General features: G+C 71.2%; 52 protein-coding genes (1 of these 52 only partly in view). 31 read left to right on the top strand and 21 right to left on the bottom strand.

Going from position 1 to position 56,427, the window contains the following annotated elements; all coding sequences use genetic code 11:
* Positions 1-450 carry the 3' portion of a SixA phosphatase family protein gene (locus AMA02S_RS01455; protein WP_157430313.1) on the top strand. 18 nt of this gene lie to the left of the window's left edge, so only the last 450 of its 468 coding nucleotides appear in the window; the start codon falls outside the window, past its left edge; its stop codon occupies positions 448-450.
* Here the strand turns inward: AMA02S_RS01455 and AMA02S_RS01450 are convergent.
* A complete protein-coding gene (locus AMA02S_RS01450; protein ID WP_067450323.1) occupies positions 425-2,686 on the bottom strand; it encodes an FUSC family protein in 2,262 nt (753 codons plus the stop codon). The two genes, AMA02S_RS01455 and AMA02S_RS01450, sit on opposite strands and share 26 nt — an antisense overlap.
* A 99-nt stretch (positions 2,687-2,785) precedes the next feature.
* On the bottom strand, positions 2,786-4,294 hold the full coding sequence (locus tag AMA02S_RS01445; protein WP_067450321.1) for an MFS transporter: 1,509 nt from the start codon (positions 4,292-4,294) through the stop codon (positions 2,786-2,788).
* A gap of 103 nt (positions 4,295-4,397) precedes the next feature.
* Between AMA02S_RS01445 and AMA02S_RS01440 the strand changes: the two genes are divergently transcribed.
* Positions 4,398-5,276, top strand: coding sequence for a helix-turn-helix transcriptional regulator (locus tag AMA02S_RS01440; RefSeq protein ID WP_067450318.1), 879 nt, complete (start codon positions 4,398-4,400; stop codon positions 5,274-5,276).
* Between the two features lie 236 nt (positions 5,277-5,512).
* Positions 5,513-6,439 carry an NsdA family TPR-like regulatory protein gene (locus tag AMA02S_RS43210; protein WP_067450316.1) on the top strand — a complete coding sequence of 309 codons (927 nt, stop codon included), beginning with the start codon at positions 5,513-5,515 and terminating at the stop codon, positions 6,437-6,439.
* A gap of 137 nt (positions 6,440-6,576) precedes the next feature.
* Here the strand turns inward: AMA02S_RS43210 and serB are convergent, their stop codons facing one another.
* The 4 genes from serB to AMA02S_RS01415 all read right to left on the bottom strand — a co-directional run bounded on the left by serB (position 6,577) and on the right by AMA02S_RS01415 (position 11,077).
* Positions 6,577-7,773, bottom strand: a complete 1,197-nt coding sequence (gene serB, locus AMA02S_RS01430; RefSeq protein ID WP_067450313.1) for a phosphoserine phosphatase SerB — start codon at positions 7,771-7,773, stop codon at positions 6,577-6,579.
* Between the two features lie 237 nt (positions 7,774-8,010).
* Positions 8,011-9,036, bottom strand: a complete 1,026-nt coding sequence (locus tag AMA02S_RS01425; protein WP_067450310.1) for an S-adenosylmethionine:tRNA ribosyltransferase-isomerase — start codon at positions 9,034-9,036, stop codon at positions 8,011-8,013.
* Positions 9,033-10,400, bottom strand: coding sequence for an MFS transporter (locus AMA02S_RS01420; RefSeq protein ID WP_067450307.1), 1,368 nt, complete (start codon positions 10,398-10,400; stop codon positions 9,033-9,035). Before AMA02S_RS01420 ends, AMA02S_RS01425 begins: the two co-directional genes overlap by 4 nt.
* Positions 10,397-11,077, bottom strand: coding sequence for an SDR family NAD(P)-dependent oxidoreductase (locus AMA02S_RS01415; RefSeq protein ID WP_067450305.1), 681 nt, complete (start codon positions 11,075-11,077; stop codon positions 10,397-10,399). Before AMA02S_RS01415 ends, AMA02S_RS01420 begins: the two co-directional genes overlap by 4 nt.
* A 212-nt stretch (positions 11,078-11,289) precedes the next feature.
* Here AMA02S_RS01415 and AMA02S_RS01410 point away from each other — a divergent pair, with 212 nt between their 5' ends.
* The 5 genes from AMA02S_RS01410 (at position 11,290) to AMA02S_RS01390 (ending at position 15,501) form a co-directional block, all read left to right on the top strand.
* Positions 11,290-12,459 (top strand): GAF domain-containing sensor histidine kinase, encoded by a 1,170-nt coding sequence (locus AMA02S_RS01410; protein ID WP_067450302.1) that lies wholly within the window; start codon positions 11,290-11,292, stop codon positions 12,457-12,459.
* Positions 12,456-13,184 carry a response regulator gene (locus tag AMA02S_RS01405; RefSeq protein WP_084264417.1) on the top strand — a complete coding sequence of 243 codons (729 nt, stop codon included), beginning with the start codon at positions 12,456-12,458 and terminating at the stop codon, positions 13,182-13,184. Before AMA02S_RS01410 ends, AMA02S_RS01405 begins: the two co-directional genes overlap by 4 nt.
* Before the next feature lie 36 nt (positions 13,185-13,220).
* Complete coding sequence (locus AMA02S_RS01400; RefSeq protein WP_084264416.1) at positions 13,221-14,006, top strand: PP2C family protein-serine/threonine phosphatase; 786 nt, start codon at positions 13,221-13,223, stop codon at positions 14,004-14,006.
* 249 nt (positions 14,007-14,255) lie between these two features.
* On the top strand, positions 14,256-14,696 hold the full coding sequence (locus tag AMA02S_RS01395) for a DUF2752 domain-containing protein (protein WP_067450299.1): 441 nt from the start codon (positions 14,256-14,258) through the stop codon (positions 14,694-14,696).
* 88 nt (positions 14,697-14,784) lie between these two features.
* Positions 14,785-15,501, top strand: coding sequence for an RDD family protein (locus tag AMA02S_RS01390; protein ID WP_067450297.1), 717 nt, complete (start codon positions 14,785-14,787; stop codon positions 15,499-15,501).
* An 81-nt stretch (positions 15,502-15,582) separates the two neighbouring features.
* Here AMA02S_RS01390 and AMA02S_RS01385 read toward each other — a convergent pair whose 3' ends face one another.
* Entirely contained in the window at positions 15,583-16,338 is a 756-nt protein-coding gene (locus tag AMA02S_RS01385; RefSeq protein WP_067450294.1) for an Rv1486c family protein, read from the bottom strand.
* Positions 16,339-16,538: 200 nt separating this feature from the next.
* Here AMA02S_RS01385 and AMA02S_RS01380 point away from each other — a divergent pair, with 200 nt between their 5' ends.
* The 3 genes from AMA02S_RS01380 to AMA02S_RS01370 all read left to right on the top strand — a co-directional run bounded on the left by AMA02S_RS01380 (position 16,539) and on the right by AMA02S_RS01370 (position 18,630).
* Entirely contained in the window at positions 16,539-17,327 is a 789-nt protein-coding gene (locus AMA02S_RS01380) for an ABC transporter ATP-binding protein (protein ID WP_067450291.1), read from the top strand.
* Positions 17,328-17,512: 185 nt separating this feature from the next.
* Positions 17,513-18,286, top strand: coding sequence for a sulfite exporter TauE/SafE family protein (locus tag AMA02S_RS01375; RefSeq protein ID WP_067450286.1), 774 nt, complete (start codon positions 17,513-17,515; stop codon positions 18,284-18,286).
* Positions 18,287-18,384: 98 nt separating this feature from the next.
* Positions 18,385-18,630, top strand: a complete 246-nt coding sequence (locus AMA02S_RS01370) for a DUF8836 family protein (protein WP_067450282.1) — start codon at positions 18,385-18,387, stop codon at positions 18,628-18,630.
* A gap of 79 nt (positions 18,631-18,709) precedes the next feature.
* On the opposite strand, the gene AMA02S_RS01365 is transcribed toward AMA02S_RS01370, so the two are convergent.
* Both AMA02S_RS01365 and AMA02S_RS01360 read right to left on the bottom strand, forming a co-directional pair.
* The gene (locus AMA02S_RS01365) at positions 18,710-19,627 is read right to left on the bottom strand and encodes a Rieske (2Fe-2S) protein (RefSeq protein WP_067450279.1); all 918 of its coding nucleotides are present in this window, start codon (positions 19,625-19,627) and stop codon (positions 18,710-18,712) included.
* Positions 19,628-19,761: 134 nt separating this feature from the next.
* Positions 19,762-21,945: a molybdopterin-dependent oxidoreductase gene (locus AMA02S_RS01360; protein ID WP_067450277.1), complete on the bottom strand. Its 2,184-nt coding sequence runs from the start codon at positions 21,943-21,945 to the stop codon at positions 19,762-19,764.
* A 133-nt stretch (positions 21,946-22,078) separates the two neighbouring features.
* Between AMA02S_RS01360 and AMA02S_RS01355 the strand changes: the two genes are divergently transcribed.
* Genes AMA02S_RS01355 through AMA02S_RS01340 form a run of 4 tightly spaced genes read left to right on the top strand, consistent with a single transcriptional unit; the run spans position 22,079 to position 25,349 of the window.
* Positions 22,079-22,522: an NfeD family protein gene (locus AMA02S_RS01355; RefSeq protein ID WP_067450274.1), complete on the top strand. Its 444-nt coding sequence runs from the start codon at positions 22,079-22,081 to the stop codon at positions 22,520-22,522.
* Between the two features lie 10 nt (positions 22,523-22,532).
* Positions 22,533-23,591: an SPFH domain-containing protein gene (locus AMA02S_RS01350; RefSeq protein WP_084264415.1), complete on the top strand. Its 1,059-nt coding sequence runs from the start codon at positions 22,533-22,535 to the stop codon at positions 23,589-23,591.
* A 43-nt stretch (positions 23,592-23,634) separates the two neighbouring features.
* The gene (locus AMA02S_RS01345; protein WP_067450271.1) at positions 23,635-24,330 is read left to right on the top strand and encodes an RNA polymerase sigma factor; all 696 of its coding nucleotides are present in this window, start codon (positions 23,635-23,637) and stop codon (positions 24,328-24,330) included.
* Positions 24,327-25,349 (top strand): CU044_5270 family protein, encoded by a 1,023-nt coding sequence (locus AMA02S_RS01340; protein WP_067450268.1) that lies wholly within the window; start codon positions 24,327-24,329, stop codon positions 25,347-25,349. Before AMA02S_RS01345 ends, AMA02S_RS01340 begins: the two co-directional genes overlap by 4 nt.
* A gap of 53 nt (positions 25,350-25,402) precedes the next feature.
* Here the strand turns inward: AMA02S_RS01340 and AMA02S_RS01335 are convergent, their stop codons facing one another.
* Together AMA02S_RS01335 and AMA02S_RS01330 are read right to left on the bottom strand one after the other, a co-directional pair.
* A complete protein-coding gene (locus AMA02S_RS01335) occupies positions 25,403-26,848 on the bottom strand; it encodes a catalase (RefSeq protein WP_067450265.1) in 1,446 nt (481 codons plus the stop codon).
* Between the two features lie 60 nt (positions 26,849-26,908).
* Positions 26,909-27,343 carry a Fur family transcriptional regulator gene (locus tag AMA02S_RS01330; RefSeq protein WP_067450262.1) on the bottom strand — a complete coding sequence of 145 codons (435 nt, stop codon included), beginning with the start codon at positions 27,341-27,343 and terminating at the stop codon, positions 26,909-26,911.
* 172 nt (positions 27,344-27,515) lie between these two features.
* Between AMA02S_RS01330 and AMA02S_RS01325 the strand changes: the two genes are divergently transcribed.
* From AMA02S_RS01325 to AMA02S_RS01310, 4 genes are all read left to right on the top strand, one after another.
* The gene (locus AMA02S_RS01325) at positions 27,516-28,583 is read left to right on the top strand and encodes a CapA family protein (protein WP_157430312.1); all 1,068 of its coding nucleotides are present in this window, start codon (positions 27,516-27,518) and stop codon (positions 28,581-28,583) included.
* A 115-nt stretch (positions 28,584-28,698) separates the two neighbouring features.
* On the top strand, positions 28,699-29,787 hold the full coding sequence (locus AMA02S_RS01320; RefSeq protein ID WP_067450255.1) for a CapA family protein: 1,089 nt from the start codon (positions 28,699-28,701) through the stop codon (positions 29,785-29,787).
* 39 nt (positions 29,788-29,826) lie between these two features.
* Entirely contained in the window at positions 29,827-30,582 is a 756-nt protein-coding gene (locus tag AMA02S_RS01315) for a MerR family transcriptional regulator (RefSeq protein ID WP_067450251.1), read from the top strand.
* Positions 30,582-31,112, top strand: a complete 531-nt coding sequence (locus tag AMA02S_RS01310) for a GyrI-like domain-containing protein (RefSeq protein WP_067450248.1) — start codon at positions 30,582-30,584, stop codon at positions 31,110-31,112. The genes AMA02S_RS01315 and AMA02S_RS01310 overlap by 1 nt, the downstream gene beginning before the upstream one ends.
* Positions 31,113-31,186: 74 nt before the next feature.
* On the opposite strand, the gene AMA02S_RS41205 is transcribed toward AMA02S_RS01310, so the two are convergent.
* From AMA02S_RS41205 to AMA02S_RS01295, 3 genes are all read right to left on the bottom strand, one after another.
* The gene (locus AMA02S_RS41205) at positions 31,187-31,420 is read right to left on the bottom strand and encodes a hypothetical protein (protein ID WP_067450245.1); all 234 of its coding nucleotides are present in this window, start codon (positions 31,418-31,420) and stop codon (positions 31,187-31,189) included.
* A gap of 243 nt (positions 31,421-31,663) precedes the next feature.
* Positions 31,664-31,990 (bottom strand): hypothetical protein, encoded by a 327-nt coding sequence (locus tag AMA02S_RS01300; protein ID WP_067450242.1) that lies wholly within the window; start codon positions 31,988-31,990, stop codon positions 31,664-31,666.
* Between the two features lie 217 nt (positions 31,991-32,207).
* The gene (locus tag AMA02S_RS01295; protein ID WP_245667301.1) at positions 32,208-32,894 is read right to left on the bottom strand and encodes an FMN-dependent NADH-azoreductase; all 687 of its coding nucleotides are present in this window, start codon (positions 32,892-32,894) and stop codon (positions 32,208-32,210) included.
* A 72-nt stretch (positions 32,895-32,966) separates the two neighbouring features.
* Between AMA02S_RS01295 and AMA02S_RS01290 the strand changes: the two genes are divergently transcribed.
* Complete coding sequence (locus AMA02S_RS01290) at positions 32,967-33,854, top strand: sigma-70 family RNA polymerase sigma factor (protein ID WP_067450239.1); 888 nt, start codon at positions 32,967-32,969, stop codon at positions 33,852-33,854.
* Here AMA02S_RS01290 and AMA02S_RS01285 read toward each other — a convergent pair.
* From AMA02S_RS01285 to AMA02S_RS01275, 3 genes are all read right to left on the bottom strand, one after another.
* Positions 33,826-35,538 (bottom strand): protein kinase domain-containing protein, encoded by a 1,713-nt coding sequence (locus AMA02S_RS01285; protein ID WP_157430311.1) that lies wholly within the window; start codon positions 35,536-35,538, stop codon positions 33,826-33,828. The two genes, AMA02S_RS01290 and AMA02S_RS01285, sit on opposite strands and share 29 nt — an antisense overlap.
* Before the next feature lie 100 nt (positions 35,539-35,638).
* On the bottom strand, positions 35,639-35,920 hold the full coding sequence (locus AMA02S_RS01280) for a chorismate mutase (RefSeq protein ID WP_067450232.1): 282 nt from the start codon (positions 35,918-35,920) through the stop codon (positions 35,639-35,641).
* 134 nt (positions 35,921-36,054) lie between these two features.
* Positions 36,055-37,395 carry a GH1 family beta-glucosidase gene (locus tag AMA02S_RS01275; RefSeq protein ID WP_067450230.1) on the bottom strand — a complete coding sequence of 447 codons (1,341 nt, stop codon included), beginning with the start codon at positions 37,393-37,395 and terminating at the stop codon, positions 36,055-36,057.
* A gap of 141 nt (positions 37,396-37,536) precedes the next feature.
* Here AMA02S_RS01275 and AMA02S_RS01270 point away from each other — a divergent pair, with 141 nt between their 5' ends.
* The 5 genes from AMA02S_RS01270 to AMA02S_RS44580 all read left to right on the top strand — a co-directional run bounded on the left by AMA02S_RS01270 (position 37,537) and on the right by AMA02S_RS44580 (position 42,512).
* On the top strand, positions 37,537-38,160 hold the full coding sequence (locus tag AMA02S_RS01270) for a TetR/AcrR family transcriptional regulator (RefSeq protein ID WP_067450227.1): 624 nt from the start codon (positions 37,537-37,539) through the stop codon (positions 38,158-38,160).
* A 190-nt stretch (positions 38,161-38,350) separates the two neighbouring features.
* Positions 38,351-38,959 carry an LURP-one-related family protein gene (locus tag AMA02S_RS01265; protein ID WP_245667300.1) on the top strand — a complete coding sequence of 203 codons (609 nt, stop codon included), beginning with the start codon at positions 38,351-38,353 and terminating at the stop codon, positions 38,957-38,959.
* Positions 38,960-39,098: 139 nt separating this feature from the next.
* Positions 39,099-40,202 carry a ferritin-like domain-containing protein gene (locus AMA02S_RS01260; RefSeq protein ID WP_067450224.1) on the top strand — a complete coding sequence of 368 codons (1,104 nt, stop codon included), beginning with the start codon at positions 39,099-39,101 and terminating at the stop codon, positions 40,200-40,202.
* A gap of 309 nt (positions 40,203-40,511) precedes the next feature.
* Positions 40,512-41,474 (top strand): hypothetical protein, encoded by a 963-nt coding sequence (locus AMA02S_RS01255; protein ID WP_067450220.1) that lies wholly within the window; start codon positions 40,512-40,514, stop codon positions 41,472-41,474.
* A 465-nt stretch (positions 41,475-41,939) separates the two neighbouring features.
* The gene (locus AMA02S_RS44580; protein WP_067450217.1) at positions 41,940-42,512 is read left to right on the top strand and encodes a septal ring lytic transglycosylase RlpA family protein; all 573 of its coding nucleotides are present in this window, start codon (positions 41,940-41,942) and stop codon (positions 42,510-42,512) included.
* A gap of 60 nt (positions 42,513-42,572) precedes the next feature.
* On the opposite strand, the gene AMA02S_RS01245 is transcribed toward AMA02S_RS44580, so the two are convergent.
* Positions 42,573-43,541 (bottom strand): alpha/beta hydrolase, encoded by a 969-nt coding sequence (locus tag AMA02S_RS01245; protein WP_067450214.1) that lies wholly within the window; start codon positions 43,539-43,541, stop codon positions 42,573-42,575.
* A 288-nt stretch (positions 43,542-43,829) separates the two neighbouring features.
* Here AMA02S_RS01245 and AMA02S_RS01240 point away from each other — a divergent pair, with 288 nt between their 5' ends.
* Positions 43,830-44,189 carry a YkvA family protein gene (locus AMA02S_RS01240; protein WP_067450211.1) on the top strand — a complete coding sequence of 120 codons (360 nt, stop codon included), beginning with the start codon at positions 43,830-43,832 and terminating at the stop codon, positions 44,187-44,189.
* Here the strand turns inward: AMA02S_RS01240 and AMA02S_RS01235 are convergent.
* Positions 44,186-44,929, bottom strand: coding sequence for an IclR family transcriptional regulator (locus AMA02S_RS01235; RefSeq protein WP_067450208.1), 744 nt, complete (start codon positions 44,927-44,929; stop codon positions 44,186-44,188). The two genes, AMA02S_RS01240 and AMA02S_RS01235, sit on opposite strands and share 4 nt — an antisense overlap.
* 1,430 nt (positions 44,930-46,359) lie before the next feature.
* On the opposite strand from AMA02S_RS01235, the gene AMA02S_RS41200 reads away from it, so the two are divergent.
* The 4 genes from AMA02S_RS41200 (at position 46,360) to AMA02S_RS01210 (ending at position 51,395) form a co-directional block, all read left to right on the top strand.
* Entirely contained in the window at positions 46,360-46,560 is a 201-nt protein-coding gene (locus AMA02S_RS41200) for a hypothetical protein (protein WP_157430310.1), read from the top strand.
* Between the two features lie 138 nt (positions 46,561-46,698).
* Complete coding sequence (locus tag AMA02S_RS01220) at positions 46,699-46,947, top strand: TFIIB-type zinc ribbon-containing protein (RefSeq protein ID WP_067450198.1); 249 nt, start codon at positions 46,699-46,701, stop codon at positions 46,945-46,947.
* A 184-nt stretch (positions 46,948-47,131) separates the two neighbouring features.
* Entirely contained in the window at positions 47,132-48,919 is a 1,788-nt protein-coding gene (locus tag AMA02S_RS01215; RefSeq protein ID WP_067450195.1) for a fatty acyl-AMP ligase, read from the top strand.
* A gap of 10 nt (positions 48,920-48,929) precedes the next feature.
* Positions 48,930-51,395: an MMPL family transporter gene (locus AMA02S_RS01210; protein WP_067451430.1), complete on the top strand. Its 2,466-nt coding sequence runs from the start codon at positions 48,930-48,932 to the stop codon at positions 51,393-51,395.
* 20 nt (positions 51,396-51,415) lie between these two features.
* On the opposite strand, the gene AMA02S_RS01205 is transcribed toward AMA02S_RS01210, so the two are convergent.
* Entirely contained in the window at positions 51,416-52,648 is a 1,233-nt protein-coding gene (locus AMA02S_RS01205) for a glycosyltransferase (RefSeq protein WP_067450192.1), read from the bottom strand.
* Between the two features lie 10 nt (positions 52,649-52,658).
* The gene (locus tag AMA02S_RS01200) at positions 52,659-54,341 is read right to left on the bottom strand and encodes an MFS transporter (protein WP_084264412.1); all 1,683 of its coding nucleotides are present in this window, start codon (positions 54,339-54,341) and stop codon (positions 52,659-52,661) included.
* A 270-nt stretch (positions 54,342-54,611) separates the two neighbouring features.
* On the opposite strand from AMA02S_RS01200, the gene AMA02S_RS01195 reads away from it, so the two are divergent.
* The coding region (locus tag AMA02S_RS01195) for a beta-ketoacyl synthase N-terminal-like domain-containing protein (RefSeq protein WP_245667299.1) at positions 54,612-56,427 on the top strand (1,816 nt) is incomplete at its 3' end.

Below are 56,427 nucleotides of genomic sequence, written 5' to 3'. Positions count from 1 at the left end.
CTCCGCCATGCCAAGGCCGTCGCCGGCCTGGGAATACCCGACGTCGACCGCACCCTCACCGACCGGGGGCGCCGCGACGCGGCCGCAGCCGGTGAGTGGTTGCGCGCGAACGATCTCGTCCCAGACCGTGTCCTGTGCTCCATCGCCGCGCGGACGCGCGAGACGCTTGAGCGCCTGGAGGTCGGCGGGGACGTGCACTTCGAGGCGCGGATCTACGACAACGACCCCGGCGACCTGCTCGCCCTCGTGAACGAGACGCCCGATGACGTGGGCAGGCTCCTGCTCGTCGGGCACAACCCGTCCGTGCACGAGCTCGTCCACAACCTGACCGGGCAGGCGCCCGACGCGTTTCCGACATGTGCGCTGGCCGTGATCGGGTTGCCGGACGGGTGGGGGGACGCCCGTCCCGGGGCGGGCACGCTCGTCACGACGCGGACGCCGAAGGGCTGACGGCGGACAGGGCGCCGTCGATGAGACGTCCCGTGTCGCGGCGCAGCGACCGGATCGTGTAGCGGGTGCCGGAGACCTGGAGGAGGGCCTGCCGGAGTGGGGTGAACTCGTCCCGGTCGACGCCCGCCTTGATCTCGGCGCGGCGCCGCCGGGTGAGCGTGGACAGGTAGTCGTCGAGGGCGGCGAGTTCCTCCTCCAGCTCCTGGACGGGCGAGGAGGCGTCCGGCGCGTCCTCGCCGGGCGGTTCCTCCAACGCGGTGGCGGCCTCCTCCAGCTGGTCGGCGAGGCGGTCGAGGATCTCGGGGACGGGCCCGGTGTCCACGGCCTTCTCCCGGGACATCCGCGACACGGCGATCAGGTGGTCACGGACGCGGTGCGCGGTCCGGACGACCGTCTTCAGGCGGGTGATCAGCTCGGTGTCGGGCAGCCGCTCGTGACCGAGGCGCCGCGCGGCCTCCTCGACGGCCTCGGCGGCCTGCTCGGCGGAGACGACCTTCTCGTGCGGCAGCCGGACGCGCTCGCCGCCGATCACGTCCGCCGTGGCCCGGACGAGGTCGGCGTGCTGGGACAGCAGCCGGCCGAGCTTGACCGGCAGCCGCTCGCGGTGCCCGGTGGGCCACAGCAGCCGGACGGCGAGGAACGACAGGAGCGTCCCGGCGAAGGTCAACGCGATCCGTTCGCCGGCGGTGCGCCAGTCGGCGGGGGTGGAGAAGTCCAGCAGCATCATCGTCAGCGGCGTCCCGAACAGCGCCCAGTAGACGAAGTTCACCGGCCGCAGCGCGAACCCCGCCAGCGCGAAGCAGAAGATGGTCAGCACGATGACGGGCTGGTCGGGGGCCAGCGTCAGCAGCAGCGCGGCGATGACGGACCCGGCCGCGGTGCCGCCGACGCGCTGGACGAGGTTCTCGACGGTCTCGCTGTAGCTCGCGCGCAGGCTGAGCATCGCCGTGATCGTCATCCAGTGCCCGTGCGGGAACTTCAGCGCGGCGGCGAGCGCCATCGACACCAGGGCCGTCACGAACACCCGTGCCACCTGCCGGAACCGCGGCGACCGTGTCCGTACGGCCTTCCGGAGCCGTTCCAGGTCCGACATCGGGTGCAGCGCGTCGGGCATCCGGGGCGGACCGAATCCAAGGCGCAGCCCGCCCGCGATGATCCGCCGCGCGGACGCGACCTCACCGGCGATACGGTCGACCGACCGTCGCACCTGTCCGATCAGCGAGACCGCCACGAGGTCCTCGTCGCCGGCGAGGCCGGCGCGCCTGATCTGCTCGACCGCCCGGCCGAGCCGCCGCACGGCCGCGGACTCCTCCCCGCCGAGCGGCGCCTCCCCCGCGGTCTCGATCGCGCCCGCCAGCAGCCGCAGCCGCGCCGCTAGCGCGGACACGGCCGTCTGGGTCTCCAACTGCCATTCCCGGTCCGGCGGATAGTTGCGTGCCGCCTCCAGGACGGCCTGGAGCGTGACCGTCTCGTGCAGGATGCGCGACAGCGCGTCGATCAGCCGTTCCGGACGCGTCGGATCGCTGCGGCCCCGTTCCGTCCGGTACAGCCTGAACGTGGCGCGCGCCGCGGTAAGGGCCTCGGACGCGGCGCGCCGGCACTCCTCCCAGTCGGGTTTCCGGGTGACGGCCAGCAGGTCGGGGTTGGTGAGTTCGACGTCCTCCAGCGGACTCGGGTCCGGCGCCCCGACGTCCTGCGCCACGGCGTCCAACGCCTGCGCGACGCTGTGGGCGGCCTCGGTGAGCGCCGTCCGCAACGGTCGCAGCCGCCGTGCCGGCCAGGGCGCCAGCAGCAGCCCGGCGGTGAGCAGCCCGCCGATCAGCTCCAGCACACCCGTGCCGATCACGTCGTCGGACGGCGGCCGGATCGCGCTGAGCAGCACCGCGAGGCCCGCCGTCGCCCCGATCCGCGGGACCGCGACCCCGAGCGCGATGAGCGGCGGCACCACGATCACGGTGGACCAGGTGTGGCCGGCGAGGGCCCCGCCGACCCCCGCCCCGACCGCGACCATGAGCACGCCCACGGCCAGGTGCCGCGCCTTCGCCCCGTACGGCCCCTCCGGCGCCCGCAGCGCCACCAGGTAGGCGCCGAGCGCGATCATCGACCCCTGCGTCGCGTGCCCGGCCAGCGCCCCGACCAGCAGCGGCACCGCGATGGCGACGGCGGCGGCCAGCCCGTAGAAGGGCGCCGTCTGTCCGTTGATCTGGGCGTACGCCTTCCGCGCACGCTTGAGCACCGCGCCTCCGTTGCTAGTGGCCGCTACGAGATCACCCGTACCCACCGGCCCCGCCGGCGCACCGGAGGACCCGCGAGCAGTGCGCCACCCCGCCACGGCTCACCGAACGATACTTCGCTCATCGGCGCCTCGGAGCACACCGGTATCGCCCGTACCGGGAAGCGTCCTCGGTATCCAGCGCAGGGTGAGGACGCCGAGCGCGCCATGGAGGATGCCGGCGGTGACGGCGGCGGCGTGCAGACCGGTGACGAAGGCGCCCTTCGCGTCGCCGACCATCGCGGGCGCGAGGCCGGGGATCTGGAGCGTCTCGTCCAGGGTGCCGGCGAGATCCGGCCCCTGGAGCCGGAAGAGCAGGGCGGCGAGCGAGCCGAGGAGCGCGATGCCGAGGGCGTTGCCGATCTCGTTGCTGGTCTCGGCGATCGCCGCCGCGGACCCGGCGCGCTCGGCGGGCACGGCGGCGACGGCCGTGTCGGCGACGACGCTGAAGGAGATGCCGTACCCGACGCCGGCGATGACGGTGGACGCGACGTACCAGCCGATCCCGCTGGAGGAGCCGGTGGGCAACAACAGGAACAGACCCAGGGCAACGCAGATATGGCAGGTGACGAGCGCAACCCGCTTGCCGAGACGTCCGACCAGCGCCGGTGTGACGATGCAGGTCACGGTGAGCACGGCGGCGCCGGGGAGCGCGAGGAACGCCGCGTCCAGGACAGACAGCCCAAGGCCGGACTGGAGGTAGACGCCGGAGAGATAGGCGGTCGCCGACCACGCGACGAGGGGTAGCAGCCCGGTGATGACCGCGATCGTGAACACGCGGTCGCGGAACAGGCGGAAATCGATCAGCGGGTGCTCAAGCCGGCGTTGCCGCCGGACGAACCACCCGAGAGCGGCGGCGCCGATGGTCCCCGCGACACCGGAGGCGATCGCCGGCCCGTCCGCGGCGGTGTGCTTGATCGCATAGACGGTCAGCAGGAGACCTCCGGCGGAGAGCAGGACGCTCACGGCGTCCACCCGACCCGGCCGCGTGCCGCGCACCTCGCGGAGCAGGATCGGGGCCAGCAGAAGGAACCCCAGGACCACGGGAAGATTGATCAGGAAGACCGATCCCCACCAGAACCTGCTCAGCAACTGTCCCCCGACGACCGGGCCGATCGCGAACCCGGCCGCGAAGGTGGCCGCGAAGATCCCGATCGCCGTCGCCCGCCGCCGCGGATCGGTGAACAACTCGCTGAGCACCGCCAGCGCCGACGGCAACAGCGTGGCCCCGGCCACACCCATCAGCGCACGGAAGGCGATCAGCGGTCCCGGGCCGGACGCGAACGCCGCCCCCGCCGAGCCGGCGCCGAACACCGCCGCGCCGATCATCAGCAACCGCAGCCGGCCGTACCGGTCGCCGATATTGCCGAACGCGATGAGCAGGGACCCGACCGCGAACCCGTAGACGTCCAGGATCCACAGGGCCTGGTCGGCGGTCGGGGACAGAGCCTCAGTGATCTTGGGCATCGCCAGGAACAGCACCGAACCGTCCATCGCCACCAGCAACACCGGGCCGAGAACCACCAGCAGGCCGAGCCAGGCCCGCAGGCCGGGCGAGTGAGGAGCGTTCATGACCCCGACAGTGCGGCGCCGTCCACCGGGCGACCAGACCCGCGTCATGGGTACACCTGGCAGGGACACCTAGGCCCCGGCCGTGCCGCCTACGCTCGAAGCCATGGAGCTGGAGAGCCTCGGGGCGTACATCAAGAACCGCCGCGACCGGGTCACGCCCGCCGACGTCGGGCTGCCTACCTACGGCACCGCCCGCCGCGTACCGGGCCTGCGCCGCGAGGAGCTCGCCCAGCTGGCCGGCGTGAGCGCCGGCTACTACACCCGGCTGGAGCAAGGCCAGGCCGGCACCGCCTCCCGGCAGGTCCTCGACGCGCTGGCCCGCGTGCTCCAGCTCGATCCGACCGAAACCGCCCACCTCCACAACCTCGCCCGCCAGCCCACCGCCCCTCGCCTGGCCCGCCCCCGACCTGAGAAACCGCACCCACGAGTACTGGCGCTCCTGGCGTCCCTGGACGAGACCACCCCCGCCCTCGTGCTCGGCCGCCGCGGCGACATCCTGGCCTGGAACCGCATAGGACACGCTCTCCTCGCCGAACATGTCGACTTCGACGCCCCCCACGACCTCGCGCGACGGCCGTCCGTCCCCCGGATGTTCTTCCTCGACCCCCTGGCCCGCGACCTGCATCAGAACTGGGACGAACTCGCCCGCATCCACGTCGCCTACCTGCGGCTCACCGCGGGCCGGTACCCCACCGACGCCCGGCTGGCCGAGCTGATCGGCGAACTCTCCATGCGCAGCGCCGACTTCGCCGCCCTGTGGCCAGCCGGCGACGTCGCGGACTGCACCGTGGGCACCATGCACCTACGGCACCCGACCGTCGGCCGCGTCAGCGTCGACTACCAGGTATGGCTCCAGCCCGACAGCCCCGACCACCGTCTGGAGATCTACACGCCCCACGACCCCGTCTCGGCAGACGCCCTACGGCTCCTGTCGACGCAAGCAGCCGATCAACCACTCCGCGAGCCCACCCCACCGACCTGAGCCCCGAGCCACGCGTCGGCGTGCGGATGCTCGATGCCGAAAAGGGTGCCTGCGACACCCATCTCCCGGTGCGGTACGAGTTGTCCTCCGTCACTATCAGCGCGTCTGCGCCAGGAGCGGGAGGCGCCACCGTACTGGTCGCGCGCCGAGCTGGCGCGGCGCCTGCGGGCCGCCGCCGATCCGCGCGACTGCGCCAACATGCCGCATGTGCCCAGCCTGACCGACATGATCAAACAATGGAGGCGGGCAAGTGGCTGCCCAACCCCCGCTACCGCGCCTTGTATGCACGCGTGACCGGCACGAGGGAGGCCGAACTGTTCGGACCGGATGAACCCGCTCTGGACAGCGCGCACTCCCCTGCGCGGCCCGTGCCGGGGGACGTCGCTGACGCGGTCACGACTGTGGAACTCGCGCGTCGGTTACGGCTCTCCGACGTCGACACGGCCACCCTCGAAACCCTCGCCGCCGTCACCGGCTCGCTGTGCACGCAGTACGCCTACCGGCGCCCGGACGAGCTGCGAGCCGAAGCGCAACGATGGTTCGTCTACGTCGTCGAGCTGCTCGGCAAGCGGGTGGGCCTGTACGAGCACCGCGAGCTTCTGGTGACGGCGGGATGGCTGGCGCTGTTGATCGGATGCGTGGAGTACGACTCCGGGCTCGCCGTGGCCGCCGAGAGCACCCGCCTCAGCGCCCTGCAACTGGGCGCGGGGCACTCTGAGATCACCGCGTGGGCCCTGGAGATGGCCGCCTGGTTCGCTCACACCCTTCGGGAACCCGACCAGACCGTGAGCTACGCCGAAGCCGGTCAGGACGCGGCGCGCTCCGCCGGGGTGGCCGTCCAACTCGTGGCGCACGAGGCGCGCGCCCTGGCGCGCATGGGCAAGGTCAACGGCGTCCATGAGGCTCTTGAGCGTGGCCACACCCTTCTGTCGCGGATGCCGCGCCCGTCCAACCCTCGTCACCCCTTCGTGGTTGACCCGGACAAGTTCGACTTCTACGCGGTGGACGCCTACCGGGTGGTGGGTGTTAACGATCGCGCCGCCGCCCATGCCACCGAGGTCCTGCGCACCGGCCGTGGTCCGGGCGGCGAGGACCTTGCCCCTATGCGTATGGCCGAGGCGCGCATCATCCTTGCCGCCGTAGCCGCGCGCGGGCGACCTTGACGAAGCCGTCCAGCGGGGGGCAAGACGCCCTGCGTGCCGACCGTAAATGCCTGCCGTCGCTGCTGCTGGTAGCTGACGAGCTACAGGAAGAGATTGACGAGCGGTACCCAAAGGACCGGACGGCGCTCCCCCAGAAATCAAGTGTCCTCGGCGTCGGCGGCTTCGACCTCTTCGCGGGAGATGCCCAGGAGGAAGAGGATGGTGTCCAGGTAGGGGACGTTGACGGCGGTGTCGGCGGCCTTGCGGACGACGGGTTTGGCGTTGTAGGCGATTCCCAGGCCGGCGGCCTGGAGCATGTCCAGGTCGTTGGCGCCGTCGCCGATGGCGACGGTCTGGCTGAGGGGGACGCCGGCCTCGCGGGCGAAGCGTTCTAGGGCGGCGGCCTTGCCCGCGCGGTCGATCACCGGGCCGGTGACGCGGCCGGTGAGCTTGCCGTGCTCGATCTCCAGGGTGTTGGCCATCGAGTAGTCGATGCCGAGATCGTCCACGAGGGCGTCGGTGACCTGGGTGAAGCCGCCGCTGACGATCGCGAACTCGTAGTCGAGGCGTTTGAGGGTGCGGACCATCGTGCGGGCGCCGGCGGCGAGGACGAGCTTGTCACGGACGTCGTCGATGGCGCTCGCGTCGAGCCCGGCGAGCAGCGCCACGCGTTCGCGCAGGGAGCCCTCGAAGTCGAGGTCGCCGCGCATGGCCGCCTCGGTGACCTTGGCGACCTCGTCCAGACAGCCGGCGTGCTCGGCGAGCAGCTCGATGACCTCGCCCTGGATCAGGGTGGAGTCGACGTCCATGACGATCAGCCGCTTGGCGCGCCGGTGCAGGCCGCTGTGCTGGACGGCGATGTCGACCTGCTGTTCGGCGGCCTCGGCGGCGAGGGCGGCGCGCAGGGCTTCGGGGTCGGCGCCGGAGACGTCCATCTCGATGCAGGTGACGGGGGTGGAGGCGAGCCGCTCGATCCGGTCGATGTTGGCGCCGTTGGCGGCGATGCGGCTGGCGATCCCGGCCATGGCGGCGGGCATCAGCGGGGCGCCGAGCACGGTGACGTGCAGCCGGCCGCGGCGCCGCGGCGCCCGCTTCTCCCGGCCGGTGGACAACTCGATCTCCATGTCGAGGTCCGTCGCGACCTTCTCGGCGGCGTTCCAGACCCGTCCGATGTCGGCGCCCTCGACGTAGGTCAGCAGGACGCCGAGGACGAGCCGTCCGCGGATCACGACCTGCTCGACGTCGGCGACCGTCAGGGGGAACTCCGCGAGCGTGCGGAAGAGCCGTGACGTGACCCCGGGGCGGTCGCGTCCGGTGAGCGTGATGAGCAGCGTGCGCTGTGCTGGGCCGTCCATGCTGCTCACAACGGTACCGGGCGTGGCACGTTCCTCGTTCCTGACGTCCACAATGCAAGACGTCGGCTCCATGACATGCCGCTTAAGATCGAGAGAGCAGCAGGTTGACAGCCGCGAGTCAGATGGACTTACCAAGGTCAGAATCTGAGATACGGGGCTGGTGAGGGGCTTCCGAAGGACGTTCGGTGGGTCTTCGGGAGCTGGGGGCCGCTCTCGGTGGGGTGGGGTCTCACTTGGCTAGCGGGGGAGGAGGAGGTTGACGTCTCCGAACTCGTGCCAGAGGTAGCCCTCATTTAGGGCCGCCTGGTAGGTGGCGGCGAGCAAGGGACGGCCTGCGATGGCGGTGAGCATCATCAGGTGGGACGACTTGGGCTCGTGCAGGCCCGTGAGGAGGCCGTCCACGGCTTGGACGCCCTTCTCCGGTGTCACGATGTGCTCGGTCCAGCCTGCGGACGCCTGGACGTGCCCGGTGGCGTCCACGGCCGTCTCCAAGGCGCGGACGGCGGTGGTCCCTACGGCGATCACCCGTCCGGCGCGCGCGCGGACGTGTTCGACCAGCGCGGCGGTCGGTTCGGGGACCTCGTAGCGTTCCGCGTACGGGGGTTCGTGCGCCTCGGGGGACGCGACGCCGGTGTGGAGTGTGATCGGCGCGAGGTGGATGCCACGGGAGACGAGCCGGGTCACGAGTTCGGGAGTGAAGGGGCGGGCGGCGCTCGGCATTTCGGCGCCGCCCGTCGTGCGGTCGTGGGCGAAGACGGTCTGGTAGGCGGCGGTGGGCCAGTCGCGGCGGACGTAGCCGTACCGGATGGGCGTCCCGTGGCGCCGCAGGTACGGGACGACGGGGGTGCTGAGGCGGGCCTGCCAGAGCCGGTCGGTCTGCCGTCCGACGAGGGTGAGGGTGGCGCCGCCGGGCATCGGGATCCACTCGCCCGGGCCGCCGCCCGAGTAGGGGCGGCTGGCCTTCCCGGCGAGGCGGCGCAGCTCGACGAGCCAGAGCAGGTCGTCGCCGGGCAGCGGGGTGGAGAAGTGCACGCTGATCCGGTCGAGCCGGACGGCGGCGGGCAGCGTCGCCGAGGTGTTGACGACGAGGAGGTCGCCGGGGTCGAGCAGGTCGGGCAGGTCGCCGAAGCCGTGGTGGGTGATCGCGCCGGTGTCGCGGCGGCCGACGAGCAGGCGGACACCGTCGCGGGTCCGGCCGCGGGCTTCGGGCGGTTCGTGGGCCTCCAGGGCGGGAGGCAGGACGAAGTCGAGGGTGTCGGTCATGGGGTGGCCTCCAGCCGGAGTGCGGCGACGACGCCGAGGACGGCGATCGCGGTGAACAGGGCTCCCGCGACGGCGAGGCCCGTGCCGAGCCTGGCCTCGCCGAAGCCGGTGACCAGGGCGCCCGCGAGGCCGACCACGAGGGAGGAGCCGAGGGTGTCGCTGATCTGGAGCGCGGAGGAGTTGACGCCCTGCTCGTCCTCGGCGGACATGTCGAGGGTCAGGACGCTGAGGCTGCCGATCGCGAAGCCCATGCCGGCTCCGCCGATGATCCAGGCGGGGGCGGCGGCCCAGCCGGAGAGCTGGAGCGCGATCGTCGCGGTGACGATGCCGGCGGCGATGAGGACGGCGCCGAGCAGGGCGAAGAACTCGCGGGGGCGCTTGGACCTGCCCTGGATCTGGGACGCCGCGGACCAACCGAGCGATCCCACGGTGAGCACGACGCCCGCTTGGGTGGGGGTGAACTTGTGCAGCGAGGTGAGGGCGAGGGGGATGAACACGTCCGTCCCGAAGAAGGCTCCGGACAGCAGGCCGCGGACGAGCACCACGCTCGGCAGCCCGCGGCGCATCCTGAGCGTTCCCGGCGGGAGGAGGCGAGGGAGCCCGAAGCCCAGTCCGGCGAGTCCCGCGATGACGAGGGGCAGGGCCGCCCAGCCCGCGCCGTCCAACCCGAACAGCAGGATTCCGGCGCCCGCCGCGACGGCGACGGCCGCCAGGTGCCGGGACCGGGCGGGCGCGGCGGTGCCGGCGGGCGTGCTGAGCCGGCGCAGGACGGGGAGCAGCAGCAGCGTCGGCGGGATCACGAGCGGGATCAGGCCGAGGAACACCCACCGCCAGCCGACGTGCTCCGCCAGGACGCCGCCGGCGGCGGGGCCGATCAGGGAGGGCAGGACCCAGGCCGCCGACAGGGCGGCGAAGACCCGCGAACGCAGGTCCTCGGGGTAGGCGCGGGCGACCAGCACGTACAGCGCGACCATCGGGACACCGGTGCCGAGGCCCTGGACGGCCCGTCCGAGGACGAACAGCCCCATGGACGGCGCGGCCCCGGCGATGGCGAGCCCGGCGACGAAGGTGACGACCCCGATGAGGAAGGGGCGCGCCGGTCCCGACCGGTCGACCCACCCGCCCGCCACGACGGTGGACAGCAGGCTGGTGATCAGGGTGGCGCTGAAACCCCACGCGTAGAGCGACAGGCCGTCCAGACCGCGGGCGATGGCGGGCATGACCGTCCCGACCGCCATGTTCTCGAACGCCAGCAGTGTGACGAGCAGGACGATCCCGAGGGTGACGCCCCGATATCCGGCGCCCAGGAGACCTTTCGGTGGCGCGTCCGTCGAGCGGCCGTCCGGCTCCAGGGTGGTGGTCATCGCGCGTCGGCGAGGTCGGCGGCCCGGTAGCGGCCGCTCGGGCGGCGGTCGGCGATCAGGCGGTGCAGCGCGGCGGCGGCCTCTTCGGGCGGCGGGGCGGCGTCGGCGTCCTCACCTGCGGCGCGGAGCATCTCGGTGCGCATCTCGCCCGGGTCGGCCCACCACACCGCCAGGCCGGGCTCCTCGGCGGCCAGGACGTGCGAGAGCTGCTCCAGGGCCGCCTTGCTGGTCCCGTAACCGCCCCAGGTCTCGTAGTCCTCCACGGCGGCGTCCGAGGTGATGTTCAGGATGGCGCCGCCCCGCTCCCGCAGGCTCGGCAGGACGGCCTGGATCAGCGCGAGCGGGGCGAGCACGTTCACGGCGAAGGTCTCCGCCAGGTCCTGGACGGGTTGATCGGCCAGCCGGGGCAACGGCGTGGTGCCGAGCGTGCCGGCGTTGTTGACGAGCAGGTCGAGCCCGCCCGCGTCCGCAGCCGCGCGGGCCAGCGCGGCGCGGTGTCCGGCGTCCGCGACGTCCCCGGCGATGGCGGTCACGGACCCGCCGATCCGCGCGGCGGCGGCGTCCAGGGCCGCCGCGTCGCGAGCGTCGATGACGATCTTCCAACCGTCCCTGGCCAGTTCGCGGGCCAGCGCCCGGCCGAGGCCACGGGAGGCTCCGGTGATCAATGCGGTCCTCATGCCCTCAACGCTAGGAATCCGCGCAGTTCACGGCATCGGCCGAGGAGCCCCGGGAGGGTCGTCAAATGGTCGTAGGACCTTTTCCGGGCCCCGCGGAGGAGCGACGCGGCCGGAACGTAGGCCCTCGGGCTGATTCGGGACGACCTGGCCAGAGAGTACGGTCTTCACATGCGGGTGCTGGGCGGCGCCCGTCATGGACACGAGAGGCCGGGATGGTCATCGAGGAAGGCGGCTGCGGCGACGGGGGCGCGACCCTGCACGCCGTCAGCTCCGCCGTGCTCGCGGTGACCAAGCATCTGTCGGTGCACGAGGTGCTCCAGGTGATCGTCCGGGCCGCCGCGCAGCTGCTGGACGCCCGGTACGCGGCGCTCGGCGTGCCCGATGACGAGGGTTCGTTCGCCGAGTTCGTGGTCGAGGGCGTCTCGGACGAGGAGTGGGATCGGATCGGTCCGCTGCCCCGCCAGCACGGGATGCTCGCCGCGATGCTGCACGGCGACACGCCGAAGCGGCTCACCGACATTCGCCGTGAACCGGAATTCGAGGGCTGGCCGGTCGCGCATCCCGTCCTGAAGGACTTTCTGGGCGTGCCCATCCGGGACGGCGAGGACGTGCTCGGCATCGTCTTCCTCGCGAACAAGCGCACGCCCGGCGGGTTCACCGACAGCGACGAGGAACTGCTGACGCTCTTCGCCGCGCATGCCGCCATCGCCATGGCGAACGCCCGCCTGTACGAGCACAACCGGGAGCTGACGGTCGTCGCCGAGCGCAACCGGCTCGCCCGGGAGCTGCACGACGCGGTCGCGCAGAAGCTGTTCTCGTTGCGGCTGACCGCGCGCACCGCCGCGGCGCTGGCCGAGCGCGACCCGGCCCGGACCGTCAAGGAGCTGGAGCAGGTCGAGCGGCTCGCCGCGGAGGCCCTCGCGGAGCTGCGTGCGGTCATCTTCGAGTTGCGTCCGGCCGACCTCGCGGACGGGCTGGTCGCCTCGCTGCGCAAACACGTCGAGGTGCTCGACCGGGCGCACGAGACCGCCGTCCGCTTCGCCGCCGAGGGCGCGGACGTCCTGTCGGAGGAGCACGAGGCCGTCGCCTATCGCATCGCGCAGGAGGCCCTGTACAACGCGCTGCGACACGCCGACGCGCGAACCGTGGACGTCCGCCTCGCGGCCGACGGCGAGCAGGTCGTCCTGGAGGTGGCCGACGACGGCTCCGGGTTCGACGCGTCCGAGCCGGGCCAGGGCAACGAGCGCGGGCAGGGCAACGGCGACGCGGGCGGTCTGGGGCTGGCGTCCATGCGCGAGCGGGCGGTCTCGATCGGCGCGACGCTCACGATCGACGCGGCGCGCGGCCGGGGCACGACCGTCCGGCTGGAGGTGCCGCTGTGACCGCGAACGGCACGGGCCGCGAGGCGATCAAGGTGCTGATCGCCGACGACCATCCCGTCGTCCGGCAGGGGCTGCGCACCTTCCTCGGCATCCAGGACGACATCGAGGTCGTCGGCGAGGCGGCCGACGGCACGTCGGCCGTGACACTGGCCGAATCGCTCAAGCCCGATATCGTGCTGATGGACCTCAAGATGCCGGGCGTCGACGGCCTGACCGCGCTGACGGAGCTGCGGGCTCGTGGGGTGGCCGCGCGGGTCCTGATCCTGACCAGTGTCACGGAACGCGGACACGTGCTGCCGGCAGTACAGGCGGGCGCCGCCGGGTACCTGTACAAGGACGTTGATCCGCAGGCGCTCGTCCAGGCGATCAGAGCGGTGCACGACGGGCATGTCCTGTTCGCGCCCGACGCGGCGGAGGCGATGCTGCGGGCGGAGCGGGTGTCCGAGGAGAACCGCGGCCTGGCCGCGCTGACCGAACGGGAACGGGAGGTGCTCGTGCACATCGCGCGGGGCAGGTCCAACCGGGAGATCGCCCGCGCGCTCGTCGTCTCGGAGAAGACGGTCAAGACGCACGTCAGTAATCTGCTCATGAAACTGGGAGTGCAGGATCGGACGCAGGCGGCGCTGTACGCCGTCCGGCATGGTGTCGGAGACGCCGGAGAACCCGGTGTCGGAGACATCGGCGGGCACGGTGCCGGAACCGCCGGGGACGCCGCCCGTGACTGACACAACTCCTCTGACAGGATCGTCATCGAAATTGGTATGAACGTAGCAATCAGGTACGCAGCAGGCAGTGACATCGGGTGCAACCGAGAGAACAACGAGGACTCGGGCTACGCCGGTGCGCGGTTGATCGCGGTCGCGGACGGCATGGGGGGCTATGCCGGCGGCGAGGTCGCGAGCTCGACCGTCATCGGTTCCCTGCGCTCGCTGGACACCGGCGCCCATGGTGACGATCTCGTCGAGATCATGGCCCGCGCGGTGGCCGAGGCCAACGAGAAGTTGCGCATCGTCCGGGAGGAGCGCCCCGACCTGAGCCGGATGGGCACGACTCTGACCGCGATGCTGTGGTCCGGAGCGGCCGTCGCGCTGGCGCATATCGGCGACTCCCGCGGCTACCTGCTGCGCGACGGCGAGTTGTTCCAGATGACGCAGGACCACACGATGGACGAGCTGCTCAAGGCGGAGGCCGAGCAGGCGGGCCAGACCGCCGACCCGGCCGAGACATCCCGGTTGTCCCACGTTCTGTATCGCGTGCTGGACGGACGCGAAGACCGCGAGCCCGATTTGCGCCTGCGCGAGGCCCGTCTCGGTGACCGCTATCTGCTGTGCTCCGACGGCCTCAGCGGTCCGGTCGACGCGCAGCGGATCTATGAGGTGCTGTCCGCCGAGGCCGAGCCGCAGCGCGCCGTCGACCGCCTGATCGAGTTGGCCCGCGACAACGGCGGCCCCGACAACATCACCGCGGTTGTGGCGGACGTCGTCGAGGCCGAGCACATTGCCGACACCGACCCCCCGCGGACCGTGGGCGCCGCCGCCAACGTCTGACGAGTCGGCGTCACCCCTCTCGACGGTGACCCCGGAACGTGTGGTCCCGAACGTTTTGATGGCACATGCGGCAGGAAAGGTGCGCATGTAGCAGGTGGTTTGTCCTAGTCTTGCCCGAGGTGGTGTCGGTCACGCTCTCGGTAACGGTCGGATCGCGGATGGTCGCCGAGACTTGACCCACCTTGGGGTGAACCCGGTATACGGGTCACTCAGACGAATGTCATCGAGGCGGAGGATTCCTTGGGGGGAGTGCCCGGGGCGGCGGCCACGGGCGTACCGGACGGTGCGCTCGGCGGGATCGTCAGCCGGACCCTCACCGCGGCGCGGCACGGCCCCGTGGGTGTGGTGTTGCGCGTGGCGGCGATGGCCATGGCGGCCGTCGGTGCTTCCTGGATCCACCGTGTCAACGACCCCGGCGTGCTCTGCCCCCTCCGCGCGTTCACCGGCATCCCGTGTCCCCTGTGCGGGGGGACCACCGTGTTCATCGAGTTCGGCTCGGGCCGTCCGGCCCAGGCGGTGCTCGCGAACCCGGTGGCCCTGACCGGTGCGCTCGGCGTCGCCCTCGCGCCGTTGGGACTGGGAGGGCGGTGGTGGGCACTCCAGCCAAAGACCCGTGCCTGGTTGCTCGGCTCCGCCCTGGTGGGGTCGGAGTTGTGGCAGCTCGTTCGGCTCGGTCTCTTGCGGGTTTGAGCCGCCGTCAGTCGTCGGTCAGACTTGCGGAGCCCTCCGGGTCCGGCGGGCGTCACATATCCACAGGGTCAATCAATAAGGAGCAAGTGTGGGTAACCCCTACGACCCCTACGGTCAGCAGCCGGGCTACGGGCAACAGCAGCCCGGGTACGGCCAGCAACCCCCCGCCCAGCCCGGGTATGGTCAGCAGCCCCAGCAGCCTGGTTACGGCCAGCCGCAGGCGCAGCCTGGCTATGGTCAGCCCCCGGCCCAACCTGGTTATGGTCAGCCGCAGGCGCAGCCCGGTTACGGTCAGCCGCAGGCGCAGCCCGGCTATGGCCAGCCTCCGAGCACGCCGGGGCAGTCCGGCTACCAGGAGGTGCACCACCACCACTACGGCTCGACCGGCCAGCTGGCCGAGTGGGGCTCGCGTGCGGGCGGGTACATCATCGACTACCTGATCTTCGCCGCCCCGGTGTTCGTTCTCTACCTGATCGGGGTACTGCTGACCAGCTCCGGCGGCGGCGTGGCCGTGCTGGGCCTGCTCATCATGTTGGTCGGCGTGGCGCTGTCCATCGCGGGCGGCTTGTGGATCTGCTACCAGGAGGGCACCACCGGCCAGTCCATCGGCAAGCGCCAGATGGGCATCCGCCTCGTCAGCGCGCAGACCGGCCAGCCCATCGGCTTCGGCATGGCGTTCGTCCGCAAGATCGCGCACATCGCCGACAGCTTCCTGTGCTACATCGGTTTCCTCTGGCCGCTGTGGGACGAGCGCAAGCAGACCTTCGCCGACAAGATCTGCAACACCATCGTCGTCCGCGCCTGAGCGGTCATACGGTCCTGGCGGGGCGTCCCCACACGGGGGCGCCCCGCTTCGTCGTGGGACCGGGTCGCTCCCGCGGCGGGTTCAGGGGACGGGATCGAACGCGCTGTTGCACGCGGCCACGAGCGCACGCCGGACGGCCCCGTCGAGCAGCCGCAGGGCCTCACCTCGGCGAAACATCTGCTCCGCGGTGAGGCCACGGTCATCCATCCGCCGGGCAAGGTCCACGACCAGCGACAACCGGCCGGCGAGCGCGGCGACACGATGCGCGCGGGGCGGGTAGCCCGGGGCGAGGGGATGGTCCCCGCGGTCCGGGTCGCGCAGGTCGGCGAGCGTGTCGGCGATCTCCGTGGGGACGCCGGACACGCCGTCCACCGTGAGCAGCGCCTCCGTCGCGTCCCGCATCGCGAGGGTCAGCTGCCGGTCGGCGTCCGCGAGGGACGGGACGTCGGGTTGGCCGGGTGCGGCGTCCCAGGTCGTCCAGCGGACGCCGACATAGGACGAGCCGCGCCGGTCCTCGGCGGGGACGAGGCCCATGGCACGTTCCCCGAGCCTGACGACGACCGCGGCACCGGCGTCGATCGCCGCGCGGTTGAAGTCCGGCGGGCCGGTGAGCCCGAGCGGGTCGCCCGGTCCGGGCAGGGCCAGCCGGAACGCGGTCATGCCGCCGACGCGCAGGTCGCCGAGGCCCCGCCGGAGCGGCACCTCGGCGGGCGCGCCGCCGAGGATCTGCGGGCCCGCGGCCCTCTCGACCGCGTCCGCGGCCTCGTCCAGGCCGACGTGCCCCGTCAGCCACGCGTTGCCCCACGCCACCAGCGCGGTCGCCACGTCCTTACTCATCCGATTCCCAACACTCCCCTATGGGCATGCGAACCACCATAAGCGCTCGGATCGCCGGTGCCACCGGAGCGCACGTGACGCGCCCCCCATCCGGGGCCGCCGTTTCGGCGGGGAGGCGGGGGACGGCGCGCGCCACCAATCGCATAGGTTCTTTCCTGAACAGACCACCTGGATTGCGGGATCGAGGTCGAGGGCGCGCGATGACCGGCGAGGTACTGCAGCTCCGCGGAGTCGGGGTCAGGCGCGGAGGCGCGGCCCTCCTGCGCGATGTCACGTGGACGGTGAACGAGAACGAGCGCTGGGTGATCATCGGCCCGAACGGTGCGGGCAAGACCACCCTGCTCCAGATCGCGGCGGCGATGCTGCACCCGACGGCGGGCGCGGTCGAGGTCCTGGAGGAGGAGATCGGCCGCACCGACGTCTTCGAGCTGCGGCCGCGGATCGGCCTCGCCAGCTCGGCGATCGCCGAGAAGGTCCCGACCGGCGAGAAGGTCATCGACCTGGTGCTCACCGCCTCGTACGCGATCCTCGGCCGCTGGCAGGAGGAGTACGACTCCACCGATGTGTCCCGCGCCGTCGAGCTGCTGGACGCGCTCGGGTGCGGCGAACTGATCCGCCGCACGTTCAGCACGCTGTCGGAGGGCGAGCGCAAGCGGGTACAGATCGCCCGTGCCCTGATGCCCGACCCGGAACTGCTGCTGCTGGACGAGCCCGCCGCCGGCCTCGACCTCGGCGGACGGGAGGATCTCGTCGCGCGCCTGGGCCGCCTCGCCGACGACCCGGCCGCGCCGACGATGGTGATGGTGACGCACCACGTCGAGGAGGTCCCGGACGGCTTCACCCACGCGCTGCTGCTGCGCAAGGGCGAGGCCATCGCGCAGGGCAAGGTGGACGAGGTGTTCACCGCAGAGCATCTGTCCTCCTGCTTCGGTCTTCCGCTCACCGTGGACCGGCAGCACGGCCGCTGGTACGCGCGCGCCGCCCGCTGAGGCTCCACCCCCCTTCCCTCTTCTCCCTCCCCTCCTTTTCCCTTCCGTCCCCTCAGCCGTTGAGCCGCATCCGGCGCGGGCTTTGCCCATCGATCGAGAAAAGGACCCCCGTTCGGCTCATGAAACCGCGCGGTATCTACCATCGTGATCGCTGTTGAGTTTCATAGCGCTTGGATGGGACGCCCTTGAACGTGCTCGACGCGGTCGCGGTGTTCGCGGCGGGGGTAGCCGCCGGCGGCATCAACACGGTCGTGGGCTCCGGCTCCCTGATCACGTTCCCGACGCTGCTGGCGCTCGGCTACGTGCCGGTCGTCGCCAACGTCTCGAACAACATCGGGCTGGTCCCGGGCGGCGCGACCGGTGCGTACGGGTACCGGAACGAGCTGAAGGGGCAGCGGGAGCGGCTGGTGCGGCTCGGCAGCGCGTCGGTGATCGGTTCGGTCGCCGGCGGGCTGCTGCTGCTCGGCCTGCCCGCGGACGCCTTCCAGGTCATCGTCCCCGCGCTGATCGTGATCGCGCTGGTCCTGGTGATCGCGCAGCCCCGCCTCCAGGGCTGGATGCTGCGCCGCCGCGAGGGGGCCGAGCACCGCCCGCACGGCGGGCCGTGGCTGTGGACCGGTGTGCTGCTGGCGGGCGTGTACGGCGGCTACTTCGGCGCGGCGCAGGGCATCGTGCTGATCGCCCTGCTCGGCATCGCGCTGGACGACGACCTGCAACGCGCCAACGCGGCCAAGAACGTGCTGTCGGCGGTCGTGAACGGCACGGCCGCCGTGCTGTTCATCGCGCTCTGGATCTTCTCCGACACCCGGATCGACTGGTGGGCGGTGTTGCTGATCGCCGCGGGGTCGACGGTCGGCGGGGTGATCGGGGCCCGGGTCGGACGGCGGATTCCGCCGCTCGTGCTGCGCGGTGTGATCGTGGTCGTGGGTATCGTCGCGATCATCAATTTGCTGTTCTGACCAGCGATTTTGGGGCGTCTCACGGCTCCGTGCAGGGTTCGCGGACCCGGCCCGCGGGTATAAGTCGAATATATGTTCGACTAAGCGGAGGTTCGCCTATGAAGGGCGACAGGGTCGAGATCATGATCGACGCCGGCGGCGAGGGGACGCGGACGTACGAGGTCGTCGCGAGCCGGGCCGGCCGCCGGGTGGAGGTCGCCACCAGGCGCGGTGTGGTGGAGGTCAGCGAGGTCACCCGCACGGGCACGGCGGTCCGCACGGCCCGCTTCATGGCCAGCCGCGTCCTCGCCCTGGTCGAGTATCCGAGCGCTGACGCCGCCCACCCCGACGACGCTCCGGCCTGACAGCGGGAACAGGCCCTCCAGTGGGCGGGAACAGGGCCTGACGGTCGGTACTGGGGCCTGAAGGCCGGCGAACAGGGCCTCAGCCCAGTGGGCGGACCTGTACCAGGCCCTTGTTGGTGACGTGGGTCTCGAACGAGGGCTGGCGGCTGGTCGCGGGACCGTGGACGACCGAGCCGTCCCGGACGCGGAAGGTGCTGCCGTGCCAGGGGCAGACGACGCAGGTGTCGGCGTTGTCGTCGGTGAGGATGCGGCCCTGGTGCAGGGGCCCGGCCAGGTGGCTGCACCGGTCGGCGAGGACGTGCACGTCCTCCCCGGTCCGCAGGACGAACAGGCTGATGTAGCCCAGGGCGCGGTGGACGGGCCAGCCGTCGGGAAGGTCCTCGATGTTGCACAGGTCGTGCCAGCCGAGGGGGACCAGATGCGCCAGCTGGTCGGCGTGGCTCGCGCCCGCCGCCTGCCGGAACGCCAGGTGTCCGCCGAGGTAGCCGCCCGCCATGAGGGCGGTGAGACCCGCGAAGCCGAGGGCCCGTCCGGCGCGGTCACGGCCCTGGTAGCGGGCCACGAGGGACGCCGAGTACAGCACGCTCGCGGTCGCCGTCCCGGCCGCGTGGACGAGCCCGACCCGCTGCTGCTCGCGGTGCAGGGCCGACCAGTCGGCGATCCCGGTGAGGACGGTCGGGACCGCGGACGCGAGCCCCGCGGTCACGAGGATCCGCGCCGCGCGCTGGGTGCCCGGCACGAGGTCCAGCACCGCGGCGGAGATCCAGCAGCCCATCGGCACGTCCGTCAGCGGCGGGTGCGCGGGATGCCCGAACGGGACGCCGTGCAGGGCGTCCTTGACCGGTCCGGGACGCAGCGTCCGCCGCACGACGGTGGAGATCGGCCGGATCGCGCGGTCGAGGGCGCGGGCGTGTTCCAGGCCCTCGGTCGCGTCCACCAGCCGCTGGGAGCGCTGCGGCCCGGACCGCCGGAAGATGTTGCTCACCCGTCGGTTCATGTCCCTCCTCGGGTGCGTACATCCGGTTCGGAGTATTGAGACGGCCGTAATGGGACGCTGGTGCGACACTAGTATCCGCGTTCAGCGGGGGCCACCCGGGGGCGGCGAGGGATACGTACCTGCAGGTAGAACCCCTAAACACCGGTGCCGGGCCGGCCGGGTTCGAGGGTCACGGGGACGCCGTTGAACACGGCGTTGCCCGACAACGGGTCGATTTCCCGGTCGCCGGTGACGGCGTCGGCGCTGGCCACGCCGGGCATCACCGTGTCGGTGGGCTCGGCGACGGCCTCGATGGCGCCGGTGCGGGAGACGACGCGCACGGTGTCGCCGGCCGCGACGCCGATGCGGGCGGCGTCGGCGGGGTTGAGCTGGAGGGTGCAGACGGTGGAGCCCTGCACGAGCTCGGGAACGCTGTCCCTGAGCGCCGAGTGCAGCCGGTTGTAGTTGGAGCGCAACTGCCGGCGGCCGATCAGCACCATCCCGGCGGCGGGATCGGCGAGGGCGGCGTGAAGGCGGCCCACGTCGGCCGCGAACGTGGACGGGCACAGCTCGATCCGGCCGGACGTGGTGCACAGCACCTCGTCAAGCCGGGGCTTGAGGGCACCGAGGTCGAGCCCGTGCGGGTGCTCGGTCCGCAGCCGGGTGAGGGTGAGCCCGGACGGGTCGGCGCCGAAGCCGTCACCGTACGGGCCGAGGCGCAACATCAGGTCGAGCCGCTGCTCGGCGAGCGTTCCGGTGTCGAGCATCGTGCGCAGCTCGTCCGGCGCGCGGCCGTGCACCGGGGAGCCGTCGAGCGCGGCGGCCCGCGCGAGCGCCGACCTGATGATCACTTCGTCGAGCGCGGCCGGATCGCCGTCCGACCCGGAGGCGATCATCGCGAGCCGGATGAGCAGGTCGGCCTCGCTGGGCCGGCCGTCCGGCGGCACGGCCGGCGGGGAGAAGCGCGCGTAGTCGCGGACGGCGAACCGTGTCAGCGCGATGTCGTAGTGGGGAGTCTGCGCGGGCCGGGGCGGTGGCAGGACCACGTGCGCGTGCCGGGTCGTCTCGTTCAGGTACGGATCGACGCTGACCATGAAGTCGAGCCCGGCGAGCGCGCGTTCGAGCCGGGCACCGTTCGGTGCCGACAGCACCGGATTCCCGCCGATCGTGATCAGCGCCCTGATCCGGCCCTCCCCGGGAGTCTCGATCTCGGTGGCCAGGGTGGCGACGGGCAACTCGCCGTTGACCTCGGGCAGCCCGCGGACGCGGCTGCGCCACCGGCCGGTGGTGAACGGCCTCTTGCGCCGGTAGACGGGCACGTGCGCGGGGCGCGGGAACATGGCGCCGCCCGGCCGGTCGAGGTTCCCGGTCAGGACGTTGAGGGCGTCCACAAGCCAGCTGCTGAGCGTCCCGAACGCCTGGGTGCAGGTGCCGGCGCGGCCGTAGACGGCGGCGCGCCCGGCGGCGGCCAGCTCGCGGGCGGTCCGGCGGGCGTCCGCGGCGGGGACACCGGTGATGATCGCGACCCGCTCGGGAGGGAAGTCGACGGCGAGGGCGCGCAGGTCGTCCAGACCGTTGACGCGCCCAGCGAGATGCTCGGCCGGGACGATGAGCTCCTCGGCGAACAGGGTGTGGACGAGCGCCATGAGCAGGAACGCGTCCGTTCCCGGACGGATGAACATGTGCTCGTCCGCCAGAGCGGCTGTGCGTGTCCGGCGTGGGTCGATGACCGTGACCTTGCCCCCGCGCGCCTGAATGGCCTTGAGCCGGCCACGGAAGTCGGGTGCCGAGCAGAGGCTCCCATTGGACTTCAGGGGGTCGGCGCCGAGCACCAGGAGATGGTCGGTGCGGTCCAGGTCGGGGACGGGGATGGCCAGGGGATCACCGAACATGTGCCCGGAGCTGACGTGCTTGGGCATCTGATCGGCGGTGCTGGCGGAGTAGACGTTGCGGGTGCCGAGCGCTTTGACGATCGCGCCGGTGTACAGCGGTCCGGCGATGGAGTGGCTGGTCGGGTCACCGACGTAGATGGCGACCGCGTCCGTGCCGTACCGCGCGATCAGGTCGCCGATCTCCCGGCGGACGACCGTGAAGGCGCTCTCCCAGCTCGTGGGCGCGTGGCCGCCCTCGCCGTCGCGCACGAGGGCGCCGGTGAGGCGGTCGGGATCGCCGTCCAGGCGTCCGAGCATCGCGCCCTTCGGGCAGATGAACCCCTTGCTGAACGGGTCGTCCTCGTCACCGCGGACGTCCGTCACCGCCCCCGCGCCGTCCAGGGTCAGCACCAGCCCGCACAGCGCTTCGCAGAGAGGACAGGTGCGGAGAGCGGTACGGGCGCCCATCGAGACTCCTTGTCGACCGAACCCTCTCATCATGGCGCGCCCTCGTCAGGTGGCGCCATGGGATGGCCTGTCCTCGTGGCTTTTCCAGAGTTACCGTGAAGGGGAGGACTCTTGCTCGCCTCAGGGAGCCGTTATGGAGGCGTGGATCGCCTGGCTGCTGGTGGCGGCGCTGCTCGGGATCGCCGAACTGCTGACCCTGACCCTGGCGCTCGGGCTGCTGGCCGTCGCCGCCCTGGCCGCCGGGCTGACCGGTGCGCTGGGGCTGCCCCTCGGCGTGCAGGTCGCGGTGTTCGCCATCGGCGCCGTCGCCGGGCTGGTCGTGGTGCGCCCGGTCGCGAACCGGCACATCAGGCAGCCGCCCGCGCTGCGCTCCGGCACCGCCGCGCTGGTCGGACGCGAGGCGCTCACCCTGACCGAGGTCAGCCGCGCGGGGGGCCGCGCCAGGATCGGCGGCGAGGAGTGGACGGCGCGTCCCTACGACCCCGACCTGGTCATTCCCGCGGGCACCCCCGCCGATGTTCTCGCCATCGAGGGGGCCACGGCCCTGCTGTACCCCCTTCAGGAAAGACCGGGGTGAGGAGCCCGCCATGACCGACATCGCCATCGCCGTCCTCGTCGTCCTGCTGGCCGGGGTGATCGTCCTGGCCACCACGGTGATGCGGTCGGTGTGGATCGTCCCGCAGGCCCGCGCCCGCAACGTCGAGCGTCTCGGCCGCTACCATCGCACGCTCGAACCGGGCATCAGCTTCGTCGTCCCGTTCGTCGACCGCGTCAAGGCCCTCATCGACCTCCGCGAGCAGGTGATCTCGTTCAAGGCGCAGCCGGTCATCACCGAGGACAACGTGGTCGTGCACATCGACACCGTGCTGTTCTTCCAGGTCACCGACCCGCGTGCCGCCGACTACGAGATCGTCGACTACATCAAGGCGATCGAGCAGCTCACCGCGACGACGCTGCGCAACGTGATCGGCACCCTGGACCTGGAGGCCACCCTCACCTCCCGCGACCGGATCAACACGGCGCTGCGCGGCGTTCTGGACGACGCGTCCGGCAAGTGGGGCATCCGCGTCACCCGGGTGGAGATCAAGGCGATCGAGCCGCCGCCGTCCATCAAGGACGCGATGGAGAAGCAGATGCGCGCCGAGCGGGAGAAGCGCGCCGCGATCCTGACCGCCGAGGGCGCCCGGGCCTCGAAGATCCTCACCGCGGAGGGCGAGAAGCAGTCGGCGATCCTGAAGGCCGAGGGCGGCAAGCGCGCGGCGATCCTGGAGGCCGAGGGCCAGTCCGCGGCGATCGAGCAGGTCTTCGCCTCCATCCACGCCGCCGATCCCGATCCGAAGCTGCTCGCCTACCAGTACCTCCAGACGCTGCCGAAGCTCGCCGAGGGGCAGGGCAGCACGTTCTGGGTCATCCCCAGCGAGGTCACGACCGCGTTGCAGGCCGTCTCGAAGGCGTTCGGCGGTTCCCTGGACGAGGCGGCTGCCCACGCCCCGCGACCGGCGTCCAGGGTGCCCGCGCAAGGCGACCCGCCAGAGCTCGCGGGCGGGGAGCCGGGGCTGACGCCGCCGTACGAGCTGGCGCCGGGCGACTACGGCACCGGAGGCGACCCCAACGGGCGCGGGCGGTCCGCCGGCCAGGCCGGTTGAGGCCGCCCGGGAACTCGCGCCGCCGAGCGGACACGTGGAGGGTATGAACCCGCACACCCCCACGGACGCCGAGTTGTGGGTCCGGGCGCGCGACGGCGACGAGGCGGCCTTCGGGACGCTCTTCGACCGGCACGCGCGCACGGTCTACAACTACTGCTTCCGTCGCACGGCCAGCTGGTCGGAGGCGGAGGACCTCACGTCGGTGGTCTTCCTGGAGACCTGGCGGCGCCGCACCGCCGTGCCGTTGCCGTCCGGTTCGCTGCTGCCCTGGTTGTACGGCGTGGCGACCAACGTCCTGCACAACCACCGGCGGAGCCTGCGCCGGCACCGTGCGGCGCTGGCCCGCCTGCCCGCGCCGCTCCCGCAGCCGGACGGCGCGGACGAGGCGGCGGCCCGGCTGGACGCCGAGCGGGCGATGCGGCGGGTGATGGACTCGATCAGGACGCTGCCCCGCCGTGACCAGGAGGTCCTCGCGCTGTGCGTGTGGGAGGGGCTCGACTACGCGGACGCGGCGGCGGCGCTCGGCGTGGCGGTCGGCACCGTCCGGTCGCGGTTGGCCCGCGCCCGCGCCCGGCTCCGCGACGTCCCCGGACATCGCGTCCCCGAACCCGATGGTCGCGAACCCGGTGGTCGCGAACCCGGTGGTCGCGAACCCGGCCGCCACGAACGCGGCGGCCACGTGCACGAACGCGACGCCGCCGGACGCTCCGCGCGGCATCTCTCGGAGGAGACCCCATGAACGACCTGGCCCCACCCCCGCGCCGCGACCTGCCCGCCGGACGGCACGAGGCTCGCCGCGCGCACCTGATCGGCGAGCTGACCGCCGTGTCCCGCCCGTATCGCCCGCGCCGCCGCCTCGCCTTCGGCGGCCTCGCCGCCGGCCTGGCCGCGGCGGTCACCGCGGCGCTGCTCGTCCCCGGCGGCGGGAGGGAGGACCGCGGCCCGACACTGGTCAACGCCGGAGCCACCGAGGTCCTCACCCGCGCCTCCCGTGCCGCCGCGACCCGTCCGGGCCTGCGGATGCGTCCCGACCAGTTTCTCTACTTCGAGTCGAAGTCCTACCAGGCGGCCGGGACGGGAGCCGGGTCGCAGCAGCCCGAGTACGGCCACCGGCGGGCCTGGTTCTCGGTGGACGGCAGGCGCGCCGGGCTGATCCGCAACTCCGGCGATGTGGGCATCTGGCTGTGCTCGGGCTCCGCGGAGCTGGAGAAGCGGGACGCCGAGGCGACGGCGCGGGGCGAGAACCTGCCGATCGACCTCGCGCACCCGCCCACCGGCTGCCGCAATGACGATGTCCGGCTGACCGGGATGCCGACCGGTGTCGAGGCGATGCGCCGCTGGCTCTTCGATCACCGGAACGGGCAGAACCCGCCGGCCGTGCAGGCGTTCATCACCGTCGGGGACACGATCCGGGAGCGGTACGTCGAGCCGAGGACGCTGTCGGTGATCTTCGCGGCGGCGGCCAGGATCCCGGGGGTCACCGTCACCCGCGACGTGACGGACCTGCTCGGCCGCAAGGGGATTGCGGTCGGCCAGACCTGGCAGGGCCAGCGGCAAGAGCTGATCTTCGACGCGAGGACGTACGCGTTCCTCGGCGAGCGCAGCCTCGTCGACGACTCGGGCACGTCGATACGCGGCAGCGCCACCTCGACCCCCGGGAGGAGTTCGGGCGCCAAGGGCAGGCAGGGCTCGGTCGCCTACGCGTCGGCGGAGATCAGGATGGCTGTGACCGACCGGGCCGGCCAGCTGCCCCGCTGACGGTGCGATCGCGAAAGGGGCGGCCCCGCCGGGGCCGCCCCTTTCGATGCGGATCAGGAGCCGTTGACGCCGAGACCGGCGGCGACGCGGTCGCCGAGGTCCTTTTGGACGTTGCGCCAGTACTCCACGACGCGCTTCTTCATGTCACCGGTCACCTCGGGGGCCGTGGCGTGGGCGACGATGTTGCCGACCATGTGGTCGCGGTCGGTGTCGGACAGGACCTTCTCCCACAGCGCGCGGGGCTGGCCGTAGTCGTCGTCCTCGCGGTGCAGCGTGTAGGCGCTCCGGACGATCTCGCCCGCCACCTGGTACTCGTCGCCCTTCCACAGCTCGGGGTCGGCGACGGGGCCGCCGAAGCTGTTCGGCGCGTACACGGGGTCGCCCGAGTTGGAGAATGACATGGCGCCGTCCTTGTTGTAGGTGTGGACGGCGTTCTTCGGCCGGTTGACCGGAAGCTGGAGGTAGTTCGGGCCGATCCGGTACCGGTGGGTGTCCGGGTAGGAGAACAGCCGGCCCTGCAGCATCTTGTCGGGCGAGGCGCCGATGCCCGGGACGAGGTTGGCGGGCTCGAACGCCGCCTGCTCGATCTCGGCGAAGTAGTTCTCCGGGTTGCGGTTCAGCGTCCACCTGCCGATGGTGATCGGCGGGTAGTCGGCGTGCGGCCAGACCTTGGTCAGGTCGAACGGGTTGAACCGGTAGTCGGCGGCCTCCGCGAACGGCATGATCTGCACCTGGACGGTCCAGGACGGGTGGTCGCCCCGCTTGATGGCGTCGTACAGGTCGCGGATGTGGACGTCCTGTTCCGCCGCGTCCGCCTCCTGGCGGGTGAAGTTCTTGATCCCCTGGTCGGTCTTGAAGTGGTACTTGACCCAGAACTTCTCGCCCGCCGCGTTGTACCAGAGGAAGGTGTGCGAGCCGTACCCGTTGACGTGCCGCCAGCTCGCCGGGGTGCCGCGGTCGGTCATCAGGAGCGAGACCTGGTGGGCCGACTCGGGCGAGAGCGTCCAGAAGTCCCACTGCATGTTGTGGTCGCGCAGGTGGTTGTCGGCGCGGCGCTTCTGCGAGTGGATGAAGTCGGAGAACTTCTGCGGGTCGCGGATGAAGAAGACCGGCGTGTTGTTGCCGACGAGGTCGTAGTTGCCGTCCTCGGTGTAGAACTTCACCGCGAAGCCGCGCGGGTCGCGTCCGGCGTCGGCGCTGCCCAGCTCGCCGGCGACGGAGCTGAACCGCACCAGCGACTCGGTGCGGGCGCCCTTCTGGAAGAGCGTGGCCTTGGTGTACTGGCTGACGTCCTCGGTGATCTCCAGGACGCCGTACGCGCCGCCGCCCTTGGCGTGCACGACCCGCTCGGGCACGCGCTCGCGGTTGAAATGCGCCATCTTCTGGATGAGGTAGTGGTCCTGAAGCAGCAGCGGGCCGTTCGGGCCGACGGACTGCGAGTGCTCGTCGCTCGGTGCGGCGATGCCGGCGTCGGTCGTGGTGGTGGGCCTGTCGGACATGGGCGCGGTTCCTCCTTGCTCCGTTGTGCTCGGTTGGTGATCCGGATCCGCGAAGAGTCGTCAGCCGGACGGGGATCGGCAGTCGGGGCACAGGCCCCAGAACGTGACGTCGGCCTCGTCGATCAGGAAGCCGGCATCGGTGATCGGCCGCATGCAGGGGGCGTGTCCCACGACGCAGTCGACATCCTGGATCGCTCCACAACGGCGGCATGCCAGGTGGTGGTGGTTGTCGCCGACCCGGCCCTCGAACCGTGCCGGGCTGCCTGCGGGCTCGATCCTGCGTACGAGCCCGGCCGCGGTCATCGCGTGCAGGGCCTCGTACACGGCCTGAAGTGAGAGGTGCCCCACGCGGTCGCGCGCGCCCCCGGCGATCGCCTCGACGTCGAGGTGGTCCCCGGCGCGGACGGTCTCCAGGATCGCCACGCGGGCCGCCGTCACCCGCAGCCCCGAGCCGCGCAGGTCGGCGGCGAGGTTCTGCGTTCCGGACGCGGTCATGCCGCCAACCTACCCTCCTTAACTTGAATTATTCAAGTTAATGAACTGTGCGTGTTTAGTAAAGGTGGCCCGTCCGGGTGCCCCGTCTTGGACGTCCGGGCGCCGTCGGCGTGAACCTCTGCTTGATCACCTGAGTCCAAGCCTGCTGAAGGGTTCGACCAGGGAGGGCGCCATGACAGCCGGACGCGGGATGAGACGGGCGTTCGCCCTGCTGGGAGGGCCCGTCCTGGCGACGGCTCTGGCCGGCTGCGGGATGCTGGCCGACGCCACCGGAGACCCGCGGCCTGCGGCGAAGCCGTTCACCGTCGCCTTCGGCGGCGACATCCACTTCGAGGGCGCGCTGCGCACCCGGCTCGACACCTCCCCCGACACCGCGCTCGGCCCCGTCGCGGCGCAGCTCAAGCGCGCCGATCTCGCGGTGGTCAACCTGGAGACGGCGGTCACCGCGGGCGGCACCCCGGCGCCCAAGCAGTTCACGTTCCGCGCGCCCCCGACGGCCTTCCGCGCCCTGCGGTCCGCAGGCGTGGACGTGGCGACCATGGCCAACAACCACGGCATGGACTACGGGGATACCGGCCTCCAGGACTCCCTGGCCGCCGGGAAGCAGGCCGGATTCCCCGTCGTCGGCATCGGACGCAACGCCGCCGAGGCGTTCCGCCCCCACCGCGTCACGGTCAACGGCGCGAAGGTCGCGATCATCGGCGCCACCCAGGTGCTGGACGACAACCTCATCCAGGCGTGGACGGCGACGGACGCGAAGCCCGGGCTGGCCTCCGCCAAGGACGCGCCCCGCCTCGTCCAAGCCGTAAAGGACGCGCGCAAGGACGCCGACGTCGTCATCGTCGACCTGCACTGGGGGCAGGAGCTCAACTCCTGTGCCACACCCGCCCAGCGGCAGCTCGCCGCGCAGCTCGCCGACGCCGGCGCGGACGCGATCGTCGGCAGCCACGCGCACGTCCTGCTCGCGGGCGGCTACCTGAAGGGCAAGTACGTCCACTACGGGCTCGGCAACTTCGTCTTCTACAACTCCTCCGGCCGGACGGCGCAGAGCGGCGTCCTCACCCTCACGTTCGACCCGTCCGCGAAGGGGGCTGCCGCCCGGCGCGTCACCCATGCCGACTGGGCACCGGCCGAGATCTCCGACGGCGTCCCGCAACCGCTGTCCGGCACCGCCGCGCAGCAGGCCCGCGCGGAGTGGGAGGCGCTGCGCCGCTGCGCGGACGTCAAGGCCGCCGCCTGAGGGGCGGCCTGACCTCCGCAAAGGTTGGGTTTCACGTGAATCATCGGGAGAGCGAGCCTCGGCGGAGCATCGGGCGGGTCATGGCATGCTTGGCCGAGCCGATGAGGGAGGTCCGATGCGGGGGAAGACTGTCACGGTCGCTGCCGTCGCCGGGGTGACGGCGCTGGTCGCGGCCGCGTGCGGCGGGTCCAGTGACCCCAAGGCGCAGGGCGCGACCTCACCGAGCACGTCCGGCAAGGCGGGCGGGGCGCAGAGCCCGACGACGGCGTCCGCCAAGCAGCCGATCATCATCGCGTTCGGCGGCGACACCCACTTCGAGGGGCAGCTCCGCTCGCGCCTCGCCACACCCAAGACCGCGCTCGGCCCGGTCGCGGCGCAGCTCAGGCACGCCGACCTCGCCATGGTGAACCTGGAGACGGCGATCACCACGGGCGGCACGCCCGCGCCCGGCAAGCAGTTCACCTTCCGCGCCCCGCCGTCGGCGTTCGCGGCGCTGCGAGGCGCGGGCGTCGACGTCACGTCCATGGCGAACAACCACGGCATGGACTACATGGAGGGCGGTCTCCGCGACACCCTCGCCGCGATCAAACGCACCCGCTTCCCCGTCGTCGGCATCGGCAGGAACGCCGACGAGGCGTACCGCCCCTACCGCGTCACGGTGAAGGGCAACCGGCTCGCGATCGTCGGTGCCACGCAGGTCCTCGACGACAACCTGATCGAGGCGTGGACGGCGACCGACACGAAGGGCGGCCTCGCGTCCGCCAAGAACGTCCCCCGGATGGTGCAGGCGGTGAAGGAGGCCCGCAAGGGGTCCGACATCGTGATCGTCCACCTGCACTGGGGGCAGGAGCTGAAGGCGTGCCCGCTGCCACGCCAACAAGAACTCGCCAAACAACTCGTCGAGGCGGGTGCCGACATCGTCGTCGGCGGTCACGCGCACGTCCCGCTGGGCGGCGGTTACATGAACGGCAAGTACGTCCACTACGGCATGGGCAACTTCGTCTTCTCGTCCGCCTCCGGGCAGACGGCCAACTCCGGCGTACTGCTGCTGCGTATCCAGAACGGCAAGGTCACCAACGACAAGTGGAAGCCGGCCCGCATCTCCGGCGGCATCCCCATCCCCCTGAAGGGCGCCGCCGCGGCGGCCGAGGCCAAGCGCTGGAACGGCCTGCGCGGCTGCACCGGCCTCGCAGCGCGCCCCTGAGCTGGACTCTCCCCCTGGGGGAGAGGTCAAGGTGGGGGTGTGAGCACCGATCTGCTGCCCATCGGGCGGTTCGCACGGCTGTGCCGGCTGAGCGTCAAACAGCTCCGGCACTACGACGACCTGGGGCTGCTCGCCCCGGCCTGGATCGATCCCGCGTCCGGGTACCGCTACTACCGGCCGGACCAGGCGCGTGACGCCCTGTCGATCGGGCTGCTCCGGGCGCTGGACGTGCCGCTGCCCATGGTGGCGCGCGTCCTGTCCGGGCAAGGCGCGCAGGCGTTGAAGGAGGCCCGCGACCGGATCGAGGACGATCTGGTCCGGCGCCGCCGCGCCCTGCGGCTGCTCGACCGGGTGCTGGCGGAGGGGCTGCCGGAGACGCCGGTGTCGGTCGTCCGGGAACCCGCGCGGCGGGTCCGCGTGGCACGGGAGGCGGCGACGCCGTCCACGATCGCCGAGGCGACCTCGGCGTGCGTACGGCGCGTCCTCGCCGGGGCCGCGCCGGAGGGGACGCTCATCGGGCTGTTCCCGCTGGACATGACGGACGGCTTCGACGTGCGCGTGGCCATGGCGGCGCCGGGCGGGGACGACCTGCTGCCCGGCGGCGTGTTCGCCGCCGGCACGCATGTCGGCCCGTACGACCAGATCTCGCTCACGGTGTACAGCGTGCTCGCGTGGATCGGGGACCACGGGCACGCGCCCGGCGGTCCGGTGCGGGAGGTCTATCTCGACGATCCCGCGACCACGGAGCCCGAACGCCTGGAGACCCAGGTGATGATCCCACTGGAGGATGCGTGATGAACTGGTACGACGCGGCCGCGGAGCCGGAACTGGCGGAGTTCGGCCCGGTCTCGGGGCTGGCGGTCTCCGGGCGCGGGGAGCCGGGAGGTGCGGCCTACGGCGCGAGCGTCGCCGCCCTGTACGCGGTGATGGGGGCGCTCGGCGCGCCCATGGTGCCGCTGGAGGGCCGCTGGTGGGTCGAGGACGAGCGCTCGCCGTTCGACGTCCCCCGTGAGGAGTGGCGGTGGCACCTGTTCTTGCGCCTTCCGGATGAAACGGGCTCGGTCGACCAGGCCAGGGAAGAGGTCCGTTCCGGTGTTCCGGCCGCGGCGCGTGTCCAGCAGGTGACGTTCACCGAGGGCCGCTGCGTGCAGATGCTGCACTGCGGCGCCTACTCGGACGAGCCCGCCAGCCTCGCCCGGATGGCCGCGTTCATGGAGGCGGAAGGGCTCGTCCAGAACGGCCTGCACCACGAGATCTACCTCTCCGACCCGAGCGAGACCGACCCCGAGAAGATGCGCACGATCCTCCGCCAGCCCGTCCGGTAGGAGACCCCGGCCGAGGCGCGCGTCGCCCGCGCCCTGTCCCGCCTGGGGAACCGCCTTCGCGCGTGGTTGGCGCACTAGGCGTCGGGAAAGCGGCGCTTCTTCGCGACGTCGATCCACCACAGCAGCAGGAACCCCACCACGAGCACCGCCGTCGACACGATCCACCAGGCGGGACCGGGCAGCCGAGCCGGCAGGGACAGCAGCGGCTTGCCGTCCCACAGCCTCGCCACGAACGGCACCACGCCCTCGTAGACCCCGAGGAAGAAGACCAGCCCGGACAGCCCGTCATATGACTTCGGATCGTTCATACGCCGAGGCTCCCCCGCGCGGATGCCCGGGGATAGCTACCAAGGTCGATTCCGCAGGTCCACAGGTCACGCGCGCCTCAGCGCGGACCTGGCTGTACAGGATCGCGACCAATGCGTGCCTGACCGCGCTGTAGGGGCGTGTCAGGCGCCCGGCGGTTCTCTGGACGACGGGGTCATGCCGCGGGGACGTAAGACGTGGCAGCAGGTCTCACGGCTATGGTCGGGACGCGCCGACCCGTTCGCTCAGGAGAACCTCTCGGCGAGGTCGCGATGCTTGTCCGCGGCCAGTTTCGCCTGGTCGAAGCCGACGACCGAACCGGGCATGCGGCTCAACCGTTCGACCTGCTCCGCGAACCGCAGGTGCTCACGCCGCGCGTGCTCGCGACAGGCGAGGCAGGTCACGCTGCCGGGGGACGGGGAGGTCATGGCATACGGCACGCGCAGCCCGCACCCCGCGGTGACCTGGCTCGGCAGATCACCGGCCAGGCCGAACGTGGACGCCATCAGGTCGCGGACGGCGGCGTCGCGGTGGATCACCTTGGCCTCGACATGGATGTGCGGGTCGTCCATGCGCCCTCCCGCCCCGGCGACCGATCAGCCAAGACTGCTCCCGTCCGGCCACGAACCGCAAGCCGGTGCCAGGCTTTAGCAGAAAGGAAACGTCGACTGCCCGGCGAAGGGCTCCGACCGTCCGCGGTGCCCGGTGGCATCGGGACGCGGGGAGGGCCGCGCGTCCCGAGGAAGGAGCCGTCCCGTGCTGGGACGACCATGCGCAAAGCCGGCGCGATCAGGCGGCCGCCAGCGCGGTGACCTTGGCTTCGGCCGCCGCCAGCGAACGCTCCGCCGCGTCCTGGAAACGCGCGAGTTCCGGCACGAGCCAGGCAAGGGTCATCTCGGCGTGGACGAGTTCCAGGTTCTCCGCCGCCACCCCGAGATTGCCGAAATAGGCCCGCAGATAGGGCGCCTGGAAGTCGAAACCCTCCCGCGGCGTGCCGGGACCGTAGGCGCCGCCGCGTGCGGTGACCACCACGACGCGGGTGTCCTTGAGCAGGCTCGTCCCCGAGTCGGGATCGGTGAACGCCCCGGGAAAGGTCACCCGGTCTATCCACGCCTTCAGCGAGGCGGTCACCGAGAAGTTGTACATGGGGGCGCCGATCAGCACGGTGCCGGCGGCCAGTATCTCCGTGACCAGCGGCAGGGTCAGTGCCCATTCCCGTTCCTCCTCCGCGTTCTCGGTCAGGGCCTCCACCTTGTCCGGCGGGACGAGGCCATGGCGTTCGGTACGCCGTCCCAGGGCGCAGTAGGCCGGGGCGACCAGCGGAACGGGATCGGCGGCGAGATCCCGGTAGCGGTAATCGGACGACCCGTGCGCCTTCCGCCAGACGTCCGCGTACCGTGCGGTCAGCCGCCGGGTGATCGAGTCGCCGGAATGGCTGGAATCCAGGTGCAGCAAGGACGCCCCTAGGATGGTCACATCGGTCTCCTGTCGTTCTCGTGCGTCGTTCTCCTCACTGATATGACGGCACGTGACCAGGGATGGTGACCGATGGACGATCAGGCTGAACTCGCCGCGCACTTCGAGCGGTGCCGCGGGCATCTACGGGCGGTCGCCTTTCGCATGCTCGGATCGGCGGACGAGGCGGACGACGCGGTCCAGGAGACCTGGCTGCGCGCCAGCCGCGCGGGCACGGCCGGCGTCGCCAACGTGCCCGGCTGGCTGACCACGATCGTCGGCCGGGTCTGCCTCGACCTGCTGCGGTCGCGGCGCCGCCGCGGTGAGGAGCCCGCCGAACTGGCCGGCCTTGAGACGGTCGCGAGCGACGCGGCCGACCCCGAGGACGAGGCGGTGCTGGCGGACTCCGTCGGGCTCGCGCTGCTCGTCGTCCTGGACAGGCTCGGCCCTGCGGAGCGTGTCGCGTTCGTCCTGCACGACCTGTTCGCCGTGCCGTTCGCGGAGATCGCCGGGATCGTCGGCCGATCGCCCGTCGCCGCGAAGAAGCTGGCGAGCCGCGCGCGTGCCCGCGTCCACGGCACGCCCGCGGCGCCGGTGGCCGACCTCGCCCGGCAGCGGGAGGTCGTGGAGGCGTTCCTCGCGGCGTCCCGCGCCGGTGACCTGGACGCGCTCCTCGCGGTGCTGGCCCCGGACGTCGTCCGCCGGACGGACCGGGCCGTCGCGGGCGCGACGACCGAACTGCGCGGCGCCCGGCACATCGCCGAGGAGACGCGCGGCAACGCCGCCCGTGCCCGGTTCGCCCGGCCCGCCCTGATCAACGGCGTGCCCGGGGTGGTCGTCGCGCCGCGGGGGCGGCTCCAGATCGTCCTCCGACTGCGGATCGACGGCGAGCGCGTCGCGGCGATCGACGTCGTCGGCGACCCTGACCGGCTTCGCGCGCTCGACCTCGCCGTCATCCCGGGGTCGTGCGGAACTCCGTGATGGTGATCTTCTTCTTCGGCGGGCCGTCATCGTCGCTCAGGCCCGCGCGCGGACCGGCCGCGGCGACGTCGTCGATGATCGCCATCCCCGACGTGATGCGGCCGAAGACCGTATACGTCTTGGGCAGGCTCGGGGAGTCGCCATAGAGGATGAAGAACTGGCTGCCGTTGCTGTCCGGATCCTCCGCACGGGCCATGGCGACGACGCCCCGGGTGTACTGCACGCCGCTCGTGTTCTCCGTACCGAAACGGTAGGCGGGCCCGCCGGTGCCGGTGCCGGACGGGTCGCCGCACTGGAGAACCTTGAGAGCGGCGTTGGTCGAGAGGCGGTGGCACGAGGTGTTGTCGTAGAACGCCTTGCCCGCCAGATAGACGATCGAGTTCACGGTGCACGGCGCCTTGGCCCCGTCGAGTTCCATCTCGATGGTGCCGAGGTTGGTCTTGACGGTGGCGCGGACGGGGCCGCGGTCGGCTGCACTGGTCGGCGGTGTCCCGACGTCCTTCATCTCCGAACCGGTCGAGGGCAGGTAGGCGCACCCCGCGCCGGGCGTCTGCCGTGTCACGGGCCTGGTCGTGTTCGCGCTGGTCGTCGCACGGTCGTTGGTGTCGCCGCTGTCGCTGCGAAGCAGCACCGCGGCGGTCGTGGCCCCCGCGAGCAGGACGACGCCGGCCGCCGCGCCGGTGACCGCGAGGACCCGGCCCCGCCGACCGGGAGGCCGCCCCGGGGGCGGCCCTCCGAAAGGTGGGGCGGGGAAGACGGGCGGCGAGGGCGGCGCCGGGGTGATCGGCGGCTGGAGGCGCGGCGCCGGGACGGTGCGGACGGCGGGGGTCAGCGTCGCCGCGGCCGACGTCCCTTCCGCCAGAAGGTTCTCGCCGGTCCGCAGGCCGAGCAGCCGCGTCAGCACCTGCACCGCCGTGGGCCGCCGCGCGGGATCCTTGCCCAGGCAGGCCGCGACCAGCTCGCGCAGGTCGCCGCCGAGCGCCCCCAGCTCCGGTTCGGCGTGCAGGATCCGGTGCATCGTGGCCGGGATCGAGTCGTGGCCGAACGGCGGGACCCCGTTCGCTGCGTAGGCCATCGTGCAGCCCCATGCGAACATGTCCAGCGGCGGGCCGCCGGACGTCCCCGCGACCTGCTCGGGCGCCATGAAGGCGGGCGTTCCGATCGCCCCGGTCAGCGTCGCCGACGTGGCCTCCAGCGGCCGCGCGACACCGAAGTCGATGACCTTCGGGCCGTCCGGGCCGAGCAGCACATTGGCCGGTTTGAAGTCGCGGTGGACGACGCCCGCCTCATGGATCGCGGCCAGCGCCGTCGCGGTGCCGATGGCGAGCCGGACCAGCTCGTCCGCGGGCAGCACCCCGCGCTCGGCGACGAGCTGCCGCAGCGACGGCCCGTCGATGTACTCGCTGACGATGTACGGCGCGTCGCCGTCCGCCCGCGCGGCGATGATCCGGGCGGTGCAGAACGGGGCGACCTGCCGGGCCGTGGCCAGCTCCCGCTCGAAGTAGAGGCGGGCCTGCTCGTCGCCGTCGAGCTCGGCATGCAGCAGCTTCACCGCGACGCGCTCGCCGGTGTCGGATTCGCCCGCGTAGACGGTTCCCTGGGCGCCCTCACCGATCCGTCCCGTCAACCGGAATCCGCCGAGTTCGGGCGGGTCGTTCGGGCGCAGCGGACGGGGATCGGGCATCGCGGAGACCTCCACCTGGGAAAGGGCGAAAGCAGACTATCCGTGCAGACGGGGACCCGTCCCCGGTCCTCCCACCGCAGCGGCCGCGTCCGCGGGTCGCTCAGGCTTCCCGCGCGGCGTGCTCGGTGATCTCCAGCTCGATGAAGGCGCCGATCATCGACCGCCACACCGCGTCGGCGACCTCCGGCGCCAGCCCCGCCGTCTCGGCGCGCTCGCGTGCCAACGCGACGACCCGCTCGACCCGGTCGGGGGCGCGGACGGCCTGCTCGTCCTTCTTGAACGCGGCGGCGGCCTTCACCAGCTCCTGCCGCTCGGCGAGCAACCGCACCAGCTCTCCGTCGAGCGCGTCGATCCGCGCCCTGACCTCCTCCAGCGACTCCATGACGCCATCCTTCCACCGCCCGTGAATTCGGCCGGCCCGGAGTGGGCCCCAGCGGTCCCGACATTGCCGCTCCTGCCCATGCCGCTCCTGCCCATGCCGCTCGCCTGCGGTGGTGGCGGCCGGCGCTTGGACGCCTACCGGGACGGGTCGTTCGCGATCAGGTCACGGAACCAGCCGTAGGACCTCTTCGGTGTGCGTTTCTGCGTCTCGTAGTCGACATGGACGAGCCCGAAGCGCGGATGATAGCCCTCGGCCCATTCGAAATTGTCGAGGAGCGACCAGGCGAAGTAGCCGCGGATGTCGATGCCCTCCTCGTCGATCGCGGTCCGCATTGCGGTGATGTGGGCGTCCAGGAACGCGATGCGGGGCAGGTCGTCGACCGTTCCGTCCGGGCCGACCTCGTCCGGGAACGCGGCGCCGTTCTCGGTGATGTACAGCGGCGGAAGCGTCGTCCGGTACCGGTCGCGCAGGTCGCGCAACAGCGCGAGAAGCGCGTCCGGGACGATCGGCCAGCCCGACCCCGTCCGCGGGTATTCGGTGATGTCGACCATGTCGAAGGGCAGCGGACCGCCCTCGGACGGCGCGTGGACGCGGGTCGGCTGGTAGTAGTTCACGCCGAGGAAGTCGAGGGGCGCGGCGATGACCGCCAGATCCTCGGGACGCACGAACGCCGACATGTCGGGCACGCCGAGCCCGGTCACATCGGGATAGGCGCCGCGCAGGACGGGGTCGGTGAACAGACGGTTCATGAGCGTGTCGAAGGCGGACGCGGCGCGCAGGTCGTCCGGGGACCCCTCGTCACCCGCCCAGGCGGGCGAGTAGTGGTTCGTCAGGCCGACCTCGCGGGCGCCGCGGCTGCGCAGCGCCGTCGTCGCGAGGCCGTGGCCGAGGAGTTGGTGGTGCGCGGTGGGCAGCGCGTCCAGCATGAGGGTGCGGCCGGGCGCGTAGATGCCGAAGGCGTATCCGTACGCCATGACCACGACCGGCTCGTTCAAGGTGATCCACATGCCGACGCGTTCGGCGAGGCGTTCGGCGGCGAGGTAGGCGAACTCGGCGAACCGGTGGGCGGTGTCGCGCTCCATCCAGCCGCCCGCCTCCTCCAGCGGCTGCGGGAGGTCCCAGTGGTAGAGGGTGGCGGCGGGCGTGATCCCGGCTGTGAGCAGGCCGTCCACGAGACGGTCGTAGAAGTCGAGGCCCTTCGTGTTCACCGGTCCGCCGCCGGACGGCTGGACGCGCGGCCACGCGATCGAGAACCGGTACGCGTCGATGCCGAGACCGGCCATCAGCGCGACGTCCTCCGGCCACCGGTGGTAATGGTCGCAGGCGACGTCACCGGTGTGGCCGTCCCGGACGCGGCCGGGGGTGTGCGAGAACACGTCCCAGGTGGACGGGCCGCGCCCGTCCTCGCCGGCCGCTCCCTCGACCTGGTAGGCGGCGGTGGCGACGCCCCAGCGGAACCCCTCCGGCAACCCCATGTCCTTCCCCTCCTTGAAATATGAATCAAATTCGGACTTTAGGATGTCCGGTGGTCGCGGCGGAAGAGTCGGGTGTCCGCGAGGACCGGATGTGCAATGAGACGCTGACGCCGTGCACCCGGCTTCGGTGACAATGGTGCGGTGACCGAGATCCGGACCCCGCTCCGCCGCCGCCCCGCCCAGCGCCGCAGCGCCGAACGCGTCCAGCGGATGCTCGACGCCTGCGCGGACATCCTCGACGAGGACGGCTACGACGGCCTCACCACCACGCGCATCGCCCAGCGCGCCGAGGTGGCGATCGGCTCGGTCTACCAGTTCTTTCCCGACAAGCGCGCGGTCGCGCAGGCGCTCGCCCAGCGCAACCTGGAGGTGTTCGGGCAGCGGATCTCCGTGACGTTCGCCGAGGGCTCCTTCGCCAACTGGTCCGACACGGTCGGCGCGATCATCGACATCTTCGTGGAGATGCACCGCACCGTGCCCGGCTTCCGCGTCCTGCGGTTCGGGGACGTCGCGGACGTCAACCTGCTCGACTCCGACGCCGACAACAACGCCGTCGTCGCGGGCCGGCTCCGCACGATGATCGTCGAGACCTTCGCCGTCCAGGACACCCCGGGCCTCGCCACCGCGCTCGCCATCGCGGTGGAGGCCGGCGACGCCGTCCTGAAGATGGCCTTCCGCCGTAGCCCGGACGGCGACCCGGTGATCCTCGCCGAGGCCGAGCGCCTCATCCACGGCTACCTGGCCTCGCACATCCAGGAGTCCTGACCGCCCCGGTAGTTCTGACCGCCCCGGTAGCTCTGATCAGCCTGGCAGTTTCTCGCGCGTCTTCGCAGACCTTGCGCGCCCCGGGAACCCCGCACGGTTTCCGCGGATCGCGCCCCGGCGGATCCGCCGCCCGATTCTGGTCATTTATGGCAGAATCCGCCTTTGATTCACAAAATCACGATCAGAACGGGTGAGTTCGCTGAACGACGAGGGGCTCCAGAAGCAGAGCCGGCTGCTGGTGCGGCAGCGGCTGCGGCTCATGGTGAACCAGTACGAGGTGCACGCCGAGGGCCCCGGCGGGGCCGAGGGCGAACTGCTGGCCTTCGCCCAGCAGAAGCGGATGGCCTTCAAGGAGCAGGTCACCCTGTACGCGGACGACTCCAAGAGCCGTCCCCTCCTCGGGTTCAAGGCCCGCAAGCGCATCGACCTGGCCTCCGCCTACGACGTCACCGACGCCGCCGGGCAGCCGATCGGCGTCTTCCGCAAGGACTTCAAGAAGTCCCTGCTCGCCTCCACCTGGCACCTGGAGCAGCCCGGCCTCGGCGTGACGACCGGCAGCGAGCGCAACAAGTTCGTGGCGGTGCTGCGCCGCGTCTGGCAGCTCATCCCGTACGCCGAGACGCTGCCGTTCGCCTGGCCGTACCACTTCGACTTCTATGCCGGTGACCAGGTCGTCTTCTCGGTGGAGAAGAAGTTCGGGTTCCGTGACCGGTATGTCGTCGACATCAGGGACCCGCGGTTGGACCGCCGCCTCGTCATCGCCCAGGCGATCGGCTTGGACGCGCTCCAGTCCCGCTGAACTGCGCCCGGCGTCCATACGAAACGGCACCACGGGGGTATGGCCTCCGCCTGCTTTACATGTTACTAAGGGATGTAAAGCCGTGGGCGGACCACACCCGCGCCGCGAACGCGGCGTCACGCCGGAGGAGGCTTCCCCCGTGAGTTCTTATGACCTGTACTCCACGCCTGTTCCCACCGATACGTGGAACGTCTCGATGGCAGGTGACGCCCGTTTCACCTGGGAGTACGACGAGGGCCGCGATCGGCTGCTCAACCTGTACCAAAAGGGCAAAGACAAACAGTGGGACGCCCAGACACGCATCGACTGGGACATCGAGGTCGATCCGCTGAACGTCGCGGGCCTGCCCGAGCACTTCAACCCGCTCTTCGGGTCGGAGATCTGGGAGAGGATGAACCAGAAGGAGCAGGACGAGTTCGGACTGCACCAGGGTGCGTGGCTGTTCAGCCAGTTCCTGCACGGCGAACAGGGCGCGCTGAACGTCTCGGCCCGCATCGTCCAGTCCGTCCCTGACCTCGACTCCAAATTCTATGCCGCCACCCAGACCATGGACGAGGCGCGGCATGTGGAGCTGTACGGGAAGTTCGTGCACGAGAAGATCGGCCTGTACTACCCCATCAACCAGGACCTCGCCAAGCTTCTCGCCGAGTCGCTGGAGGACAGCCGCTGGGACCTGCCCTACCTCGGCATGCAGGTGCTCATCGAGGGCCTGGCCCTCGCGGCGTTCGGGTTGTACCGCGACATGTCGACCAACCCACTGGTGAAGCAGCTCCTCGCGTACGTCATGCAGGACGAGGCGCGCCACGTCGCGTTCGGTCGTCTCGCGTTGAAGGACTACTACGCCGAGCTGACCGAGAAGGAGCGCGCCGAGCGCGAGGAGTTCGTCGTCGAGGGCTGCTACCTCATGCGCGACCGTTTCAAGGGCCGCGAGATCTTCGAGCAGCTCGACCTCCCGGTCGACAAGTGCATGGAGTTCGTCGACAACTCCGAAATGTACACGCTGTATCAGTCTCTGCTGTTCAGCCGGATCGTCCCCTGTGTCCGGGACGTTGGCTTGTGGGGCGACAAGGTGCAGGCGGCCTATGTCGACATGGGCGTCCTCGACCACGCCAAGGCCGACCTGGAGGCGCTGATGCGCCAGGACGAGGAGATCGCGGAAAAGGTCGACGAAGAACGGTATGCGACCGAACTCGCCGCGCGCAAGGAAGAGGTCGACCAGGCGATCTCGCTCGGCGGCGAGTAGCGGAAAGGTCAAAAGCGGGGGTGTTCCGGATCCGCTCCGGAATACCCCCGCTTCGCGTTCCAGGCGCCATCAAGGCCAGGATTATCCCTAATCATCCGGGGAAGAATCTCCGACTTTACCGACCCTTGTCGGAATATAGCGTTGGCTGGGATGTCGTCGATCAATTCCCGCGATCCATATTCTCTCCCCCAATTGATTCCCGTATCGGCTGTGCGTGCTGCCGGTCTGTACTAGCGTCCCCGGTCGACGGTGCGCCGGACAACGCGGGCGCACACACCGCGTAGGGTCAATCCGAAACCGGGGAAAAGAATGCATCGATCCGCCAGAAACCTGCTCAGCGTGTCCGTCCTCGTCCCGATGGCCGCGGCGCTCGCCGTGGCGGTCGCACCGGCGAACGCCACGCAGGGCCCGTCCGCCGAGATCCTTTACGGAACCACCGCGCCGGTCGCGCGCTCCCTCCCGTCCGACGTCGTCCCGGTTTCGGCCGCGACCCCCGCCGCCCAGGTCACCGGGACGGCCACGGGGACCGTCGACGGTGTCCTGAAGTCCAAGCCGAAGAGGACGCCCCGCCCCCGCACCGCCAGGACCGCTACCGGCGCGCACGCGTGCCCCCTGGACCAGGTGATCGGGAGTTTTCCGGTGAACGCCGGCAACCTGGGCGGTGCCCGGCGCGGCTGCCTTGAGCGTCGCGCCGCCGGCCCGTCCCCGAAGAACCCCGTGGACGCGGCGGGCAACGTCGTCGACAGCACCGGCAAGGTCATCGGCAACGCCACGAAGGCCACCAAGCAGGTCCAGGCCGGCCCGCTCAACAAGATCGCCGCGGTCACCCGGTCCGCCTCCAACAGCCCGATCCTTCCGGACGCCCGCCGCACCACCGACAGGCCGCGCGGCCTCAACCTGATGGGCGTCGTCCCAGGTGCGGTCCGCTCCGCGGAGGCACTCGGCCTCCCGGTGAGCTACTCGGCGCTCTTCCCGCCCGCCGCCCACCGGGGCCTCACGCGCCCGTCGCCGGACGACGGTGTCGTCGACCAGGCGGGCGACGTCGTCCACGAGGCGGGCTCCGGTGTCGACACCACCAGAGGCCAGGTGGTCGAGGTACTGAAGGCCGCGGACCATGCGTCCACCCCGTCCAAGGCCCTGCCGACCAAACCGCACCAGACACCGCCGGGCAAGCGCGTCGCGCGGCCGCGTCCGTCCACGGGGCTCCTGGGCGGCGGCCTGCCGCAGCTGCCGATCCAGGCCACCAGCCTTCCCGTCACCGGCCTGGGCTGACGACCTCCCGCCACGTCCAACGGGGCGTTCCACACTATGTGGAACGCCCCGTTTTATTGTCTGGTAACTGCGCGTTATCTGTCCGAAATCACACCTTCCGGTGCCAGTAAAGTGGATCTTCAAATCCAGTCACCGCGCGCAGTTGATCAGCTTCGGAGGGCAAAGAAGAGGGTGATAAACCCCACAAACCAGGGCCCTGCGTTTGATTCACGCCCGACACACCGTACGGTCAAGGACTTGTGCGGCGCCTACGGTGATCAAAAGTGAAGAAGCGTTCCCGCCGCACCTGCCGGACGCCGGTTCCGCGATGACGCGGACGCGCCTAAGAGATCAGCGCGAAGACGGGTGAGAGAGCCCGCCGGCGGCAAGGGATTCGGGGACGTGGAGGTCACCTGAACCTGCCGCTGAACGGTGGTGACGAACACCGGGCGTCCGGGGCCCTGTCCCCGACCAAAGGACTCCTTCGTGGGTAGCCCTCAAGCACGCCTCCGCACAATCCTGATCGCTTCCGGAATCGCCGTCGCCCTTCTCACGGCCGGCGCCTTCACCCTCTTCAACGGCGACAGTTCCGCCGAATCGGCGCAAGCCGCGCAGACCTCGCCACAGGCGACCACACCGCAGGCGGACCCGCCGAGAACCGCGCCCACCCGCGCCAGCCGCGGCGGCACACGCTCCCCAGAGCCGAGCCCGAAGAAGAACGCGGAACCCGAGCACAAGCCGAAGCCCAAGCCGAAGAAGAAGCCCCGCAAGGTCCTCCAGTCCGGCTCATGCCAAGCCTCCTACTACTGGGAGGGGCAGATGACCGCCAGCGGCGAACCCTTCGACCCGACCGCACTGACGGCCGCCCACAAGACCCTGCCGATGGGCTCCAAGGTCCGCGTGACCAACAAGAACAACGGCCGTTCGGTCATCGTCCGCATCAACGACCGCGGCCCCTACGCGGGCGGCCGCTGCCTGGACCTCTCCAAGGCCGCCATGACCAAGGTGGGTGGCACCGGCTCGGGCGTCATCCCCGTGCGATACGAGGTGCTCGCCTAGCAGCCGTCGGGGTCGGGTTGTGGTTCGAGCTCTGCTGGGGTGCGGGGCAGGGCTTGGTGGTCAATGAGGGTGGGCGGCGGTGGCTCTGGGGAGGGTCTCGTCGGGGTGGAGTGGGGCCGGGTTTTGGGTGGGTGGGGTCGGTGCGGGGAGGTTGAGTTGGATGGGTGGGATGTCCACGGGTGAGCGTGGCCGGGGTTCGGCCAGGCCGTCGCGGAACCAGTCGGTGAGGACGCTGTCCACGCGGACGGCCTCGGTGATCGGGGGGAGAGCCTCAGTGCCGGGTTCCGGGGTCAGTGCGTGGCCCATGCGGAGGGTGACGGATTCCGCGGCGGGTGCTCCGGCCTCGCGGAGGCGGTCGCACAGGGCGGTGACCTCGCCGGGTGGGACGACGCGGTCCTTGGCGCCGGCGACGAAGAGCAGGGCCGTGTCCTGTGCGGCGATGTCGTCCGCCAGGGAACCGAGGTCGAGGCGGTCGGCGAGTGCGCGGGCACTGTCGGTCCAGGTTCGGTCGCGTCCGGCGCGTGTCTCGACGGCGCGTGCGGCGCGGGACGGGGCGATGACGGGTGCGATGAGCGCGGCGGTGGTGATGGGCAGGGTGCCGCGCGCCACGGTGAGCAGGGCCGTCGAGGCGCCCGCGCTGAATCCGGCGAGCCCGAGCGGGCCGTCGGGAAGGCCGAGGTGGTGGCGGATCTGGGCGACGGCGTCGGGCAGCCCGTCGACGGCACGTTCCACAGCCGCGCCGTAGGCTTCGATGGCCTCGGTCTCCAGGATCGCGCCCGAGCCCAGGCCGCCGGGCGTCTGGACCGGCAGGTCCATGAAGACGCGCCAGGCGGGCACGCCGGTCATCGGGACGGCGGCCGCCAGCGCGCTCGCCGTTCGGGGCGGGTCGAAGCCGGGCCACGCGACGATGAGGCCGGTCGGGCCCGAAGCGACGGCGTCCACCGCGGTCGGCGGCAGGGCGATGTAGGCGACGCCCGCGACTGTGCCATGGACGGGCAGCGTGAAGTCGATCGAATGGTCGCCGCTCATGTCGTTGGTCAGCTCCCGCAGTGCTGGACGGCCAGGCCAGGGAGGCGGCGCTCCTCCCCCGAAGTTAGAGGTTCCCCTATCTCATAGTTGCAGTGGGCGTGGGGCGGCGCGGCTGAATTGGCGTGAGAGTGATGCAGAACTCACTTCGGGTAACTGAATTCGTGGACCGTCGTGGAAGGTGAGCGGTCTCAGGTCGCATCAAGGGGAACAATTCGGGCACTTGTCACGTCGTAGTAAGTCGTGGGCGTTGCGGGGGCGCGCCCTCTGAACGTGTGAAGAGGAGGGTCTGTGGACAGGAAGCGCAGTGCGGCCGCCGGGCAGGCATGGCAGATCTACAGCGAGACCCTGCAACCTGATGCACCGGGGCTGTTGGAGCGCGTCCGCGCCGTTCCCCGGATGTTGAAGTCCGTCCTGCGGGGTCAGTACAAGGGCATGTCCTTCGGGACGCTTGGACTGCTGGTGCTGGGCATCGTCTACATCGTGTCTCCGATCGACGCCATTCCGGACGTGTTCCCTGTCGTGGGCATTGTCGACGACACGGGCATGGCCCTGTGGCTGGCGGCGGCCCTCGTCAAATCCGCCGGGGACTTCGTCATGTGGGAGCGTGGCGGCCGTCCCACCGTGGTGGTCGGGGAGCCCGTCGACTAGGGCGGCCCCAGCTCCTTGGCGAACCGCTCAGCGGCGTCCCGCATGATGGGTACGACGTCGGCGACGGTCTCGCGTGTCATGCGCGCGGACGGCCCCGACACCGAGAGCGCCGTCAATGTGGGTGCGCCGAGCAGCGGCACCGCGACGCATCGCACGCCGATCTCCTGTTCTTCGTCGTCCACCGCGTAGCCCTGCTCGCGGATGCGGGCCAGTTCCGTCACGAGGGCGTCAGGGTCGGTGAAGGTGTTGGGTGTCTGTGATTCCATGCCCGTTCGGGTGAGGATCTCCCTGACCCTGTGCTCCGAGAGCTGTGAGAGCAATGCCTTGCCGACCCCGGTGCAGTGCGGTTGGACGCGCCGTCCCACCTCGGTGAACATCCGCATCGAGTGCTTGGACGGAACCTGCGCGACGTAGACGGCCTCATCGCCTTCGAGTACAGCCATGTTGGCCGTTTCGCCCACGTCGTCCACGAGCCGGCTCAGGACGGGCCGCGCCCACGACCCCAGCAGGCGGCTCGCCCCCTCCCCGAGCCTGATCAAGCGCGGACCCAGGGCATAGCGCTTGGACGGCTCCTGCCGTACGTACCCGTGGTTCACGAGCGTCCGCATCAGCCTGTAGATCGTCGGCATCGGCAGCCCGGAGACCTCCGTCAGCTCCGACAGCGTGATCTCGCCGCCCGCGTCCGCCATCTGTTCCAGCAGCTCGAACGCGCGCTCCAGTGACCGTACGGCCTCTGCCACAGGTTTCCTCCCTCTCCGCGATCATCTGATTCTACGGAGAAAATATTTCGCCATACGAAAGAGGGGTGCCACGTTACTCGCGGCCACCAGGTGGCAATAACTGTCTACGCCCGGCGTCCATGTCGCCGCCCCCCTGGCAGCCGCAGGAATGACGGAGAGGGGATCGGGTGCACACGGGGGGCCGAGGGAGACGCTTGGGCGCGATCGTAGCGGGCTGCATGCTCGCCGTCTCGCCGATGACGCCGGCGAGCCCGTCCGCCGGCGCCTTGACCGGCGCATGGGAACCGTCACCGGTCCGTTTATCGACCGACCTGGTCATGGCCGGCGGACGAGGCAGCGGTTCTGACCTCACGATGACCTACACGGCGCGTGTCCACGCGGCCGGTGGAATCGCGCGCGACACCGTCATCCTTCTGATGGCGCAACGCCCCATGTCCTGGACGAGACACTCACCGGGCTGCACAGTCTCCGCCCAGCAACTGCGCTGCATCCTGGGAGACACCGGGCCGTCTGTGAATGAACGAACGGCCACGGTTCGTATCCCCGCGTCCGCCGCAGCGATGGAGACGCTGAGTGTCGTCATGACGGCCACCGCCGCCAACACGTCCTCGCGTGTGGTCCGGGCGACGTTCTCACTCTCTGGTGGTGCGTTGTGCGTCCCTGACTCGTCGCGTGCGGTCACCACGTCCGTCCGGCCTTGCCAGGACGAGAGGCCACCCACGCCCGTCGACGAGCCGCCTCCTAGCGTGAGTGCGAACCCCGCGCCTGCCGAGGAGCCGCCCGCCAGTGCCGCGCCGAGTCGACCTGATGCTGGATGTCACAACGGCGCGCCTGGTCGCAGGGCCGGGAATCCGTGTGCCAAGCCCGCGCCTGTTGAGCAGCCACCTACCGGCGGGAGTGGCGCTGGGTGTCATGGTGGCAAGGCTGGGTTCCCATGCGCTGGTGACAAGCCCTCGTCAAGTGGGAAGCCCAAGGTGCACAGTCCCAAGCCTGGGGGTTGTCACAGTGGCCAGGCCGGAGTTGGTGGCGCGTCTAGTGGGAAGTCGTGTCATAGCGGCAAGCCCCGGACCGAAAAGCCCCGGACCGAAAAGCCCGCTGCCAAGGGTTGCCATAAGGGCAAGGCCCAGGGGAAGCGGGTTGTGGGTAGGCCGTGTCACGGGGCGTCCTCATCCCACGGTGGTGCTTCGAAGGGTGGCGCCGGCAGTGTGGCGGGGGTGTGCCGGGGAGCGTCCTGCCCTGGAGGGACGGTAGAGCCGCACAGTCAGGCTGGTTCGGAGTCCGGGAGTCCACGGGAGTCCGGGAGTCCACGGGATCCCGCGAGTGCGCCGGGCGGGCCGGAGTTGCCTGTCGCGCCGTCGGCTCCGATGGTGTTGCCGCTGGTGAAGACGCCGGGGCCGGAGAGCACACAGCCTCGGGCCGGGGAGAGCCGGATGACCCTGATGTCGCCGACCGCGATGGACGAGGGGGACGGGACGGACTGGGCCGTCGTCCTCGGGATCGCGCTCATGGCGGAGGTCGGGCTGCTGTGGGCGGCGGCATGCGTGGGGTTGTGGCGGCGGCGGGTGGCGTTCGAACGGACCCTGGACGAGGGACGGGACGACGAGGGACGGGACGAGACGGTGGAGGAGTAAAGGCGGCGGCGACGCTATCGGGGGATACGCCGGTTCTGGACAGCCGATCTGTGTCCGCACACCGTGCCACATGGGTGGACGTGTCGGTAAGCTGACCGGCTGACAGTGAAGGCTGCCGTTACGGACAGGGGATCCGGTATGTCAGACGCGTCGCTGCAGTGCCCGAAGTGCGAGTCGGGCCTTGACACCCATGAGCGTCACGGGGTGGTGATCGAGGAGTGCCCGGGGTGCAAGGGCGTGTTCCTCGACCGGGGTGAGCTGGAGCAGCTCATCGAGGCCGAAGGCCGCTACCTCGCCGAGCTTCCGGACGCGCCGGAGCCGGGGGCGGGCTACCAGGGCCGGCACCGGCGGGGAATCGTGGAACAGATCTTCGCCGCGGAGGGGTAGCGGCCGGTGACGGCGCGGACGCCCGGGTGTTCGGGGGTTCGCCGCTTGTCACGGGGGTGACAAAGCCGCCGCCGGCCACTGTGAGCGCGGGGCGATATCGCGCGATGCCTACCATCGGGTAGCTTCCCTTCATCGTCGCGCCTCCTCCGATGGCCCGCCCGGCCCGTCCCCTCGGGAGAGATCAATGGCACTGGGCTCGCTGCTTCCCGAACTCCGGCCCGGCGGCTCCGGCCGTACCCCGCTGATCGAGCGGCTCGCCAGGTGGGCCAGAGAGAAGCCCGACGCGCCGGCCTTCACCTTCGTCGACTACTCGCTCGACCCGTCCGGAGTGAAGACCACGCTGGGGTGGGGGGAGGTCGAGCGGCGGGCGCGGGCGATGGCGGCGACGTTGCGGCGGGTCACCGGGCCCGGGGAGCGGGCGGCGCTGCTGCTGCCGCAGTCTCTCGACTACCTGATGACGATGCTCGGCGCGCTGTACGCGCACGTGGTCGCGGTGCCGCTGTTCTCCCCTGACCTGCCGGGGCACGCCGAACGGCTGATCGGCGCGTACGCGGACGCGGAGCCCACGGTGGTCGTCACGACACGGGACGCGCTGCCGCAGGTGGAGAGGTTCCTCGCCGACCACGACGTCCCGCGGCCGAAGGAGATCGTGTTCGCCGGGGAGGTCGATCCCGGTCTGGCCGGCGAGTGGCGGGACGAGCCCGTGGGGTTCGACGACCTGGCCTACCTGCAGTACACGTCGGGTTCCACGCGGCGGCCGGCCGGGGTGGAGATCACCCATGGGAACGTGACGGCCAACGCGGTGCAGCTGTGGTCGGGATGGGCGCCCGGGAAACCCGACCCGGAGCTGGTGAGCTGGCTGCCGCTGTTCCACGACATGGGGCTGATCGCGACGATGGCGCTGCCGCTGGTGTACGGCGACCATGCGATCTTCACCGACCCGGTGTCGTTCATCATGAACCCGATGCGGTGGATGAGGCTGATCGCCGAACGTCCGGGGAAGAACGTGTACACCGCCGGGCCCAACTTCGCTTACGAGTACGTCACGTCCATGGGGTCGGCGGAGAGGCTCTCCGGGCTCGATCTGTCCGGGCTGACGACGTGCCTGAACGGCGCGGAGCCGATCCGCACGTCCACGCTGTCGACGTTCGCGGACGTCTTCGCGGGTGCCGGGCTGCGGCCGGGCGCGCAGGCGCCGGGGTACGGGTTGGCGGAGGCGACCGTTTTCGTCACCGCGGCGGCAGAGGACCGTCCCCCGAAGGTCATCACTGTGGATCGGGAGGCGCTGACGCGGGGCACACTGCGGTTGCGCGAGGACGGGTCCAGCCTGCTGGTGTCGTGCGGACGGCCGTCCGGTCAGTTCGTCGCGATCGTCGATCCCGAGACCCGCACGGAGCAGCCGGACGGTCGTGTCGGGGAGATCTGGGTGCATGGGCCCAACACCGCCGCCGGCTACTGGCGCAACCCGGAGCGGAGCCAGAGCACGTTCGGCGGTGAGCTGTCCGAGCCGGGCGCGTTGCCGTCCGGGCCTTGGACGAGGACCGGCGACTACGGTCTCGTCCACGAGGGCGAGTTGTATGTCACGGGCCGCATCAAGGACCTCATCATCGTGGACGGCCGGAACCACTATCCGCAGGACATCGAGCTCACCACGCAGGAGGCACACCTCGCCGTCCGCCCTGACCACGTCGCAGCGTTCGCGTCGCAGGGCGAGGAGACCGAGAAGCTCGTCATCGTGGCCGAGCGCAACAGGCGCGTCCCGCTCGGCCGGCTCGACCTGCGCGAGGTGGAGACGGCGGTGCGCGCGGCCGTCACCGTCGAGCACGAGATGAGCGTCCACGACTTCGTGCTGATCGAGCCGGGCGGCGTCTCCCGCACCTCCAGCGGGAAGATCGCGCGTGCGGCCACCCGGCGGCGCTACCGGGACGGCGCGCTGCCGACGACCGCCGCTCGCCTGGCGTCACGCCGGTAGCATCCGCGACATGCTTTCGGGGCTGGGGCGGCTCATCCACCGGCGGCGCTGGTCGAGCCTCGTGCTGATCCTGGTGCTGACCGGGGTGGCGGGCGCCTTCGGTGTGGGCGTTCTCGCCAAGTTCAAGGCGGGCGGCTTCGAGGACCCCGACGCCTCGTCCACGCTGGTCACCAAGCTCGGCGGGACCTATTTCGGCAACACCAGCCCCGACGTCCTCGTCCTCTACAAGAGCGACACCATGACGGTGGACGATCCGCGCTACAAGGCCGCCGTCGTCACCACGATCGCGCGGCTGCCCAAGGCGCGGGTCGCCGAGACCATCTCGTACTGGTCGATCGGCGGCAAGGGCGCGGCGTCGTTCGCGTCCCGCGACCGGCGCGAGACGTTCGTCGCGGTGAAGCTGCGCGGCGAGGACGATCCCGCCAAGCTGAAGAACTACAAGGCGATCAAGGACGCGCTTCGGGCGCCGGGGCTCGGCACGCGGTTCGGCGGCGGCATCCCGCTCGGCCAGGAGTTCGGCGAGCAGGTCACCGCGGACATCGTGCGCGCCGAGACCATCACCGCGCTGCCGCTGCTGCTCCTCCTCATGATCCTCTTCGGCGCCTTCGCCGCCTCGCTGCTGCCGATGGTCGTGGCGGTGTTCTCGATGATCGGTGGCCTGGCCGTCCTGCACATCGTCACCTACGCAGCGGACGTGACCTCCTTCGCCCTGGAGGTCGTCACGATGATGGGTGTCGGTCTGGCGATCGACTACTCGCTGTTCATCATCAGCCGTTTCCGGGAGGAACTGGACCGGAGTGTGACCGCGGAGGGTCTTGATCCTGGGAAACCGTGGACACGGGAACGCGGTCAGGCGCGCAAGGACGCGAAACAGGCGCACCAGGAGGCCATGCGTCCGCCGCGGGAGGCCGCCTTGGGCGCGACCATGGCCACCGCCGGACGGACCATCATGGTCTCCGGCGTCACCGTGTCCGCCGCGCTCGGCGGGCTGCTCCTCTTCCCACAGATGTTCCTGCGGACGATCGGGCTCGCCGGGATAGCCACCGTCATGGTGGCGGTCTTCGGCGCGACCGTGTTGCTGCCCACCCTCTTGGCGCTTCTGGGGGCGCGCGTCGAGTGGGGACGGATGCCTTGGCGCCGTTCTACATCGAGGCGCGTGCGCCTCGGGGTGGAACACAGCCCGGACAGTGGTTTCTGGTACCGCCTGGGCAACAGCGTGATGAAGCACCCGCTGCCCTACTTCGCGGCCGTCCTGGTCATCCTCGGTGTGATGTTCGGCCCGTTCCTGAACGTCCAGTTCGCCAGCCTCGATGCCCGTGTGCTGCCCAAGGACAGCGCGACGCGGGCCGTCGCGGAGACCGTCAAGCAGAACTTCCCCAACGGATCCGCCGAACCCATCGACGTGGTGGTGTCTGGGGACTTGATCCCCCGTAACTGGAAACCCGTCCGCAAGGGCGACAACGTCCCGCCGTACCTGGAGGACTTCCGGAGACGACTGGGGGCGCTGCCCGGTGTGGTCGACGCGCAGTTCACCGGTTACTCGGGCGAGTACGGAGGCGTGCGCATCTCCGTCACGCACAAGTACGAGCCCATGGACCGGCGAGCGCAGGACCTCGTGTCGACGGTTCGAGGGATGAGCCTGTCCAAGGACGGCTACCCGATGCATATCGATGTCGGCGGCAGCACGGCCGCGCAGATGGACCTGATGTCCAGTCTCATGCGCACCCTGCCGAAGATGGCGCTCGCCGTCGGGCTGGCCACGTTCGTCCTGCTCTTCATGTTCTTCGGCTCGCTCGTGCTGCCGTTGAAGGCCATCGTGATGAACGTGCTGTCGATCGGCGCGTCCTTCGGCGCGATCGTCTGGGGCTTCCAGTACGGGCATCTCGCCGGCCTGCTGGACTTCACCCCGACCGGCGGCGTCGAGGCCACCAGCATGATCCTCATCCTGGCGGTCGTCTTCGGGCTGTCCATGGACTACGAGGTCTTCCTGCTGAGCCGCATCCGTGAGGAATGGGACCGCACCCACGACAACCGCGTCGCCGTCGCGTCCGGAATGCAGCACACCGGCGGCATCATCACCAGCGCCGCGCTGCTGTTCCTCGTGGTCATCGCCGCGTTCAGCATGGCCGGCATCACCGTCGTCAAGCTGATCGGCGTCGGCATGTTCGTCGCCGTCGTCGTGGACGCGGCGCTCGTGCGCTCCCTCCTCGTCCCGGCCACGATGCGGTTCATGGGTTCGGCCAACTGGTGGTTGCCGGGCCCGCTCGCCGGCCTGCACGCCCGCATGGACCTGCGCGAACGGGCCGGCCCGCCGGGCGTTGTGGTGGCCGCCCCGCCGCTCCCGGACGACCAGCCCTTCCCCTACGCCGTGCGCTGGGAACAACCGATCCCCGACCCCGCGAACCGCGTGAAACGCGAAATCGTCCCGTCCCCGGACGGCACGGCCTGGCGCTGGAGAAACACACCGGAGTCGTGAGGACGGGACGGCCGTGAGCCTCAGCAGAGGAGGTTGTCGATGATCTCGCGGGCGCGGGCGACTCCGTCCTCGTCCTGGATCCGGCGGGCCGCGGACTTCGCACGTTCGGCCATCTCGCCGTCCTGGACGGCGTGCCGGATTCTTGCCGCCAGCCGAGCGACCGTGAGGGTGCGGAAGGGCAGCGGGCGCGGGCCGGCGCCCAGCGCGGCGACGCGTTCGCCCCAGAAGGGCTGGTCGCCGAAGAACGGGCACACCACGGACGGGACACCCGCGCGCAGCCCGGCGGCGGTCGTGCCCGCGCCTCCGTGGTGCACGACCGCGGCCGTTCTCGGGAACAGCCACGAGTGCGGGACGTCCCGGACGGCGAGGACGCGCTCATCCGAGCTGGCCGGGTCACCCTGCACGACGCCGCGGACCCCGGCGAGTCGGAGCGCCGTCCGGACGATCTGGCCGGTCAGGCGCGCGTCCTTGGGGACCATGCTGCCGAACCCGACATAGACCGGCGCAGGCCCGGCGGCGAGGAACTCCGCGACCTCTCCGGGAGGCTCCCAGTCGGGCTCGTCCAGAAACCAGTATCCGGTCATGGTCACGTAGGGGGGCCAGTCCTTGGGGCGGGGCACCACGACCGGGCTGAAGCACGCCAGTACCGGTGCCCTGTCATGGCGGGCGCCCTGCATGGGGATGCGGTGGAGTCCGAGGACCTGATCCCGCCAGGGGTTGATGAACGGCCGCGACAGCTGCCACGCGATCTGTTCGACCGCGTGGAAGCTCGTCCGGTTCGCCCACGGGCCGAGCAGCCGCGCCTGCGGGACGAACGGGTGCGGGAACGCCGTCGTGGGCTGGCTCGGCTGGAAGTGGATCAGCGCCCAGGGGATGCCGAGGTGCTGCCCGATGTGCTCGGGAAGAAAGGCCAGGGTGGGGCCCAGGACGAGGTCGGCGCCCTTGCAGGCGTCCAGGCATTCGGCGAGCAGGCGTTCGGCCAGCGGCCGGAGGATCCACCGGAACCCGCGGAGGAATGTCACGGGGTTCCGTCCGCCGGCGAGGAGTTCCTGCCCCGCGTCCGATTCGAGGATCTCCGTCGGGTCCACCGTGAGCGGTGCGAGTTCGAGTCCCGCGGCGGCCGCCATCGGTGCGTACCGGGCACTCGCGACGAGCCGCACCTCATCGCCCGCCGCGCGTAGGGCCCGTCCCAGCGCCACGCAGGGTTGGATGTCCCCCCGCGACCCGGCAGAGAAGATCACGATCCTGCGCACCGTCGTCCCCTCACCATGCGTCGTTGCGCGGGCTGACCTGCGTCTCGCCCGTCGGGTCGTCGTCGGGGACGTAGGGCTCGTACCAGCCTTCGGGAGGCGCGGGCCAGGGGAGCGGTGCGCCGGTCCAGGTGAACTCGTCCGGCGGTTTGTCGGGATGGCGGGGTCGCCGCCCGTCCTTCCAGGAGATGGTCAGGGGCTTGTTCGCGGCGGGGTCCGCGGTGGTCTGGAGGGCGGGCGGCGGGTCTCGCGGAATGACGCCGACACCGGCGAGGACGGGATCGGGGCGGTCGGTGACGAGAGAGGGCCGCTCGCCGGTCCGGGGCCGGCGGCGGGGGAGGGTGAGCCCGCTGATCAGGCCGCCCACGAGGACGAGGACGGCACCGAGGACGAGGCCGGCGGAGGTGCCGTCCCGGAACGTCTCCAGTGCGGCGGGGCTCGCGCCCTCATCGGGGACGTGGTGGACGAGCAGCCCGAGGATGGCGATCCCGAAGGCGCCGGACGCCTCGCGGACGACGTTGATGACGCCACCGGCGACGCCCGCCCGCTCCTCCGGGACGGACCTCAGGACGTACATCACGAGGGGCATGCCCAGGGCGGCGCCGACGCCGACGACGAGGACGCCGGGCATGAGGTCGGCGTAGCCGTCGCCGCGCTGGAGGGTGGAGAACATGACCATGCCGAACGCCATGAGCGCGAGGCCGCCGCCGATCGCGGGACGGGGACCGAGCTTGGCGGCCAGCCAGAACGCGACGGGGGTCATCACCATGATCGTGATGGCCGGGGGCAGCAGGACGAGCCCGGCCCGGGGCGGTGAGAAACCGAGGTAGCGCTGGAGGAACGTCGCGGAGTAGAAGACCATGCCGTTGAAGCCGATGCCGTACAGCATCTGGGACGCCAGCCCGCCCGCGAAGACCCGGTTGCGGAAGAACCGCAGGTCGATCATCGGGTCCGGGGCCCAGCTCTCGACGAGGACGAAACAGCCCAGCGCGAGGGCGGCGAGGGCGAACACGCTGATGGCCGACGGGTCGGCCCAGCCGTGCCGGTTGCCGTTCTCCAGCCCGAGGACGAAGGCGAACAGCATCGTCGTGCAGATCAGGAGGCCGGGCAGGTCCACACGGGCGTCGCGGTCGTCGGCCGTGCCGCTGAGGACGACCAGGCCGAGCAGGATGACCAGGACGCCGGGGACGATGTTGATGAGGAAGATCCAGCCCCAGTCCCACCGCTGGACGATGAACCCGCCGATGGCGGGGCCGAGGGCGGTGGCGCCCGCCGCGGCGCCGACCCAGACGATCGTGCCGAGGGAGCGCTGCCGGTCGGTGCGTCCGACGGTGACCATGACCTGGGTGGCGGGCAGCGCGAGCGCGGCGCCGGCGCCCTGCACGACGCGGGCGAGGATCAGGGTCGCCGGGTCGGGGGCCAGGCCGCAGACGGCGGACGCGGCGGTGAAGACGGCCATGCCCGAGACGAAGACGACGCGGCGGCCGAAGACGTCGGTGAGCCGCCCGCCCGCGATCATCAGTGCGGAGAACATCAGGATGTAGCCGGTCGCGACCCAGTCCTTGGCCGCGTTGGACATTCCGAGGTCGCGCATGATGGTGGGCAGCGCGTTGGCGACCACCGTGTTGTCCATGGTGATCATGAATGCGCTGACGGCCACCACCGCCAGCGTCCACCGGTATCGGCCGCGGGTCACTGTCCGTCCGACGTGTCGTCCCGGTTGCGTCGGGAGATGGCGCTTCCCCCTCGACGCACTGGTCGCTATCGTCACTACATGTTGGTGACCGGTCACTCACCTGCCGTGTGCCCGGGAACCTCAACTATCCCATCGAGCCACACCGACTACTCCTGAGTCTTGTCATCACCGTGACAAGCGGGGACGGAGAAAAGTGGTCTGGATGCGCATCGTGAGCCGGTCACCGTGGGACAAAGTGGTCCCTCCGCTTCGATGAAGGATCCCGGTTTCATGGGGGGAACCCACGGCATGCAGAGCAACGATCGTTCCGGATCCGCGCCGACCCCCGCCCGGGACGACTCCCCGATCAGCGAGGACGCGCTCCGCCGGTATCTGATCGAGCAGATCGCGCGCCGCTCCCGGGTGCCCGCCGCCGAAGTCGATCCCGACCGTCCGCTGGAGGAGTTCGGCCTGGCCTCCCGAGACGCCGTCGCCATCGCGGGCGAGCTGGAGCAGATGCTCGGCCGCGCCCTGCCCGCCACGCTGGCCTGGGAACATCCGACGATCGACCGACTCTCCGCGGCGCTCACCGGAGCCCGGCCCGTCCCCGCACCCGCCCTCGCGCCGGGGCCCGCCGCCGCCCACGAGCCGATCGCCGTGATCGGCATCGGCTGCCGCCTCCCCGGCGGCGAGCGTGACCTGACCGGCCCCGAGGACTACTGGCGTTTCCTCACCGGACGCGGTGACGCGATCCGCGAGGTCCCGGACGGCCGCTGGGATCCCTACGACGACGGTTCCCCCGAAGTCGGCGACCTGCTCGCGAGGACGACGCGCCGCGGCGGATTCCTGGACGACCTCGCCGGGTTCGACGCGCGGTTCTTCGGCATCACCCCGCGCGAGGCGGCGGTCATGGACCCGCAGCAGCGCCTCGTCCTGGAGGTGGCCTGGGAGGCGTTCGAACACGCGGGCATCGGCCCGGCGTCGCTGCGCGGCAGCCGCACCGGGGTGTTCGTCGGTGTTTCGGCGCCGGAGTACGCGGCGTTCACCGCCTCCGATCCGGCCGCGCTGGAACCGTTCACGGCGACGGGCGCGGCGCCGGCCATCATCGCGAACCGGCTGTCGTACCTGCTCGATCTGCGCGGCCCCAGCATGGTCGTCGACACGGCGTGCTCGTCGTCGCTGGTCGCCACGCACCTCGCGGTGCAGGCGCTGCGCGGCGGCGAGGCGGACATGGCGCTCGCGGGCGGCGTGAACCTGCTGCTGTCGCCGGCCGTCACGATGACGTTCGACCTCGCGGGCGGGACGGCGGCGGACGGGCGCTGCAAGCCGTTCGACGCGTCCGCGGACGGGATGGTCCGCGCGGAGGGCTGCGGCGCGCTCGTCCTGAAGCGGCTGCCGGACGCGGTGCGCGACGGCGACCGGGTCCTCGCCGTCATCCGGGGCTCGGGCGTGAACTCCGACGGGCGCTCCAACGGCCTGGTCGCACCGAACGCGGGTGCGCAGCGGGCGCTGCTCCGCGCGGTGTACGCGGCGGCGGGCGTCGCCACCCGCGAGGTCGACTATGTGGAGGCGCACGGGACGGGCACGTTCCTCGGCGACCCGATCGAGGCGAGGGCGCTCGGCGAGGTGCTGGGCGCGTGCCGTCCGGCGGACGAGCCGCTGCTGATCGGCTCCGCCAAGTCCAACCTCGGGCACCTGGAGTCGGCCGCCGGCGTCGCGGGACTGATCAAGACCGTGCTGGCGCTGCACCACCGGACGATCCCGCCGAGCGTGCACTACGCGAAGCCCAACCCGCACATCCCGTTCGATGATCTGCGGCTGATGGTCGTCGCGGAGCAGACGCCCTGGCCGGAGCGGGGCCGTCCCACCCGCGCGGGCGTGTCGGGTTTCGGGTTCGGCGGGACGAACGCGCACATCCTGCTGGAGGAGGCCGCTGCGGCGAAGCGGCCCGTCCGTCCCGCCGCCGTCCGCACGTTCCCGCTGTCGGACACCACCGACGACCGCGTTCGCGACCATGCGGCCGTCCTCGCCGGGTGGCTGCTGTCCCACGCCGACGTCGAGCTCGCCGACCTCGCGCGGACGCTGCACCGGCGCGGCGGCCGCGGCC

Origin of the sequence: Actinomadura macra NBRC 14102 (assembly GCF_001552215.1) — a bacterium.
GTDB classification, from domain to species: Bacteria; Actinomycetota; Actinomycetes; order Streptosporangiales; family Streptosporangiaceae; genus Spirillospora; species Spirillospora macra.
This window is presented reverse-complemented; position numbering and strand designations above follow the sequence as displayed.

Coding starts and splice junctions, on each gene's coding strand:
- AMA02S_RS43210 (WP_067450316.1), top strand. CDS start 5,513: ATGGAGGCGGGCAAGTGGCTGCCCAACCCCCGCTACCGCGCCTTGTAT.
- AMA02S_RS01350 (WP_084264415.1), top strand. CDS start 22,533: ATGACCGACATCGCCATCGCCGTCCTCGTCGTCCTGCTGGCCGGGGTG.
- AMA02S_RS01335 (WP_067450265.1), bottom strand. CDS start 26,848: ATGTCCGACAGGCCCACCACCACGACCGACGCCGGCATCGCCGCACCG.
- AMA02S_RS01255 (WP_067450220.1), top strand. CDS start 40,512: ATGCATCGATCCGCCAGAAACCTGCTCAGCGTGTCCGTCCTCGTCCCG.
- AMA02S_RS01445 (WP_067450321.1), bottom strand. CDS start 4,294: ATGAACGCTCCTCACTCGCCCGGCCTGCGGGCCTGGCTCGGCCTGCTG.
- AMA02S_RS01325 (WP_157430312.1), top strand. CDS start 27,516: ATGACAGCCGGACGCGGGATGAGACGGGCGTTCGCCCTGCTGGGAGGG.
- AMA02S_RS01210 (WP_067451430.1), top strand. CDS start 48,930: ATGCTTTCGGGGCTGGGGCGGCTCATCCACCGGCGGCGCTGGTCGAGC.
- AMA02S_RS01320 (WP_067450255.1), top strand. CDS start 28,699: ATGCGGGGGAAGACTGTCACGGTCGCTGCCGTCGCCGGGGTGACGGCG.
- AMA02S_RS01280 (WP_067450232.1), bottom strand. CDS start 35,920: ATGGAGTCGCTGGAGGAGGTCAGGGCGCGGATCGACGCGCTCGACGGA.
- AMA02S_RS01440 (WP_067450318.1), top strand. CDS start 4,398: ATGGAGCTGGAGAGCCTCGGGGCGTACATCAAGAACCGCCGCGACCGG.
- AMA02S_RS01215 (WP_067450195.1), top strand. CDS start 47,132: ATGGCACTGGGCTCGCTGCTTCCCGAACTCCGGCCCGGCGGCTCCGGC.
- AMA02S_RS01330 (WP_067450262.1), bottom strand. CDS start 27,343: ATGACCGCGTCCGGAACGCAGAACCTCGCCGCCGACCTGCGCGGCTCG.
- AMA02S_RS01290 (WP_067450239.1), top strand. CDS start 32,967: ATGGACGATCAGGCTGAACTCGCCGCGCACTTCGAGCGGTGCCGCGGG.
- AMA02S_RS01360 (WP_067450277.1), bottom strand. CDS start 21,945: ATGGGCGCCCGTACCGCTCTCCGCACCTGTCCTCTCTGCGAAGCGCTG.
- AMA02S_RS01245 (WP_067450214.1), bottom strand. CDS start 43,541: ATGAGCGGCGACCATTCGATCGACTTCACGCTGCCCGTCCATGGCACA.
- AMA02S_RS01400 (WP_084264416.1), top strand. CDS start 13,221: ATGAACGTAGCAATCAGGTACGCAGCAGGCAGTGACATCGGGTGCAAC.
- AMA02S_RS01370 (WP_067450282.1), top strand. CDS start 18,385: ATGAAGGGCGACAGGGTCGAGATCATGATCGACGCCGGCGGCGAGGGG.
- AMA02S_RS01425 (WP_067450310.1), bottom strand. CDS start 9,036: ATGACCGACACCCTCGACTTCGTCCTGCCTCCCGCCCTGGAGGCCCAC.
- AMA02S_RS01345 (WP_067450271.1), top strand. CDS start 23,635: ATGAACCCGCACACCCCCACGGACGCCGAGTTGTGGGTCCGGGCGCGC.
- AMA02S_RS41200 (WP_157430310.1), top strand. CDS start 46,360: ATGACCCTGATGTCGCCGACCGCGATGGACGAGGGGGACGGGACGGAC.
- AMA02S_RS01275 (WP_067450230.1), bottom strand. CDS start 37,395: ATGGGGTTGCCGGAGGGGTTCCGCTGGGGCGTCGCCACCGCCGCCTAC.
- AMA02S_RS41205 (WP_067450245.1), bottom strand. CDS start 31,420: ATGAACGATCCGAAGTCATATGACGGGCTGTCCGGGCTGGTCTTCTTC.
- AMA02S_RS01365 (WP_067450279.1), bottom strand. CDS start 19,627: ATGAACCGACGGGTGAGCAACATCTTCCGGCGGTCCGGGCCGCAGCGC.
- AMA02S_RS01385 (WP_067450294.1), bottom strand. CDS start 16,338: ATGAGTAAGGACGTGGCGACCGCGCTGGTGGCGTGGGGCAACGCGTGG.
- AMA02S_RS01420 (WP_067450307.1), bottom strand. CDS start 10,400: ATGACCACCACCCTGGAGCCGGACGGCCGCTCGACGGACGCGCCACCG.
- AMA02S_RS01410 (WP_067450302.1), top strand. CDS start 11,290: ATGGTCATCGAGGAAGGCGGCTGCGGCGACGGGGGCGCGACCCTGCAC.
- AMA02S_RS01220 (WP_067450198.1), top strand. CDS start 46,699: ATGTCAGACGCGTCGCTGCAGTGCCCGAAGTGCGAGTCGGGCCTTGAC.
- AMA02S_RS01380 (WP_067450291.1), top strand. CDS start 16,539: ATGACCGGCGAGGTACTGCAGCTCCGCGGAGTCGGGGTCAGGCGCGGA.
- serB (WP_067450313.1), bottom strand. CDS start 7,773: ATGGACGGCCCAGCACAGCGCACGCTGCTCATCACGCTCACCGGACGC.
- AMA02S_RS01355 (WP_067450274.1), top strand. CDS start 22,079: ATGGAGGCGTGGATCGCCTGGCTGCTGGTGGCGGCGCTGCTCGGGATC.
- AMA02S_RS01300 (WP_067450242.1), bottom strand. CDS start 31,990: ATGGACGACCCGCACATCCATGTCGAGGCCAAGGTGATCCACCGCGAC.
- AMA02S_RS01415 (WP_067450305.1), bottom strand. CDS start 11,077: ATGAGGACCGCATTGATCACCGGAGCCTCCCGTGGCCTCGGCCGGGCG.
- AMA02S_RS01310 (WP_067450248.1), top strand. CDS start 30,582: ATGAACTGGTACGACGCGGCCGCGGAGCCGGAACTGGCGGAGTTCGGC.
- AMA02S_RS01340 (WP_067450268.1), top strand. CDS start 24,327: ATGAACGACCTGGCCCCACCCCCGCGCCGCGACCTGCCCGCCGGACGG.
- AMA02S_RS01285 (WP_157430311.1), bottom strand. CDS start 35,538: ATGCCCGATCCCCGTCCGCTGCGCCCGAACGACCCGCCCGAACTCGGC.